The 56,834-nt window shown below is 70.1% G+C and carries 50 protein-coding genes and 1 pseudogene (1 of these 51 running past the window's edge); 23 read left to right on the top strand and 28 right to left on the bottom strand.

Going from position 1 to position 56,834, the window contains the following annotated elements:
* On the bottom strand, positions 1-940 hold the 5' portion of the coding sequence (gene pgfA, locus ACZ5WE_RS03550) for a cell envelope lipid trafficking protein PgfA (protein WP_467690881.1). Its footprint begins 104 nt before the window's first position; the window shows 940 of its 1,044 coding nt (coding positions 1-940); its start codon is at positions 938-940; its stop codon lies off the left edge, out of view.
* Between the two features lie 190 nt (positions 941-1,130).
* Here pgfA and ACZ5WE_RS03545 point away from each other — a divergent pair, with 190 nt between their 5' ends.
* From ACZ5WE_RS03545 to ACZ5WE_RS03530, 4 genes are all read left to right on the top strand, one after another.
* Complete coding sequence (locus tag ACZ5WE_RS03545; RefSeq protein ID WP_344521185.1) at positions 1,131-1,283, top strand: hypothetical protein; 153 nt, start codon at positions 1,131-1,133, stop codon at positions 1,281-1,283.
* A gap of 6 nt (positions 1,284-1,289) precedes the next feature.
* Positions 1,290-2,597, top strand: a complete 1,308-nt coding sequence (locus tag ACZ5WE_RS03540) for a PucR-like N-terminal domain-containing protein (RefSeq protein WP_467690880.1) — start codon at positions 1,290-1,292, stop codon at positions 2,595-2,597.
* Positions 2,598-2,654: 57 nt separating this feature from the next.
* Positions 2,655-3,503, top strand: a complete 849-nt coding sequence (locus tag ACZ5WE_RS03535) for an SMP-30/gluconolactonase/LRE family protein (protein ID WP_467690878.1) — start codon at positions 2,655-2,657, stop codon at positions 3,501-3,503.
* 137 nt (positions 3,504-3,640) lie between these two features.
* On the top strand, positions 3,641-4,330 hold the full coding sequence (locus tag ACZ5WE_RS03530; protein ID WP_467690876.1) for an SCO2400 family protein: 690 nt from the start codon (positions 3,641-3,643) through the stop codon (positions 4,328-4,330).
* 24 nt (positions 4,331-4,354) lie between these two features.
* On the opposite strand, the gene ACZ5WE_RS03525 is transcribed toward ACZ5WE_RS03530, so the two are convergent.
* Positions 4,355-4,804 (bottom strand): MarR family winged helix-turn-helix transcriptional regulator, encoded by a 450-nt coding sequence (locus ACZ5WE_RS03525; protein WP_467690875.1) that lies wholly within the window; start codon positions 4,802-4,804, stop codon positions 4,355-4,357.
* A gap of 127 nt (positions 4,805-4,931) precedes the next feature.
* Between ACZ5WE_RS03525 and ACZ5WE_RS03520 the strand changes: the two genes are divergently transcribed.
* Together ACZ5WE_RS03520 and ACZ5WE_RS03515 are read left to right on the top strand one after the other, a co-directional pair.
* The gene (locus ACZ5WE_RS03520) at positions 4,932-5,978 is read left to right on the top strand and encodes an NADP-dependent oxidoreductase (RefSeq protein ID WP_467690873.1); all 1,047 of its coding nucleotides are present in this window, start codon (positions 4,932-4,934) and stop codon (positions 5,976-5,978) included.
* A 115-nt stretch (positions 5,979-6,093) separates the two neighbouring features.
* Positions 6,094-6,522, top strand: a complete 429-nt coding sequence (locus ACZ5WE_RS03515) for an organic hydroperoxide resistance protein (RefSeq protein ID WP_351160091.1) — start codon at positions 6,094-6,096, stop codon at positions 6,520-6,522.
* A 66-nt stretch (positions 6,523-6,588) separates the two neighbouring features.
* On the opposite strand, the gene ACZ5WE_RS03510 is transcribed toward ACZ5WE_RS03515, so the two are convergent.
* Both ACZ5WE_RS03510 and ACZ5WE_RS03505 read right to left on the bottom strand, forming a co-directional pair.
* On the bottom strand, positions 6,589-7,746 hold the full coding sequence (locus ACZ5WE_RS03510; RefSeq protein ID WP_467690871.1) for a serine hydrolase domain-containing protein: 1,158 nt from the start codon (positions 7,744-7,746) through the stop codon (positions 6,589-6,591).
* A 289-nt stretch (positions 7,747-8,035) separates the two neighbouring features.
* Complete coding sequence (locus ACZ5WE_RS03505) at positions 8,036-10,645, bottom strand: M14 family zinc carboxypeptidase (protein ID WP_467690870.1); 2,610 nt, start codon at positions 10,643-10,645, stop codon at positions 8,036-8,038.
* A gap of 181 nt (positions 10,646-10,826) precedes the next feature.
* Between ACZ5WE_RS03505 and ACZ5WE_RS03500 the strand changes: the two genes are divergently transcribed.
* Complete coding sequence (locus ACZ5WE_RS03500) at positions 10,827-11,654, top strand: EI24 domain-containing protein (protein ID WP_467690868.1); 828 nt, start codon at positions 10,827-10,829, stop codon at positions 11,652-11,654.
* On the opposite strand, the gene ACZ5WE_RS03495 is transcribed toward ACZ5WE_RS03500, so the two are convergent.
* From ACZ5WE_RS03495 to ACZ5WE_RS03480, 4 genes are all read right to left on the bottom strand, one after another.
* Positions 11,635-12,924: a pyroglutamyl-peptidase I gene (locus ACZ5WE_RS03495; RefSeq protein WP_467690866.1), complete on the bottom strand. Its 1,290-nt coding sequence runs from the start codon at positions 12,922-12,924 to the stop codon at positions 11,635-11,637. The genes ACZ5WE_RS03500 and ACZ5WE_RS03495 overlap by 20 nt on opposite strands.
* A gap of 60 nt (positions 12,925-12,984) precedes the next feature.
* A complete protein-coding gene (locus ACZ5WE_RS03490; protein ID WP_467690865.1) occupies positions 12,985-13,887 on the bottom strand; it encodes an aminoglycoside phosphotransferase family protein in 903 nt (300 codons plus the stop codon).
* A 112-nt stretch (positions 13,888-13,999) separates the two neighbouring features.
* Positions 14,000-15,121 (bottom strand): abortive phage infection protein, encoded by a 1,122-nt coding sequence (locus ACZ5WE_RS03485; RefSeq protein WP_467690863.1) that lies wholly within the window; start codon positions 15,119-15,121, stop codon positions 14,000-14,002.
* A gap of 158 nt (positions 15,122-15,279) precedes the next feature.
* Complete coding sequence (locus ACZ5WE_RS03480) at positions 15,280-15,873, bottom strand: TetR/AcrR family transcriptional regulator (protein WP_467690862.1); 594 nt, start codon at positions 15,871-15,873, stop codon at positions 15,280-15,282.
* 172 nt (positions 15,874-16,045) lie between these two features.
* On the opposite strand from ACZ5WE_RS03480, the gene ACZ5WE_RS03475 reads away from it, so the two are divergent.
* The gene (locus tag ACZ5WE_RS03475) at positions 16,046-18,499 is read left to right on the top strand and encodes a glycoside hydrolase family 3 protein (protein WP_467690860.1); all 2,454 of its coding nucleotides are present in this window, start codon (positions 16,046-16,048) and stop codon (positions 18,497-18,499) included.
* 25 nt (positions 18,500-18,524) lie between these two features.
* Here ACZ5WE_RS03475 and ACZ5WE_RS03470 read toward each other — a convergent pair whose 3' ends face one another.
* Complete coding sequence (locus ACZ5WE_RS03470) at positions 18,525-19,514, bottom strand: aldose epimerase family protein (protein WP_467690859.1); 990 nt, start codon at positions 19,512-19,514, stop codon at positions 18,525-18,527.
* Positions 19,515-19,561: 47 nt separating this feature from the next.
* A complete protein-coding gene (locus ACZ5WE_RS03465; RefSeq protein WP_467690858.1) occupies positions 19,562-20,482 on the bottom strand; it encodes an SGNH/GDSL hydrolase family protein in 921 nt (306 codons plus the stop codon).
* Positions 20,483-20,800: 318 nt separating this feature from the next.
* On the opposite strand from ACZ5WE_RS03465, the gene ACZ5WE_RS03460 reads away from it, so the two are divergent.
* Entirely contained in the window at positions 20,801-21,295 is a 495-nt protein-coding gene (locus ACZ5WE_RS03460; RefSeq protein WP_467690857.1) for a DUF3145 domain-containing protein, read from the top strand.
* A gap of 71 nt (positions 21,296-21,366) precedes the next feature.
* Here ACZ5WE_RS03460 and fabF read toward each other — a convergent pair whose 3' ends face one another.
* The 5 genes from fabF to fasR form a co-directional block, all read right to left on the bottom strand.
* Entirely contained in the window at positions 21,367-22,629 is a 1,263-nt protein-coding gene (fabF, locus tag ACZ5WE_RS03455) for a beta-ketoacyl-ACP synthase II (RefSeq protein WP_467690855.1), read from the bottom strand.
* Between the two features lie 72 nt (positions 22,630-22,701).
* Positions 22,702-22,950 (bottom strand): acyl carrier protein, encoded by a 249-nt coding sequence (locus ACZ5WE_RS03450; protein WP_160504853.1) that lies wholly within the window; start codon positions 22,948-22,950, stop codon positions 22,702-22,704.
* 98 nt (positions 22,951-23,048) lie between these two features.
* Positions 23,049-24,080 (bottom strand): beta-ketoacyl-ACP synthase 3, encoded by a 1,032-nt coding sequence (locus ACZ5WE_RS03445; RefSeq protein ID WP_467690853.1) that lies wholly within the window; start codon positions 24,078-24,080, stop codon positions 23,049-23,051.
* Between the two features lie 17 nt (positions 24,081-24,097).
* On the bottom strand, positions 24,098-25,045 hold the full coding sequence (locus ACZ5WE_RS03440; RefSeq protein WP_467690950.1) for an ACP S-malonyltransferase: 948 nt from the start codon (positions 25,043-25,045) through the stop codon (positions 24,098-24,100).
* An 89-nt stretch (positions 25,046-25,134) separates the two neighbouring features.
* A complete protein-coding gene (gene fasR / locus ACZ5WE_RS03435) occupies positions 25,135-26,274 on the bottom strand; it encodes a fatty acid biosynthesis transcriptional regulator FasR (protein WP_367048988.1) in 1,140 nt (379 codons plus the stop codon).
* Positions 26,275-26,459: 185 nt separating this feature from the next.
* On the opposite strand from fasR, the gene ACZ5WE_RS03430 reads away from it, so the two are divergent.
* The gene (locus ACZ5WE_RS03430; RefSeq protein WP_467690852.1) at positions 26,460-27,122 is read left to right on the top strand and encodes a pirin family protein; all 663 of its coding nucleotides are present in this window, start codon (positions 26,460-26,462) and stop codon (positions 27,120-27,122) included.
* Positions 27,123-27,275: 153 nt separating this feature from the next.
* Here ACZ5WE_RS03430 and ACZ5WE_RS03425 read toward each other — a convergent pair whose 3' ends face one another.
* From ACZ5WE_RS03425 to ACZ5WE_RS03415, 3 genes are all read right to left on the bottom strand, one after another.
* On the bottom strand, positions 27,276-27,572 hold the full coding sequence (locus ACZ5WE_RS03425; RefSeq protein ID WP_467690850.1) for a putative quinol monooxygenase: 297 nt from the start codon (positions 27,570-27,572) through the stop codon (positions 27,276-27,278).
* A gap of 276 nt (positions 27,573-27,848) precedes the next feature.
* Entirely contained in the window at positions 27,849-28,664 is an 816-nt protein-coding gene (locus ACZ5WE_RS03420) for a serine hydrolase domain-containing protein (protein WP_467690848.1), read from the bottom strand.
* A gap of 19 nt (positions 28,665-28,683) precedes the next feature.
* The gene (locus tag ACZ5WE_RS03415) at positions 28,684-29,172 is read right to left on the bottom strand and encodes a GNAT family N-acetyltransferase (RefSeq protein ID WP_467690948.1); all 489 of its coding nucleotides are present in this window, start codon (positions 29,170-29,172) and stop codon (positions 28,684-28,686) included.
* A gap of 517 nt (positions 29,173-29,689) precedes the next feature.
* Between ACZ5WE_RS03415 and ACZ5WE_RS03410 the strand changes: the two are divergent.
* Together ACZ5WE_RS03410 and ACZ5WE_RS03405 are read left to right on the top strand one after the other, a co-directional pair.
* Positions 29,690-30,121 (top strand): annotated as a pseudogene (locus ACZ5WE_RS03410) (MerR family transcriptional regulator); the annotation flags it as partial.
* A gap of 191 nt (positions 30,122-30,312) precedes the next feature.
* Positions 30,313-31,254, top strand: a complete 942-nt coding sequence (locus tag ACZ5WE_RS03405; RefSeq protein WP_467690946.1) for an aldo/keto reductase — start codon at positions 30,313-30,315, stop codon at positions 31,252-31,254.
* Between the two features lie 441 nt (positions 31,255-31,695).
* On the opposite strand, the gene ACZ5WE_RS03400 is transcribed toward ACZ5WE_RS03405, so the two are convergent.
* The 7 genes from ACZ5WE_RS03400 to ACZ5WE_RS03370 all read right to left on the bottom strand — a co-directional run bounded on the left by ACZ5WE_RS03400 (position 31,696) and on the right by ACZ5WE_RS03370 (position 39,505).
* Positions 31,696-32,925, bottom strand: coding sequence for an acyltransferase family protein (locus ACZ5WE_RS03400; protein WP_467690846.1), 1,230 nt, complete (start codon positions 32,923-32,925; stop codon positions 31,696-31,698).
* The gene (locus ACZ5WE_RS03395) at positions 32,922-34,139 is read right to left on the bottom strand and encodes an alpha/beta hydrolase (RefSeq protein WP_467690844.1); all 1,218 of its coding nucleotides are present in this window, start codon (positions 34,137-34,139) and stop codon (positions 32,922-32,924) included. The genes ACZ5WE_RS03400 and ACZ5WE_RS03395 overlap by 4 nt, the downstream gene beginning before the upstream one ends.
* A gap of 151 nt (positions 34,140-34,290) precedes the next feature.
* A complete protein-coding gene (locus ACZ5WE_RS03390) occupies positions 34,291-34,962 on the bottom strand; it encodes a response regulator (protein ID WP_467690842.1) in 672 nt (223 codons plus the stop codon).
* A complete protein-coding gene (locus ACZ5WE_RS03385) occupies positions 34,959-36,323 on the bottom strand; it encodes a sensor histidine kinase (protein ID WP_467690840.1) in 1,365 nt (454 codons plus the stop codon). The genes ACZ5WE_RS03390 and ACZ5WE_RS03385 overlap by 4 nt, the downstream gene beginning before the upstream one ends.
* A gap of 133 nt (positions 36,324-36,456) precedes the next feature.
* On the bottom strand, positions 36,457-37,329 hold the full coding sequence (locus ACZ5WE_RS03380) for a DUF4429 domain-containing protein (protein WP_467690838.1): 873 nt from the start codon (positions 37,327-37,329) through the stop codon (positions 36,457-36,459).
* A gap of 75 nt (positions 37,330-37,404) precedes the next feature.
* Positions 37,405-38,616, bottom strand: coding sequence for an alpha/beta hydrolase (locus ACZ5WE_RS03375; protein ID WP_467690836.1), 1,212 nt, complete (start codon positions 38,614-38,616; stop codon positions 37,405-37,407).
* A gap of 244 nt (positions 38,617-38,860) precedes the next feature.
* Positions 38,861-39,505: a TetR/AcrR family transcriptional regulator gene (locus ACZ5WE_RS03370; protein ID WP_467690944.1), complete on the bottom strand. Its 645-nt coding sequence runs from the start codon at positions 39,503-39,505 to the stop codon at positions 38,861-38,863.
* Between the two features lie 176 nt (positions 39,506-39,681).
* Here ACZ5WE_RS03370 and ACZ5WE_RS03365 point away from each other — a divergent pair, with 176 nt between their 5' ends.
* Together ACZ5WE_RS03365 and ACZ5WE_RS03360 are read left to right on the top strand one after the other, a co-directional pair.
* Entirely contained in the window at positions 39,682-41,292 is a 1,611-nt protein-coding gene (locus ACZ5WE_RS03365) for an MFS transporter (protein WP_467690835.1), read from the top strand.
* A gap of 187 nt (positions 41,293-41,479) precedes the next feature.
* Complete coding sequence (locus ACZ5WE_RS03360; RefSeq protein WP_467690942.1) at positions 41,480-41,908, top strand: peptidase inhibitor family I36 protein; 429 nt, start codon at positions 41,480-41,482, stop codon at positions 41,906-41,908.
* Here ACZ5WE_RS03360 and ACZ5WE_RS03355 read toward each other — a convergent pair.
* Positions 41,889-42,812, bottom strand: coding sequence for a potassium channel family protein (locus ACZ5WE_RS03355; RefSeq protein ID WP_467690833.1), 924 nt, complete (start codon positions 42,810-42,812; stop codon positions 41,889-41,891). The two genes, ACZ5WE_RS03360 and ACZ5WE_RS03355, sit on opposite strands and share 20 nt — an antisense overlap.
* 127 nt (positions 42,813-42,939) lie before the next feature.
* Positions 42,940-45,672 carry a pyruvate dehydrogenase (acetyl-transferring), homodimeric type gene (gene aceE / locus ACZ5WE_RS03350; protein WP_467690831.1) on the bottom strand — a complete coding sequence of 911 codons (2,733 nt, stop codon included), beginning with the start codon at positions 45,670-45,672 and terminating at the stop codon, positions 42,940-42,942.
* Positions 45,673-46,095: 423 nt separating this feature from the next.
* On the opposite strand from aceE, the gene ACZ5WE_RS03345 reads away from it, so the two are divergent.
* From ACZ5WE_RS03345 to ACZ5WE_RS03320, 6 genes are all read left to right on the top strand, one after another.
* Positions 46,096-46,533 carry a DUF3052 domain-containing protein gene (locus tag ACZ5WE_RS03345; protein WP_467690829.1) on the top strand — a complete coding sequence of 146 codons (438 nt, stop codon included), beginning with the start codon at positions 46,096-46,098 and terminating at the stop codon, positions 46,531-46,533.
* A 214-nt stretch (positions 46,534-46,747) separates the two neighbouring features.
* Positions 46,748-47,200: a peroxiredoxin gene (locus ACZ5WE_RS03340; RefSeq protein ID WP_467690940.1), complete on the top strand. Its 453-nt coding sequence runs from the start codon at positions 46,748-46,750 to the stop codon at positions 47,198-47,200.
* A 138-nt stretch (positions 47,201-47,338) separates the two neighbouring features.
* Positions 47,339-47,914, top strand: coding sequence for a TerD family protein (locus ACZ5WE_RS03335; protein WP_467690827.1), 576 nt, complete (start codon positions 47,339-47,341; stop codon positions 47,912-47,914).
* Between the two features lie 146 nt (positions 47,915-48,060).
* Complete coding sequence (locus ACZ5WE_RS03330; protein ID WP_399386355.1) at positions 48,061-48,636, top strand: TerD family protein; 576 nt, start codon at positions 48,061-48,063, stop codon at positions 48,634-48,636.
* Positions 48,637-48,700: 64 nt separating this feature from the next.
* Positions 48,701-49,849 (top strand): DUF475 domain-containing protein, encoded by a 1,149-nt coding sequence (locus ACZ5WE_RS03325; protein WP_467690825.1) that lies wholly within the window; start codon positions 48,701-48,703, stop codon positions 49,847-49,849.
* 147 nt (positions 49,850-49,996) lie between these two features.
* Positions 49,997-50,740 (top strand): TerD family protein, encoded by a 744-nt coding sequence (locus ACZ5WE_RS03320; RefSeq protein WP_467690824.1) that lies wholly within the window; start codon positions 49,997-49,999, stop codon positions 50,738-50,740.
* A 94-nt stretch (positions 50,741-50,834) separates the two neighbouring features.
* On the opposite strand, the gene ACZ5WE_RS03315 is transcribed toward ACZ5WE_RS03320, so the two are convergent.
* Positions 50,835-51,722, bottom strand: coding sequence for a TerD family protein (locus ACZ5WE_RS03315; protein WP_467690822.1), 888 nt, complete (start codon positions 51,720-51,722; stop codon positions 50,835-50,837).
* A gap of 181 nt (positions 51,723-51,903) precedes the next feature.
* Here ACZ5WE_RS03315 and ACZ5WE_RS03310 point away from each other — a divergent pair, with 181 nt between their 5' ends.
* The 3 genes from ACZ5WE_RS03310 (at position 51,904) to ACZ5WE_RS03300 (ending at position 56,817) form a co-directional block, all read left to right on the top strand.
* Positions 51,904-53,070: an HpcH/HpaI aldolase/citrate lyase family protein gene (locus ACZ5WE_RS03310; protein WP_467690821.1), complete on the top strand. Its 1,167-nt coding sequence runs from the start codon at positions 51,904-51,906 to the stop codon at positions 53,068-53,070.
* Between the two features lie 25 nt (positions 53,071-53,095).
* Entirely contained in the window at positions 53,096-55,996 is a 2,901-nt protein-coding gene (locus ACZ5WE_RS03305) for a phosphoribosyltransferase (protein WP_467690938.1), read from the top strand.
* A gap of 77 nt (positions 55,997-56,073) precedes the next feature.
* Positions 56,074-56,817, top strand: a complete 744-nt coding sequence (locus ACZ5WE_RS03300) for an HAD family hydrolase (protein ID WP_467690936.1) — start codon at positions 56,074-56,076, stop codon at positions 56,815-56,817.
* The last annotated feature ends 17 nt before the right edge of the window (positions 56,818-56,834 follow it).

The raw sequence follows: 56,834 nt of genomic DNA, 5'->3' as shown, positions 1-56,834 counted from the left end.
CACTGTCGGAACGTCGTCCGCGGATGACAAGAACGCCTCCCGCGATCGCCAGCAGCGCACCCAGGACACCCGTCCCCACGGGCAGCGTCTCGCCCACCAGCTTCAGCCGGCTGCTGTCGTCGTCGGCGAGCCCGACCTGCGTCTTCTGCGTCTTCTCGGTGAACGCGATGCGCTTGCTGTCGAGCAGCACCGTCGCGTCCTTGTCCGAGCCGGGCGCGCGCAGCGTCTTGCGGGGGCCGATCGCCGCGTAGATGATCCGGCCCGTGCGCTTGTCGGCGACCAGCTCGACGCCGTGGTTGGCGTACCACTCCTCGGCCAGCACGTTGCTGCGCTCCGGCTGCCCCACCAGACGGCCCGGCACCAGACGGGTGCCGGTCTTGGCGGGCTTCACCTTGGCGGTGAAGCGGTAGCCCTCGTACCCCTGGATCTTCTTCGTGCCGCGGAAGGTCAGCGGGACGGTCGCGCCGAGGGTGTTGTCCCACCAGGTGTAGGAGCGCTTCTCCACGTCGAAGGGGAACTTGAGGTAGGCCTCGCCCTCGAAGTACGGCTTCTCGTCGCAGCAGTGCACCGGCTTGTTGGTCTCGCGGTCGGTGACCCAGCGCTCCGTCGTGAACTGGAGCGAATCGTGCGGGTCCGAAGCCGGCAGGGACTTGTCCGGATCGACGGACGTGACCACGTCCCAGACCGCGTGCTCGCTGTTGCTGTCCTCCACGTCGCCCCGGACCTGCCGCGTGATCGTGAGGTTCTTGTCGCGCACCGTCTTGATCTTCGAGGTGTCGAAATAGCTGCCTTTGCCCTTGAAAACGGTGATGGTGTCGATGTCCACGGGCGTGCGTTTCGCGCGCGGCTCGACGTACCACGCGAGCATCGGGGCCAGGACGAGCAGAAAGACGCCGAGTCCGAGGAGGATCAGCGAGAGGGGCGAGGCTGTGCGGCGCATCCGGCACTCCTGGGGGCGGGTGAGAAGTGTTACCGAGCCGTAGGGGCCGGAACGCTAGGCGGACCCTTGACGAAGTGTCAATGCGTTGATGAAACTGTGCACCTACCGGGTGGGGCCGGTAAAGGACTGTGCGAGCGCCATCCGCGCGACCTGGGTGGGGACGACCTCCAGCAGAGAGGCTGACCCTGACATGCACCGATTGCTCGCCGCCGGTCTGACCGTCGTCGCCGCCGCGGCACTCGCCGTGGCCGCCGCGTTCGGCGTCGTCGCGCTCCTGAACGCGACCCCGGACCAGCCCAACACCCCCCTCGTGCACTACGAGACTGCCCCTCGGGGGCAGTGAGTGACCGTGCCCGTGACCGAGAGCCAGGGTTCGCTGTCCGTCCGCTCGGCCTGGCGTGACGTGCCGCCCGTGCAGGTGCGGCAGTTCGCCGCGCTCGCCCTGGACGAAGTGCCCGCCCTCGCCCAGGACATCCTGCGGGAGATCCGCGCCGAGTACCCCGGCCTGCCCGTCGTCCTCGACGACTCGGGCGAACCCATGGCGCTCGTCGGCATACGCCGCGCCTTGGAGGGGTTCGTCCAGCAGATCGCGGCCGCTGAGGGCGGGCGGCCCTGCTACCCCCTGGAGGTCTTCCAGGAGTTCGGCAGGGGCGAGGGCCTGCACGGCCGCAGCCTCGACTCGCTCCAGGCGATCTACCGCCTCGGCGTGCGGCTCGCCTGGCGCCGCCTGGCCGAGATCGGCCAGCAGATCGAGATCCCGCCACCGGCCATGTACGAACTCGCCGAGTCGGGCTTCGAGTACCTGGACGGACTCGTCGACCAGTCCGTCCGCGGATACGCCGAGGCCGCGGCCCGGCAGGCGGGTGAACGCCTGCGCCTGCAGCGGAAGTTGATGGACCTGCTGCTCTCCGAGCGGCGCGGGGACCCCGGCGCGGGAGCGCCGGCGGACTTCGGCCACAGCTCCGGCTCGCGCTCAACGCCGGGACAGCCCGGCGCCCGCAGCGCACTGGACGAACGGGCCGCCCGCGTCGGCTGGCAGCTGCCCGACCGGGTCGCCGTCGGCGTCCTCCTGCGCCCGGCGCGGGAAGCCGTGGCCCCCGCCGTCGGCCAGGGCGTCCTGCTCGACATGGAGACCGAACAGCCCCGCATGGTCGTTCCCGACCCGGACGCCGCGGGCCGCCCCGAACTCCTGCGGCGTGCCATGGCCGGCTGGTCCGGCGCGATCGGCCCGCCCGTACCGCTCGCCGACGCGGCGAAGTCACTGCGCTGGGCCCAGGCCGCCGTCCGCCTGATGGAACGCGGCCTGCTCCCCTCCGGTGAGGTCCTGCTCTGCACCGAGCACACCGAGGCCCTTGTCCTGCTCCAACCCGAGGAGCTCATCGAGGACTTGGCCCGCCGCTGCCTGGCCCCGCTCGCGCACTGCGGGCCCGCGCACGGCCGCCGCCTCGCCGAGACGCTGCTCGCCTGGCTGGAGACACGGGGCGGCGCCCCGGAGGTCGCGGCACGGCTCGGGGTGCATCCGCAGACGGTGCGCTACCGCCTGCGGCAGATCAGGGAACTGTGGGGCGACGAGGTCGACGACCCGGACCGCCGCTTCGAGCTGGAACTGGTGCTCAGGGCACGGCGGTTGCGGGGGGAGCTGGGACGGGTGGGCTGAGCGGGGAGCGGGGCGTTCGGCCAGCCGTACGGACAGCCCTGCGGGTAGCCTGCCGCAATGGACATAGCGGTACGCGCGCAGGCAGCACTCGGCGAGGGTCCTACTTGGGACCACGCCGCCCAGCGGCTGATCTGGGTCGACATCCTGAGCTCACGCGTCCACACGTACGACCCGTCGACCGGGCACCGCTCGGTCCTGGTCACCGAGCAGCACGTCGGCGCCGCGAAGCCGCGCACGGGCGGCGGCCTGGTGGTCAACCTCCGGGACGGCGTGGGCCTCCACGACTCCATGGCCGACGGGGGCGCCTTCCGCTGGCTGCACCGCGAGGTCGTGCCGGGCCGCCGGGGCAACGACGCCGCGGTCGCCCCCGACGGAGCGCTCTGGGCGGGCACGATGCGCTACGACGAGGGGGAGGGCGGCGGCAACCTCATCCGCCTGACCGGCGACGGTGCCGTGACCGAGGTCCTGGACGACGTGTCCGTCAGCAACGGCACGGGGTGGAGCCCGGACGGCCGCTCCATGTACTACATCGACACCCCGACCCGGCGCATCGACGTACTGGGCATGGGCGAGGGCCAACTCCCGGCGTCTCGGCGCCCCTTCGCCGCCATCGAGCCCGAAGCCGGCTACCCCGACGGCCTGACCGTCGACGCCGAGGGATGCGTCTGGGTCGCCCTGTGGGACGGCGCCGCCATCCGCCGCTACACCCCGTCCGGCGCCCTGGACCGGGTGATCGAACTCCCGGTGGTCCGCCCGACCGCGTGCGCGTTCGGCGGCGCGGGTCTGCGCGACCTGTACGTCACATCCGCCCGTACGGGACTTGAGGCGCCCCACCCCTTGTCCGGCTCGGTGCTCGTGCTGCCGGACGCCGGACAGGGCCTCGAACAGGCGGCGTTCGCCGGATAGGCGAGCCCGCGTCCGGCGCGGAACAGGCGGTTTGCCCCATAGGGGAAGCCGACACGGCTGGAACATTCGATTCCGCACACAACCTTCACGGCAGCGGCTTCCTCTGCTCCCCGCGGCTCACTTAGCCTCCATGCCTCATGGACTACTGCCACCCGTGCCACAGGCACCTCAACGGCGCCCTGGCCTGCCCGGGGTGCGGAACCCCGGCCGAAGCCTGCCGTGAGTACGCGGAGGCGGTCACCGCGCAGGACGAGCCGGCCGGCTCCGAGCGCACGTACGACGATGAAGCGCCCCGCGGCAGAGGCCGCCGCCGGGAGCGCGGCCGCCGGGCGCACCGGCGCAGACGCCGCAAGGTCCTGCTGATCACCGCGGGGCTCGCGCTCGCGGCCGGTGGCCTGAGCCTGGCCGAGCTCGGCATCGAGGGGCCGTCCGACGAACCGACGGCGGCGGCCTCGCCGGACGGGGGAGCGGCCCGGCCCGCGTCACGGACGCCGAAGGACCCGGCCGACGGCACGACGACCGGCGCCGAGTCCGCGGCGGCCACGTCTGCCGATCCCTCGGCCTCGGAGTCCGCGAAGGACAAGGCGTCCAAGGAAGCGAAGAAGGACGAGGACAAGAAGAAGGCCGGCGAGAAGACGGAGGAGGCCGACAAAGCCCCCGATTCCGCGGCCCCGGTCACGACCTCCGCGCCGGACACCCCGGACAGCCCTCCGGACAACCCCGGAACCACGCGCCCCACGCCCCCGCCGACCACGCAGCAGCCGGATCCGACGCCCGAGCCGGAGCCGTCCCAGACGTGCGACCGCTTCCTGTGGTGGTGCACGTAGCCGGCTCCTGAGGTGAGCGAGCGGTCAGCCCGCGTCCTCGCCGACCATTCTGCGCAGCAGCCCGCGCAGCGAGAGCCGCTCCTCGCGGGTGAGCTCGGCCAGCGGCTCCCGCGCGAAGTCCAGCGAGTCGCGCAGGCTGCGGGCGACCGTCAGGCCCTCGTCCGTCGGGGCGGCGAGTTTCACGCGGCGGTCGGCCGGGTCGGGCCGCCGCTCGACGAGTCCGCGCGCCTCCAGCCGGTCGATGATCCCCGTGATGTTCGACGGCTCGCACTTCAGCTTCTGCGCTATGCGCCGCATGGGCAGCGGTTCGAGGGACAGCAGCCCCAGTACGCGTGCCTGCGCCCCGGTGAGGGCGTGCTTGCCCGCCGCGGCGTCGTACTCCTCGTAGTAACGCGCGACGACCGTCCCGATGAGCTCGACGACTTCGAGCGTCAGGGGGTCCGTGCGCGGGGTGCGGGAGCTGGTGGTGGCCATGCACTCCAGGCTACCCGGTTACTTGACAACATGAAATATGTAGGAGCATGGTTGTTTCACAACATGAAGCATTTTCGAGACACCAGCCTGCCGGCCACGGCAGCCTGAGCAGGAGGAGGACGCCCGCATGTCCGTCACCCCCGAGGCCCCCGGGTCCCCGCAGCTTCCCGACGTCGGCCGTGAGTGGCACCTCGTGCGCCGCCCGCACGGCTGGCCGGTCCCCGAGGACTTCGCGCTGCGCGAGGCCCCGGTCGCCGCCCCGGCCGCCGGCCAGGTCCTGGTCCGCAACCTGCACTTCTCCGTGGACCCGTACATGCGCGGCCGGATGAACGACGTGAAGTCGTACACCCCGCCGTTCCAGCTGGACCAGCCCATGGAGGGCGGCGCGGTCGGCGAGGTCATCGCGTCGAACGCCGAGGGCATCGCGGTGGGCGACCACGTCCTGCACTTCGCGGGCTGGCGCGAGTACGCGGCCGTACCCGCCAAGCACGCCGTCAAGGTGGACGCGCAGGCCGCGCCGCTCTCCGCGTACCTCGGCGTGCTCGGTATGACCGGCCTGACGGCCTACGCGGGTCTCTTCGAGGTCGCCTCCTTCAAGGAGGGCGACGCGGTCTTCGTCTCCGGCGCCGCGGGCGCGGTCGGCTCCCAGGTCGGCCAGATGGCCAGGCTCAAGGGTGCCTCGCGCGTCGTCGGCTCGGCGGGCTCGGACGAGAAGGTGAAGAAGCTCGTCGAGGAGTACGGCTTCGACGCCGCGTTCAACTACAAGGACCCGCGCCCGGTCGTCGAGCAGCTCAAGGAGGCGGCCCCCGACGGCATCGACGTCTACTTCGACAACGTCGGCGGCGAGCACCTCGAAGCGGCCATCAGCCGCATGAACGTGCACGGCCGCGCCACCATCTGCGGCATGATCGCGGGCTACAACGACACCGAGCCCACGCCGGGCCCGCGCAACATGGCCATGATCATCGGCAAGCGCCTGCGACTGCAGGGCGTGCTCGTCGGGGACCACGAGGCGCTGCAGCCGCAGTTCGTGTCCGAGGTCGGCGCGTGGATCCGCTCCGGTGAGCTGAAGTACGACGAGACGCTCGTCGAAGGCGTGGAGAACGGCGTCGAGGCGTTCCTGGGCATGCTGCGCGGCGAGAACACGGGAAAGATGATCGTTTCCCTGGTCTGAGGTGCGGGCACCCGAGGTGTAGCGCCCGGTGATTTTCCGGCATCCGATAAAGTGATTCCACATTGTCGCGACTGTGGGCGCGCATCGCGGAACATCTCAGGAGGAACCGGCACTTATGTCCATCCAGCAGATCGACGTCAAGTACACCGCCGTCGCCACCGCCGAGAACGGCCGTGACGGCCGCGTCGCCACCGACGACGGCAAGCTCGACGTCGTCGTCAACCCGCCGAAGGAGATGGGCGGCAGCGGCGCGGGCACCAACCCCGAGCAGCTCTTCGCGGCCGGCTACAGCGCCTGCTTCCAGGGCGCGCTCGGTGTGGTCGCCCGCAAGGAGAACGCCGACATCTCCGGCTCGACCGTCACCGCCAAGGTCGGCATAGGCCAGACGGAGGCCGGCGGCTTCGGCCTGGAGGTCGCGATCACCGCCTCCATCCCGAACGTGGACGCGGCCACCGCGCAGTCGCTGATCGAGAAGGCGCACCAGGTGTGCCCGTACTCGAGCGCCACGCGCGGCAACATCAAGGTGGAGCTCGCGGTCGCCTGACCGTCTCCCCCGACATGTGACGGAGGGCCGCACCCCGGGTGGGGGTGCGGCCCTCCGTCATGTCGCTCAGCCGCTCACGGCAGCCGTGTGAATGGCCCGCACCAGGCGCTCGTCCTCCGGGGCCGGCCCGCCGGGGAAGGGGAAGCGGCGCCGCGTGTACCCGTAGGCGAGCCCGCTGCGAGGATCGGCGAAAGCCTGCGAGCCGCCCACGCCCTTGTGCCCGATGGACCCCGCGCCGAGGAACGGGTACCAGGCCTCGGCGACGTTCTGGAACCCCACCCCGAACGACTTGTGGGCCCGTATCACCAGGTCGAACCCGTTGGAATGGATCTGCCCGAACTCGGCCACGGTGTCCGCCTTCAGGAGCGGTCCCCGCCCGTCGAGCCCCTCGACCGCCGCCGCGTACATCCCGGCGAGACCGCGCGCGGAGGCGACCCCGCCGACGGACGCGGGCCCCTGGGCGCGCACCGGACGGGAGTTGGGGATCGACTCCAGGTCGGTGGGCTGCGCGCCGTTGCGGTTGAAGGCGATGGAGTTCAGGGTCCCCGGCTGCGGTGGCTGCGCGTCGAGGAAGGCACGCTCCTCGGGGGACGGCATCATCGGCAGTACGGAACGGAATCGGGGCTCCAGTGCTTCCGGGAGCCCGAGGTGGAAGTCGAGCCCGTACGGGGCGCGGACATGCTCCTCGTACACCTCTTGCAGCGTCCGCCCGGTGGCCCGCAGGACGACCTCGCCCGCCATCGCGCCGATGGACAGGGCGTGATAGCCGAAGGCGGTACCGGGGCGCCAGTAGGGCCGCTGGGTCGCGAGGCGGGCGGCGGCGGCACGGTCGTCGGCGATCTCGTCGGGGCTGAAGCCGTCGTCGGCGCCGACGACGCCCGCCCGGTGCGAGAGGAGCTCCCGGAGGGTGATGCCTCCCTTGCCCTCGGCGGCGAACTCCGGCCAGTAGCGGGCCACTTCGCGGTCCAGCTCCAGGGTGCCGTCCTGGACGAGCAGCGCCATGACGAGGTGGGCGGCGCCCTTCGTGGACGAGTACACGCCGAAGAGCGTGTCGCCGTCGGTGTCCGGTCCCACCCACAGGTCGACGACCTGCTGCCCTCGTACGCGGGCGGCGACCTGCGCGGCATGATCGGGCTTCTCCCGGGAGAGCATGGCGGTGAACTCGTCCCGCACGGCTTCGTATCCGGCTGCGGTGGTGCCTTGGACTTTAATTTCACGTGTCATGTGGTTTCGAGCCTCCTGCGGCTGCAACTGAGGCCGAGGCCGGGAGAATTCCCCGAACTTCGTCCGGTGGACCTCCAAGACTGATTTTCCCGCCCACCCACCCGATTGCCCCGGAGCTGCCCGCCCACCCCGGCGAAGCTCTCAGCCCGTCCGGCGTTTGAGGACGAACTCGGCGGAGCCGGTGATTCGGTCCACCAAGGCCCCCGCGCCGAGCGGCCCGCGGCGGAGCCGCAAGTGTCACAGCCGGGAAGGGGCGGGGTTGGGGAAAGAAAACCCCGCCCCAAACCCCTCAGCTCACGCTCAGCAACGCCCGCCCCACCTGCGGAAACGCCCCCTTAGGGTGGTCCCGGAAGAGCGGCTCGGTGCCGAACAGGACGACACGGGACCCGGCAGCGGCCCCACTCACCACGGAAGCCTGACCCGCAGCGTCAGAGGGACCGCCCGCGCCGCCCTCCGCAGGACGCCAGTGCCCGGACAGCAGCGGATTCCCGCCCCCGTAGGACTGCTCGACCCGCACCCCGCTCCCGAGCCCCGTGAACCACATGGGCGCGTACACGAACGAGTGCGACGGCGCACCCCCGGCGACCGGCCCCCCGGAATTCACCACCCGCACCACACCATTCGCATCCCCGTTCCCGGAGACCGCCTCAACGGAAAGCAACTTCGCGTCGGAGTTGAGCGCGCCCCCTTCCGCGCCCCGCCCGACCAGCCCACCGCCCCCGGAGAGGAAGTCATCGAGCCCGCCCCGCGCCCCCGCGTTCAGCTCCCGGTAGGAAAGCCCCGCCGACACGAACAGCGCGTCCGCACCCGATTTCTTCCAGTCGAACCCCGCGTTGAGCACCGAAGTCGAAACGGGCACCACATCAAAGTTCATCTCCCGCAGCGCGAACAGCTCCCCGGGCGTCACCGCCGCCGCGACCCGAGTCGCCCGCACGACAGCGCCACCCTTCGCCTTGGTCGCGTCGAAGGCGACGTCGTACTTCTTCGCCGCGGCAACAGCCGCCCCCCGCGCCGACGACGGCAGAATCACGCTCCCGTCATCCGCCCTCCGCACAGAAGTCCCGCGCGCCAGAACCCAGTTGAGAGCAGCAACCTCCCGCGCATCGTCGAGCCGCAGCCGGAGATTCCCCCGCCCCGCGACATGACCGACCCGCGACGCCGAGTCCACGACACGCGAGCGCACACCGGACAGCGAACCGCCCTTCACCGAGTCCACCGTCGCGCCCCACAACCGCCCGAGGCTCCACCCCGAGATGTCGTACATGGTGGACACCTTGTGGCTGATGTCCCGCCCGTCGGCGAGCATCACGTTCGCGAGCCCGCGCTTGGGCTGACGCATGTCGATGACGTAGGACCCTGCACCGTACGACGTCCCGCCGAGCCTGAAGTCCCTTGTCGCACGCCGCACTTCGACGTCGTTGTCGAGCAGATGCTCCACGAGCCGCGAGGCGGCAGCGGCGGAACGCTGACCACGCCCACCCTGAGGGATCACGTACGCACGCGGGAAATCGGTCGTGTAGACGTCCTCCGGGCCGATGCCCGGCACGCCAGGCACGGTCTCCGGCGAGACCGGCACCTGCGCCGCACCCGTCGCGCCACGCCGGAACGTCTCGATCTGGTCGGCGATCACCGAAGTGCGGTGCGCCTGCGTGTACTTGAGCGTCGCCGACATCGCCGCCCCCGCGATGTCCACGTTGATCGCGGACCGCCGCCGCAGTTCCGGCACCGGCAGCTCGTCGTACTCGTCGTTGTTGACGGTCATCGGGAACTCGATGGTGTGCGCGGCGACCGCGCCGTGGAACGGCATGTACTGCGGGGTGAAGATCGGCGGCCAGTCGTCCCAGCCCTCTTCCTGGTCGCGGAAGGGGATGATCGCCGGTTCGACGCCGTCCTTCTCGGGGGTGTAGCCGAGGCCGTTGACCGCGGCCTCCATGCCGAGCGCGTTGGCGTAGGTGTTCTTGAGGAAGAGGTCGTACTCGTAGTTCTCGCCGTGCGGGGGAGTCGTCGGCTCGATCAGCGTGCCGTTGACGTACCCGTGCAGGTCGATCATGACCGCGGGCTGCTTGTCGATGGCGATCTGCCGCATCGCGCGCGCTTCGGGCTGCGACGCGGTGATGAAGTCACGGTTGAGGTCGAAGCCGTTGGCGTTGGCGCGGGTGCCCGCGATGCGGCCGTCGGGGTTGGCCGTGACGTTGAAGTACAGCCGGTTGTGCGCGAGCAGGTCCTTCGTCTCACCGTCCTTGGCCTTCGCGAGCTTCTCGATGAGCTTCAGGGCGGCGTCCGTGCCCTCCCACTCGTTGCCGTGGATGTTGTTGTTGATGAACACCGGCGTCTTGTACGAGGACTTGACCGCGCGATCCTTGGCGGCGTCGCCCGGCGCGTTCTCGATGAGCTCGCGCATCCGCTCCTGGCGGGCGGTCTCCTTGGTCGACTCGGGAGCCGTGACGGTCACCAGGTAGAGCTGGTGCCCGCCCGCCGAACGGCCCGCGATCTCCACGCTGACCCGGTCGCCGAAGTCCTGGATGTCGTTCAGCTTCGGGGCGATGGAGTGGTAGGGGGCCAGGCCCAGCTTTATCGACTTGTCGTCGGGATTCGCGGGAGGCGGAGTGAGCTTCTGCTCGCGGGGATAGCCGCGGTCCTTGCCGAGACCGGAGCCGAGACCGGAGCCGAGACCGGAGCCGGGGCCGTCCGCAGCCCCCAGGGCCCGGTCGGCGGCGCTCTCCGGAGCTTTCGCGGCCCGTTCCGTGCTGCTCAGGGGCGAGCCCTCGCGGAGGACGTCCCGGCCGCCAGGGCGGGGGTCGGCGGTCGCGGCGCCGGGGGCGAGGGTGGTGAGGAGAAGGGCGCCCGCCGAGGCGAGAGTGGTGAGCAGAACGGGTCTGGATGGCCGGGATATCCCCATACGTACCTCCTGCGAAGAAGTCCGGAAAGAGTCCTTGGAACGGGTCCTGGTAGTCCTGGAGAGAAGTCGATACGCGTGGTCTACCGGTTCAACCCCCGCGCAACAAGAGGGCCTTCACCCCCCTTCGCGCCCACGCGTCCCGTGGACCGCACGGCCGTGACCGGCGGATAGGCTGTGCCGCATGCGCGATCTGGGACGAGGCTTCGGCTATTTGATGAAGGGCCAGCGCTGGGTCGCCCAGCATGGCAAGCAGTACGGAGTCGGCCTGCTGCCCGGCCTGATCACCCTGCTTCTCTACGCGGCCGCCCTCGTCGCGCTCGCGCTCTGGGGCACGGACTTCGTCGGCTGGGCGACGCCCTTCGCGGACGACTGGTCATCGCCGTGGCTCGGCCTGTTCCGCGGCTTCCTCACGGTGCTCCTCTTCGCGCTCGCGCTCCTCCTGTCGGTGGTCACCTTCACGGCGGTGACGCTTCTGGTGGGCCAGCCCTTCTACGAGTCGCTGTCGGAGAAGGTCGACATCTCCGTCGCCGGATACGCCCCCGAGTCGGGCCTGCCCCTCTGGCGCGAGCTGTGGATCTCCGCCCGCGACAGCCTGCGCATCGTCCTGCGGGCCCTGGTCTGGGGCATCCTGCTCTTCGCCCTCGGCTTCATCCCGGTCGTCGGCCAGACCGTGGTCCCGGTGGTCGGCTTCTGCGTGACGGGCTTCTTCCTCGTGGAGGAGCTGACGGGGGTGGCACTGCAGCGCCGGGGCGTCGAGGCCCGCGAACGGCTCGCGCTGCTGCGCGGCCGCAAGCAACTGGCGTGGGGCTTCGGCACTCCGCTAGCCGTGGCCTTCCTGGTCCCGTTCGTCGCGGTGTTCCTGATGCCGGGGGCGGTCGCGGGCGCGACGCTCATGGCGCGGGAGCTGGTGGGCGAGGACAGCGGCCACGCCCCGGACGACGACCCCCGGGGCGCGGCCGACCCGGCAGGACCCGGCGGACCGCAGGCCGCTACCGGCGGGCGTTCATAGCCGTCGTCAGGATCTCGCGCACCTGCGCGATGATGTCGAGCCGGTTGCGCACGAACTCGGGGTCGGTGATCGCGCCCGTGGCCGGGTCCGTGTTGCCCGCGCCGAACTGCAGGATCGGCGTGTGCACATGGCCGCCGGGCAGCCGGTCGTGCAGCCCGAGGCGGTCGCGAAGGAGCGTCGCCCGGTAGGCGATCTCGTTCGACAGGTAGTCGCCGCCGCCGCCCTCGCGGGCCGTCGAACCGGCGGTGGGCCCGTCGGGGCGGACCACGGGAGCGGTCTGGCCCGCCGGGATCTCGGTCACCGAGGTGTTGTCGTACACCGGAAAGCGGCCGGTCCCGGCGCTCACGATCTCCTTGTACGGCAGGGTCGTGGACGTCCACTGGGGTTGCGTGACCGGATCGGCGACCGGCACCGTCTCCGTACGCGAGAGGTTCTCGTTGTCGGGGAAGCCGCCACGCCAGGCCCCGTTGGTCCGCTCGATGTCGAAGCGTCCCGCGCGGCCCTGGCTGATCGTGGTGAAGAGGTCGACGCGGGGGAGATGCGCGCGCAGGGTGCGCTCGACCGTCCCCTCCGCGAAGTCGTCCCAGCGCACGGGGAAGACGACGGTCTCCACGTGTGCGGGGCCATCGGCGGTTTCGATGACGGTCCCGTCCAGCGCGAGAGCGGTGGCGCCCGACGGGTTGCTGATGCGGACGTCCCGGTCGAGCGTGAAGGGGTCGAATCCGGTGACGAGGACGCGCTTGAGGCGGTGGCCCGCGCGGTCCTTCTTCGGGTAGTCGACGGCGTCGTGCCCGCGCGAGGAATCCTCAAGTGCCCGTATGAGCCGCCCGTGCTGGGCCTCGCTCACCCCGAAGCCCGGCTCCCACTGCCGGAGCTCCCGCGTCAGTCCGAGCCGGGCCCAGTACAAGGGCCGGTCGTCGTCCCGGCTCAACTCCCCGGCCCCTCCCGCCGCGCGGCCCTGCGCCCGCTCGACGGCACGCCGCCACAGCGCGTCCCCCTGGCGTACGACGATGCGCTTGGCCTCGCCGTACGAGTGGGCGCGGTCGAGGGCCCGCGCGAACTCCGGTGCCACGGCGTCGAATCCGCTGCGGCGCAGGATCTCCTGCGGGGCCGCCCGGTCGAGACGTTGCTCCTCGGTGGTCGCGGCCGGCGCGGTGGCGGCCGACGCGGGCGCGGCTGCGGGCACGGCTGCGGGCACGGCCGCGAGGGAGAGCAGGAGGGTGACACCGAGCGCGGCGAACCGCGGGGAGACGGTGGGCGTGTGTGACACGGGAGTCCTTCCGTGGCCGGTGGGGGTGGCCGCAGTATCGCGGCAGGAAGGCGGTGCCCGCTAGCGGTTCACTCCGGCGTGATCGTCGAGGACCTCGCCGATCACGTGGCGCGCGATCCTCGCCACAGTGGGGTTCCTCGTCCGGTAGTACGGCAGCTCGATGAGCGCGATCGAAAGGGCCCAGCCACGCCCTCGCGCCCAGGTCGCGTCGTCGACGTCCAGGGCGGCGCGGAAGGTCTCCCGTGCCTCGGCGGTCAGCAGGCTCCAGGCGGTGATCAGGTCGACGGCGGGTTCGCCGTGCCCCATGCACCCGAAGTCGATGACGGCGCTGAGCCGGCCGTCGGCGGTGAGCAGATTTCCCGGTTGCAGATCGGCGTGGACCCAGACAGGCGGTCCGTCCCACCGGGGCGCGCGCAGGGCGGCGTCCCACGCCGCGGTGGCCGCGTCGGTGTCGATGACCCCGTGCAGCCGCGAGATGGCATCGCGGGTGTCGGCGTCACGGGGCGCGAGGGGGCCGCCGCGGTAGGCGGCAGGCGCGTCGGCGGGATCGATGCGCCGCAGGGCCTTGACGAAATCGGCCAAGTCGGCGGCGAACAGGCCGGGTTCGTCAAGGCCGCCGATCACCGGGTTGTCGCCGTCGAGCCAGCGGTACACGTACCAGGGCCAGGGGAAGCCCTCACCGGGCTCGCCCTTGCTCAGCGGCGTGGGGATGGCGACGGGCAGCGAGGGCGCGAGCCGCGGCAGAAGGAGCACCTCGCGCTCCACGTCCCCGACGCCTCCCTCGATACGGGGGAGCCGCACGGCCATGTCGTCGCCGAGGCGGTAGATGGCGTTGACGGTGCCGTTCGAGTCGACGGGCTCGACGGCGAGGTGAGCCCAGTCGGGGAACTGCGCGGCGAGCAGCCGTCGTACGAGAGGCGTGTCGATGTCGGCTTCGTGGGCGTGCATCCTGGCGGGGGGCATGGGGGCCTTCCGTGGCGGCGGGGAGGGAGCGGTCCGACGTTGATCGAAACTCGCCGCCGCACGCCCGGTCAACCCGGATTCCGCCCGGACCGGCGGCGGGAGGCCAGGGCCGCTACGAACGCCGAGCCGCACGCCCATAGTGCTCGGCCACCGCGTGGAACGCCTCCTTCGGCTCCCAGTGCCAGCGGCCGGACGGCCCGTCCTGGATCGTCTTCACGATGCTGTAACTCGCCATGTCGAGGTCGTGGCGCGGCTCGGTCCTGTGCGGGGCGTCGGGGCTGACGAAGTTGTAGAGCGTCGCCGAGTAGAGGTTCATGGACTCGAAGACGTCCAGTACGTCGGTGATGTACGCCGCCTGGGTCCGCTCGCTGCGGACGAGACCGTCCTTGACCTCGGGTGGATTCCTCGTGTAGTCGACGACGTCCCAGCCCATGCCGCCCTGCTCCGGAGCGCCCCGGAACGTGCACGAGCCGAACTCGGTGATCGCCACCGGCTTCCCCCAGCGTCGGTAGGGCGCCAGATCACGGAGGTAGGCGGGCCGACCGCGGTGATACCCGTAGTAGTTGACGCTGACGATGTCGAACAGGCCCCAGTCGACCTCGTCGCCGTCCGCCGCCCCGTACGTCAGCCTGCCCCCGAAGACGGACCTGCCGACCGCCGCCGCCCGTCCGATGAACCGCTTCAGGCGCCGCTGCGCCAGCACCGGATCGTAGTTCCCCTTGCTGATGTTCTCGATGCGCTCCACCGCGCTGTCGCCGGGCACGATGCCCGGTACGAACAGCACGAACTCGCAGCCCACGCTCAGGTGGACCGCCGCGCCCTGCCGCCGCAGCCGCTCGGCATGCCGGCCGGCCTCCGCGAGGTGGTCGAGGATCTCCCGCTGGGGGCGGTCGGCCAGGCGCGGCTGGAGCCAGACGTGCAGTCCGCGTTCGGCGGCTTCCGTCGCGGTGGCGCCGAGCCGTTCGACGCCGTCGCCGTAGACGGAGACGGTGGTGGCGTGCAGCCGGCCCTCGATCACGCACAGGTCCTCGCGCATGCGGACCGCGTTCCAGCCGGTCGTGGGTGTTTCCCCCGCCCCGACCTCGTAGCAGACGCCGCGGTACGTGAGTCCGCCCGGCCCGGGGGGAGTTGCCGAGGCCGGCGCCGCCGTCAGGAGGCCCCCTGTCGCCGCCGCGACGCCCGCGGCCCCCGCCCCCGCCAGAAACCGCCCCCGGCTGATCCCGTCACTCGTCACGGTGCCTCCCTGTGTCCGTCCGCACGGTGCGTACGGTGGGCCCAGTCTCGCCAGGGGCGCCGCGCCGCCTCGACCGCCGTCGGTCTACGCCGTGGGCGACTTTGGTAGGAAAACGCCGCCCCGCGAGCCGACGGTGCGCCCCTTCGAGGGCAGTCTGATCACTCGCCGCCTGTTCCGAGCAGGCCGAGGAAATCCCTGAACGCCCCCGCCATGTCCACCGATTCGGGGTCCAGGAGCCACTGGTACTGGAGCCCGTCCATCACCGCGACGAGAAGCGGCGCGGCCGCCTCCGGGGTGAGGCCCCCGGGGAGCCGCTCGCCGTACTCCGCGCGCAGGACCGCCGCGAACTTCTTGCGCACCGATCCGTACCGCTCGGTGAAGTACTCGCGTGTCGGATGCCCGTCGGTGACGCTCTCGCCGAGCAGCGCGGAGAACGTCTGGATGATGCCGGGGCGCATCGCGTTGTACTCGACGAGCGAGCCGAGCAGGTCGAGGCGGATCTCGTCCGTCGGTACCGCGTCCCACTGGTCGCGGGCCTCGAGGACGGCGACGAGCAGGGCGTCCTTCGTGGGGAAGTAGTGCAGCAGGCCCTGCTGGGTCAGGCCGACCCGCTCGGCGACGGCGCCCAGGCTCGCGCCGCGGTAGCCGCGCTCGGCGATCACCTCCAGGGCGGCCCGGAGGATCTCCGCACGCCGCTCGTCACTTCTGGCCCTGGTCGTGGGCTTGGCGGTCTCCCTGGCCTTGGGCGCCATCGTGTCCGTCCCTTCACGTTCCCGGTCCTGCTCGCGGCACGACCGTACGTCATGCTCCTGTAAATATAACGCTCAGATTACAAAAACTACCGACCTACAGGTAGTCGAGGCAGGATGGAGGGAGCGAAGGAAGAAGAACGGACCCAACGGATCTCAACGAGGAGGCACCGCCATGGCGGGAACCCAAGGCCCCGGAGCCGAGCAGGCCGATCAGGCGCGCGAGACGGCGGTGGAGGCCGCGCTCGCCGCGCTGGATCTGGACGCCAAGACCCGGCTGCTCGGCGGGCGCGACATGTGGTCACTGCACCCGCTGCCCGAGATCGGCCTTGCCTCCCTGGTGATGTCGGACGGCCCGATCGGCGTGCGCGGCACCCGCTGGACCGCCGACGACCCGTCCATCGCCCTGCCCTCACCGACCGCGCTCGCCGCCACCTGGGACCAGGACCTCGCCCGCCGCGCGGGCACCCTCCTCGCCCAGGAGGCCCGCCGCAAGGGCGTGCACGTCCTCCTCGCGCCCACCGTCAACCTGCACCGCTCACCGCTGGGCGGCCGGCACTTCGAGGCGTACAGCGAGGACCCGTATCTGACCGGCGTCATCGGCACCGGCTATGTCCAGGGCGTGCAGTCCGGCGGTGTCGGCACGACCGTCAAGCACTTCGTCGCGAACGACGCCGAGACCGACCGCTTCACCGTCGACAACAAGGTGGGTGCGCGCGCCCTGCGCGAGCTGTACCTCGCGCCCTTCGAGGCGATCGTCACCAACGCCCACCCCTGGGGCATCATGACCGCGTACAACCAGGTCAACGGCACGACGATGACCGAGCACCGCTACCTGGTCAACGAGGTCCTGCGCGGCGAGTGGGGCTTCGACGGCTACAACGTCTCCGACTGGATGGCCGCCCGCTCGACCACCGGCGCCATCGAGGGCGGTCTCGACGGCGCCATGCCCGGCCCGCGGACCGTGTACGGCGACGCGCTCGCCGAAGCGGTGCGCGGCGGCCAGGTCAAGGAGTCGACGGTCGACGAGGCCGTGCGGGGCGTCCTGCGGCTGGCCGCCCGCGTCGGCATCCTCGAAGGCGCCGAGCCCGTGGTCACCGACGTGCCCGCCGAGATCGACGGGGAGGCGCTCGCCCGCGAGATCGCCCGCCGCGCCTTCGTCCTCGTGCGCAACGAGAACGAGACCCTGCCGCTCCGGCCCGCCGCCTCCGTCGCCCTCATCGGCGCCGCCGCGCGCGACGCCCGTGTCCTGGGCGGCGGCTCCGCCACCGTCTTCCCCGCGCGCGTGATCTCCCCGCTCGACGGTCTGACGGCGGCGCTCGGCGAGGACGCCCTGACGTACGCCGTCGGCGCCGACCCGAGCGACGAACTCGTCCCCGCCGACAAGGGGTTCGAGCTGCGCGCCCTCTGCCGCGACGCGGACGGCATCATCCTGGGCGAGGGCAGCCTCCCCTCCGGCCAGGTCCAGTGGATCGGCGACGACCTGCCCGACGGCGTCACCCACGAGACGATGGCCTCCATCGAGGTCGTCGGCACGTTCACCCCGCGCGAGAGTGGCGAGCACTCCTTCGGCACGCGCGGTCTCGGTGCCTTCACGCTCACTGTCGACGGCGAGGTCGTCTTCGACGGGACCGAGGTGATGGGCGCGGCGTCCGATCCCTTCGAGGCGTTCTTCGGCTCACCGGTCGAGCGCGCCAAGGTGAGTCTGACGGCGGGCGAGCGCGTCGAGGTCTCCCTGTTCCACCCGCTCGACAAGGAGTACAAGGCCCCGCTGCCCGGCGTGGTGTTCTCCTTCGTGCACCTCGGCCCGCGGCGCGACCCCGACGAGCTGATCGCGGAGGCCGTCGACGCGGCGCGGGGCGCCGACACCGCGGTCGTGGTCGTCGCCACCACCGAGCGTGTCGAGTCCGAGGGCTTCGACCGGCAGGACCTGCGGCTCCCGGGCCGCCAGGACGAACTCGTGCGTGCGGTGGCCGCGGCCAACCCCCGCACGGTCGTGGTCGTCAACTCCGGCTCCCCGGTGGAGCTCCCGTGGCGCGAGGACGTCGCGGCGGTGCTGCTCGGCTGGTTCCCCGGGCAGGAGGGCGGCGCCGCGCTCGCCGACGTGCTGCTCGGCGCCCAGGAGCCCGGCGGGCGGCTGCCCACGACCTGGGGCGCCTTCGCGGACGCCCCGATCACCCAGGTCACTCCGATCGACGGCGAACTCGCTTATACCGAGGGCGTGTTCATCGGATACCGCGCCTGGGAGAAGTCCGGCGCCACCCCCGCGTACGCCTTCGGCCACGGCCTCGGCTACACCGACTGGACGTATGAGTCCCTCACCGTGGAGGCCACGACGGCCACGGTCCGCGTCCGCAACTCCGGCCCGCGCGCGGGCCGCGAGGTCGTCCAGGTCTACGTTGCCCCGGCCGCGAACGACGGCAACCGCCCGGCCCGCTGGCTCGCGGGCTTCGCGGGAGCCGAGGCCGCACCCGGCGAGAGCGTGGAGGTGCGGATCGAACTCCCGCGCCGCGCCTTCGAGATCTGGGACGAGGCCACCAACTCCTGGTCCCACCAAGCCGGTTCGTACGAGATTCAGGCGGGCCGCTCCATCGCCGACCGCCGACTGAACGAGACGATCACCGTATGACTCACTGACTCACTGACTCACTGACTCACTGACGCACCGAGAAGCCGTACACCGTCTCCGACTCGTACACCCCACCCGGCCGCAGCTCCGTGCTCGGAAACCCCGGCCGGTTGGGGGAGTCCGGGAAGTGCTGCGTCTCCAGGGCGATCCCGTCCCCGGGAGCGAACGGCAGCGACTCATCGAAGTGGTCCGCCGTGTACAGCTGAAGTCCCGGCTCCGTCGTCGCCACGGTCAGCACGCGCCCGGACGCCGGATCGCTCAGCTCCGCCACCTCGACCGGCCGCGCGGAGACCCCTTTGTCGAGCACGTAGTTGTGGTCGATCCCGGCCCCGGCCTTCCGCGCGTCCCGGAAGTCGAAGCGCGTCCCGTCGACGTCCTCGTACGCCCCCGTGGGAATCTGCGCCCCGTCCGTCGGTGTCAGCCGCGCCGCCGCGATCCGCAACTCGTGGCCGCCCGCGCCGCCGCTCCCGGCCCCCGCGAGATTCCAGTACGTGTGGTTGGTGAGGTTCACGACGGTCGGGGCGTCGGTCGTCGCCTCGTAGGCGATCCGCAGCGCTCCCGACTCGTCCAGCGAGTACGTCGCCGACACCGCGAGCCGCCCGGGATAGCCCTCCTCGCCGTCCGGGCTCACCCGCGAGAGCCGTACCCCGTGCTCGACCTCCGCCGCCTGCCAGACCCGCTTGTCGAAACCGGCCGTGCCGCCGTGCAGCGCGTTGGGCTCGTTGTTCCGCGCCAAACGGTACGTCCGGCCCTCCAGCGCGAACTCGCCGCCCGCGATCCGGTTCGCGTACCGGCCCACCAACGCCCCGAAGTACGGCCCGGGATGATCGAGGTAGCCCTGCAAACCGTCGAAGCCGAGAGCCACCGGCCCGCGCCGCCCCGACCGGTCCGGAACTTCCGCCGACTGGATGATCCCGCCGTACGTCAGGACACGTACCCGCACCCCGCCCCCTTCCAGGGTCCAGCGATGGACGGGCGTGCCGTCGGGGAGCGTCCCGAAGAGTTCACTGCGCATGATCGCGACCCTACGCCGGGCCGCGCCCACATGGGCCCGCCAGGCCCTCAGGCTCCGGGCTCCTTGGGATTCCTGGCCTTCACCTGACGGTAGGCCAGCTCGGCGAGCCGCGACTGGCCGTCCTTGCTGGGGTGGAACCAGTCCCAGTGGCTCAACTGGTCGCCGTCGAAGCGGTACTCGAAGACCGCCCCACCGTCGTACCGGCAGCGCAGATGCTTCGCGCACACCTCCTTGAGCACGTCGTTGTACGCGACCACGCGGCTCTGCACGGTGTCCCGCCGCTCCGTCGCCGCCGCGTCCCGCGCGTCCGGGTCCGCCAGCATCGAGGCGCAGATGCCCAGCTTCCAGATCTGCTTGCCCAGCGCGTTGGTGCGGCCCTGCGACCACAGCCGCTTCAGATCCGGCACGGACGCCACGTACACCTGGGTCTTGGGAAGCTCGCGCCGCAGCGTGCGCATCGCCTCCTCGAAGTCCGTGCGGAACTCGGCGACCGGCGTCATGGAATCCACCGAGGGACGGCACGCGTCGTTCGCGCCCGCCATCACCGTGATCAGCTCGGGGCGCTTGAGCGTGGCCTGCTCCATCTGCCCGGGCAGATCCGCCATGCGGGCGCCGGTCCTCGCGTAGTTCCAGCTGTGCTCGGCGGCCCGCTCCTTGCCCAGGAGGCGGGTGGCGAGGCTGCGCACCTCGGAGTCCGCGCCGGTCGCCCAGGACGCCTCGGGGCAGTCGGCGAGCACCGAGCAGGCGTCGAAGCCGCGGGTGATGGAGTCGCCGATGGCCGCCAGGGAGTCCGGATTCGTGTTCCAGGTCGGGGTGGGCCTGGGGGATGGCTTGTCGCGCGCGGAGGGCCCGTTGGGCGCCGGGGAGTTGTCGCCCGAGGCGTCGCACGCCGTGAGGGCGGTGGCGCCGAGAAGAGCCGCCGTCGCGGCGGCGACGGCGGCACGCGAACGGTGCCTTCGGTTCCGCATCCCCAGGTCCCCTCTGTTGCCGTACGCCGATCTGTTGCCTGGGCCGTTGTGCTGCCGTAGGCCGACCGCGCCGTTTCGGCGCCCCTGCGAGTGAATGGTGGGCGATTCCTGGCCTCGGGACCGACGGTACGTCACACTCCTTGTTCCGCCGCACGGTAGCCTCGCCACCCAGTGGCACCCTGCTCTTCCGGTTCCGCTAAATTACATCACGTCACATCTGTCCTGTTTTCGGGAGTTTCCCGAATTCAGGGCGACAACGCTCGGCACGGGCGCGAGGCCGCTGGGGAAGGCGAACCTCGACCCACACTGGAGGTCCCGGTGACGACACGTGGAGTTCTGTACGTGCACTCCGCACCGCGCGCGCTGTGTCCGCACGTCGAATGGGCAGTCGCGGGCGTACTCGGCGCGCGCGTCAACCTCGACTGGATCAGGCAGCCCGCCGCGCCCGGCAGCTGGAGATCCGAGTTCTCCTGGCGCGGGTCGGTGGGCACCGCGTCCAAACTCGCCTCCGCCCTGCGCGGCTGGCAGCTGCTGCGCTTCGAGGTCACATCCGAGCCGTGCTCCACGGCCGAGGGCGAGCGGTACAGCGCCACGCCCGAACTCGGGATCTTCCACGCGGTCACCGGCATCCACGGCGACATCCTGATCCCGGAGGACCGCCTGCGCGCCGCCCTGGCCCGCTCCAAGGGCGGCGAAAGCGACCTGGAGGCCGAGCTCGCCAAGCTGCTCGGCAAGCCCTGGGACGACGAACTCGAACCTTTCCGGTACGCGGGTGAGGGCGCCCCGGTGCGGTGGCTGCACCAGGTCGTCTGACGTACTCCGGCTTGCACGGCGAAGGGCCCCCACCATGCGGTGGGGGCCCTTCGCCACGTACAGGTGACTGCTCAGACGGTCCTGAACGCGAGCACCACGTTGTGGCCGCCGAAGCCGAACGAGTCGTTCAGCGCCGCGATCCTGCCCTCGGGCAGTGCGCGGGCCTCGTCACGGATGACGTCCGCCTCGACCTCGGGGTCGAGGTTCTCGATGTTGATCGTCGGCGGGGCCATGCGGTGCTTCAGCGCGAGGACCGTCGCCACGGTCTCCACGCCGCCCGCGCCACCGAGCAGGTGACCGGTCATCGACTTCGTGCTGGCGATCGCCATGTGGTCGACGTCGTCACCGAAGGCCTTGCGCAGCGCCTTGATCTCGGCGACGTCACCCTGCGGCGTCGAGGTCGCGTGCGCGTTCACGTGCACGATCTCGGCGGGCTTGAGGTCCGTGCCGTCGATGAGGTTCTGCAGCGCCGCCGCGATGCCGTTGCCGGACGGCTCGGGCTGCGTGATGTGGTGGGCGTCGGCCGAGATGCCCTGGCCGACGGCCTCCGCGTAGATCTTCGCGCCGCGGGCCTTGGCGTGCTCCTCGGACTCGAGGACGATCACGCCGGCGCCCTCGCCGAGCACGAAGCCGTTGCGGTCGACGTCGTAGGGACGCGAGGCGCCCGCCGGGTCGTCGTTGTTCTTGGACATCGCCATCATGTTGCCGAACGCGACGATCGGCAGCGGGTGGATCGCCGCCTCCGTGCCACCCGCGACGACGACGTCGGCGCGGCCGGTGCGGATCATCTCGATCGCGTAGCCGATGGCCTCGGCGCCCGAGGCGCACGCCGAGACGGGGGTGTGCACACCCGCGTGGGCGCCCAGCTCGATGCCGACGTTGGCCGCCGGGGAGTTGGGCATCAGCATCGGCACGGTGTGCGGGGAGACGCGGCGTACGCCCTTCTCCTTGAGCACGTCGTACTGGTCGAGCAGGGTGGTCACGCCGCCGATGCCGGAGGCGATGACCGCGCCGAGGCGGTGCGGGTCCACGGACGTGTCCTCGCCGGCCTTCGCGGTGTAACCCGCGTCGGCCCAGGCCTCCTTGGCCGCGATCAGCGCGAACTGCGCCGAACGGTCCAGCTTGCGGGCCTGCGGGCGGGGAAGGACCTCGCCCGGCTCGACAGCGATCTGGCCCGCGATGCGGACCGGAAGCTCGGCCGCCCAGTCCTGCTCCAGAAGACTGACACCGGAACGGCCCGCGAGCAGACCTTCCCAGGTCGAGGCTGCGTCGCCACCCAGCGGTGTGGTTGCGCCGATACCGGTGACGACCACGGTGCGATTGGTCGAGTTCACAGGAAAATTCTCCACGGTGTTGAGGGGATCAGCGGCGCCACCGCCGGGTGGCGACAGCAGTACGGCCTTGGATCAGGCCTGGTGCTTGAGGATGTAGCTGGTCGCGTCGCCGACCGTCTTGAGGTTCTTGACGTCGTCGTCCGGGATCTTGACGTCGAAGCGCTCTTCGGCGGCGACGACGACCTCGACCATGGACAGCGAGTCGACGTCCAGGTCGTCGGTGAAGGACTTGTCCAGCTGGACGTCCTCGACCGGGATGCCGGCGATCTCGTTCACGATCTCGGCGAGACCGGCGACGATCTCTTCCTGAGTGGCGGCCATGTTGGCGCTCCTTCTATGTATCCAGAGGGTGTGGCGCCCGCCGCGGCAGCGGCAGGTTGGTTTACAGCCGTACGGATCGGATGATCCGGACGACATGCCTAGGGGAGGGTAACGACCGTGGCGGCGTATACGAGACCCGCCCCGAAGCCGATGACGAGCGCGGTGTCGCCGCTCTTCGCCTCGCCGGTCGCCAGAAGCCGCTCCATCGCGAGCGGGATCGAGGCTGCCGACGTGTTGCCGGTGGTGCGCACGTCACGGGCGACCGTGACGTGCTCCGGCAGTTTCAGAGTCTTCACCATCGAGTCGATGATCCGCTCGTTGGCCTGATGCGGAATGAAGACATCCAGGTCGTCCGCGGTGATTCCGGCCGCGTCCAGCGCCTGCTGGGCGACCTTCGCCATCTCGAACACGGCCCAGCGGAAGACCGCCTGGCCCTCCTGCGTGATCGCAGGGAACTTGATGTTGCCCTTGCTGTCGAGCGGCAGCTTCGAGACATCGCCGACGTGGAAGTCGTTCCACGCCACCGTCTGCTTGATGGTCTCGGACTTGTCGCCCTCGCTGCCCCAGATGGTGGGGCCGATCTGCGGTTCCTTGGCCGGACCGACGATCACGGCACCCGCACCGTCACCGAACAGGAAGGCCGTCGCGCGGTCCTCGAGGTCGGTCAGATCGCTCAGCCGCTCGACGCCGATGACCAGGACGTACTCCGCGGAACCGTCGGTGATCATGCCCTTGGCGAGCGTCAGGCCGTAGCCGAAGCCCGCGCAGCCCGCGGAGATGTCGAAGGCGGCGGGCTTGCCCGCGCCGATCTTGTCCGCGATCTCGGTCGCGATGGCCGGGGTCTGCTTGAAGTGCGAGACGGTCGAGACGACGACCGCGCCGATCTGCTCCGGGGTGATGCCCGCGTCGGCGATCGCCTTGCCGGAGGCCTCTACGGACATCGCGGCCACGGTCTCCTCGTCGGAGGCCCAGTGGCGGGTCGCGATGCCGGAGCGGGAGCGGATCCACTCGTCGGAGGAGTCGATCGTCTCGAGGATCACCTCGTTGGGCACGACACGGGTCGGGCGGTAGCCACCGACACCCATGATGCGCGCGTACGGGGCGCCCTTACTGGGCTTGATCTTCGACATGCTCTCCTGGCTCCTTCTCAGGCACCCGCCGCGTCGGCGGCGGATGCGGTGTCGGCGATGAGCTCAGATGCGGCGTCGAGGTCGTCGGGTGTCTTGAGCGCCACCGTCCGCACGCCGGGCATGGCGCGCTTGGCGAGACCGGTGAGCGTGCCACCGGGGCACAGCTCGATCATCGCGGTGGCACCCAGCTCCTTGAACGTCTCCATGCACAGGTCCCAGCGCACGGGGTTGGCCACCTGGCCGACCAGGCGGGACACCACGTCCGAGCCGGTCGCCACGGCCCGGCCGTCGCGGTTCGACACGTACGTCAGCTTCGGGTCGGCCGTGTCGAGGGCCTTGGCGGCCTCCTCGAGCGTGGCGACCGCGGGAGTCATGTGGTGCGTGTGGAACGCGCCCGCCACCTTCAACGGTACGACGCGGCGGACGCCTTCGGGCTTGTCCTCGGCGAGCGCCGCGATCTGCTCCGCGGTGCCCGCCGCGACGATCTGGCCCGCGCCGTTCACGTTCGCCGGCGTCAGACCGAGCTTCTCCAGGTGCGGGATGGTGACCTCGGGGTCGCCGCCGAGGAGTGCCGCCATGCCGGTCTCCGTGACCGCCGCGGCGTCGGCCATGGCCAGACCCCGGGTGCGGACGAGGCGGAGTGCGGCGTCATCCCTGAGCACACCCGCGTACACGGCGGCCGTGATCTCGCCGACGCTGTGTCCCGCGACCGCGCCGGGCTTGTTCACGGCGAGGGCGTCACTGAGTGCCGCGGCGGACAGCAGACCGGCGGCCACAAGGAGGGGCTGCGCCACGGCGGTGTCGCGGATCGCGTCCGCGTCGGCCTGCGTGCCGTAGTGGGCGAGGTCGAGCCCGATGGCGTCCGACCACGCGCCGATGCGGTCGGCCGCACCGGGGAGATCGAGCCAGGGGGTCAGGAAGCCGGGCGTCTGGGCGCCTTGGCCGGGAGCGACGAGTACGAGCACTCTCACACTCTCTCTTGTGGACGGTGCAAGCCGCCCGTGGGGACAGGGACGAAGAACCGCTGGGGGAATTGTAGGGGTTCGACAAAATCCTACGGTTGGAGATCTCCGTCGGCCAGACGCCCCAGGATGAGCGCGATCCTCAGCGTGAATGCGGAGCGTACGTCAGATGGCGACCAGCCGGTGACGTCTGTCACACGTCGCAGCCGGTAGCGCACGGTGTTGGGGTGCACGAAGAGCATCCGGGCCGCGCCTTCGAGGCTGCTGGCTTGTTCGAGATAGACGCTGAGCGTCTCAAGGAGCGCGGAGCCCGCTTCCTCCAGTGGTCTGTAGATCTCCTCCACCAGCTGCTCGCGCGCGGCGGGATCGCTCGCGATCGCGCGCTCCGGCAGGAGATCGTCCGCCAGGACAGGACGCGGGGCGTCCTGCCAGGCGGCGCAGGCCTTGAGCCCGGCGGCCGCGGCCTGCGCGGACCGGGTCGCGGCCAGCAGGTCGGGGACGATGGGTCCGGCGACGACGGGCCCGGCCGCGTAGGGGCCGATCAGGCCCTTGGCGACCTGCAGCGGATTGTCGCTGCCGCCCGCGATGACGACCAGACGGTCGCCGAGCACACCGGTGAGGACCTGCAGCTTGGCGTGGCGTGCGGCCCGGCGGATGGCTTCGACGGTGAGTTCGCTGTCGCCGTCGGGCGCGGTGCCGAGGACGACACAGACATGCTCGGGGGAGTTCCAGCCGAGCGCGGCGGCGCGGGACACGGCCCCTTCGTCGGCCTCCCCGGAGAGCACGGCGTTCACGACCAGCGACTCGAGACGGGCATCCCAGGCACCGCGTGCCTCGGCGGCCTGCGCGTAGACCTGCGCCGTGGCGAAGGCGATCTCGCGGGCGTACACGAGGAGCGCCTCGCGCAGGATGGACTCGTCCCCGGGGGCCGCGATCTCGTCGACCGCGGACTCCATCACCTCGATCGTCGTACGCACCATCTCCACGGTCTGGCGCAGGGTGATCGCCCTGGTCAGCTCGCGGGGGGCGGTGCCGAAGACGTCGGTCGAGATGGCCTGGGGGGCGTCGGGATGCCGGAACCACTCGGTGAACGCGGCGATACCGGCCTGCGCGACCAGACCGATCCACGACCGGTTCTCGGGCGGCATCGCCCGGTACCAGGACAGCGTCTCGTCCATGCGCGCGATGGCCTGCGCCGCGAGACTGCCGGCTGACTGCTCGAGGCGCTTCAGCGTGGCTGAGTGCGCGTGAGCCTTCCGGTGCGCGTCCTGACGGGCGGCTTCCTCGTGGCGCGCGGCTTCCTCGTGGGCTGCCTGACGGGCGTCCTGGCGGGCTTCGTTCGCAGAGGGTTCGGGCACGGGGACAAGACTGCCTTATCGGGACGGGGGAGTGCGGAGCCGGGTCTAACGTGGGGTGCGTGATTGATGTACGGCGCTCCGGCGACCGGTATCGCGGCGGGGAGCCCGCCGCCGGTATCGAGACCTTCCACGCCTTCTCCTTCGGGCCGCACTACGACCCGGACAACCTCCGCTTCGGCGCGGTCCTGGCCTGCAACGAAGAACGTCTCGCGCCCGGCGCGGGCTTCGACGAACACCCGCACAGCCACACCGAGATCGTGACCTGGGTGGTGGAGGGCGAACTGACCCACCGCGACTCGACCGGTCACGCCTCGGTCGTGGGCCCCGGGGACGTCCAGCACCTGAGCGCGGCGGGCGGCGTCCGCCACGTGGAACGCAACGACGGCGGGGCCCCCTTGGTCTTCATCCAGATGTGGCTGTCCCCGCTGAAGCCGGGCGGCCGGCCGTCCTACGAGGTGGTGCACGGCATCGCGGACTCCACTCCGTACGCGGTCCCGGCAGCGGGCGCGCTCCTCCACGTCCGCCGCCTCGCCGCGGGCGAACGCACGGCAATCCCGGACGCCCCCTTCGCGTACGTCCACGTGGCACGCGGCGAGGTCCGCCTGGCCGGCGACGAACTGGGCCCGGGGGACGCGGCACGGATCACGGCCGCGGAGGGCTTGGAGGCCATAGCCACGGCGGGGGGCACGGCGGAGCTGCTGGTGTGGGAGATGACGGGCTGAGGGTGGCTCCCGCTGTTGTGCTGCGGGGTACTGCTCAGGGCTACTGGCGCTACGCAAGGCCGCTAGGGGCGTGGGGGGTGCCATCCCGTCCGTTGGGGTGCCACCCCGTCGAAGTGCGAGCCGCTCAGGCCCCGGCAGCCGAGAGCCACGTGATCAGCCGATGGTGCGCAGCACGGCCGTCCTGGGGTGCTCGCGCAGCACCTGGATCGCTTCGTGCATGCCGGACCGAGCGGCGTCCTCCATGTGTGCGCGGAAGGCGTCTGCGTTCTCCCAGACCTGGACGGCGTAGAAGGCTCCAGGGTCATCGATGTCCTCGTACTCCGTGGAACTGACCAACCCCGGCTTCTCGGAGGTCCGGATCGCATGGAGCAGCGCGTCGCGGGCCTCCTGCTCCTGGCCTTCCTTGGCGTGAATCTCGATGAGGACTGTGATGGTGCTCTGGTTGCTCATCAGTGACGCTCCCGTGCCCGGCGTCCGCTCAGCCGAGCGGAAAAGACGTGATCACGCTTCTGGCTCATCCTCGATGCTTTGCGGAACCAACCTCATGAGTTCGCGGAACCAACCAACCTCATGAGTTCGCGGAACCAACCTCATGAGTTCGCGGAACCAACCAACCTCATGAGTTCGCGGAACCACCGACCTCATGGTTTCGCCGAATCGACCTCATGCGTTCGCGGAACCACCAACCTCATGGTTTCGCGGAACCAACCTCATGAGACGGCACACTCAGAGCTCGGAGAGCACCGCATCGGTAAACGGAGGCCACGCCTCAACGGCCCACGGCCCGAACGCCCGATCCGCCAGAGCGACACACGCCGCCCCCGCATCGGGATCAACCCACAGAAACGTCCCGGCCTGCCCGAAGTGCCCGAACGTCCGGGGCGAAGACGAACTGCCGGTCCAGTGCGGCGACTTGGAGTCCCGAATCTCGAACCCGAGCCCCCAGTCATTGGGGCTCTGATGCCCGTATCCGGGAAGCACACCCTTCAGCCCCGGATACGCCACAGACATCGCCTCCGCCACCGTCCGCGGATCGAGCAACCGCGGCGCCTGCACCTCAGCGGCGAACTTCACCAGGTCATCGACAGTGGACACCCCGTCCTTGGCGGGCGAAGCTCCCCCGTCGAGCGAGGTCGCCCCCATGCCCAACGGCTCGAGCACGGCCTGCCGCAAATACTCCCCGAAGGGAATCTCCGTCGCCTTGGCGATGTGATCCCCCAGCACCTCGAACCCCGAGTTCGAGTACAGCCGCCGCGTCCCGGCAGGCGCCGTCACCCGGTGCTCGTCAAATGCGAGACCACTGGTGTGCGCCAGCAAATGCCGCACGGTCGACCCCTCGGGCCCGGCGGGCTCATCGAGCTCGACGGCCCCCTCCTCGTACGCCACAAGCACCGCGTACGCCGCCAGCGGCTTGGTGACCGAAGCGAGCGCGAAACGGTGCCCCGTGGGTCCATGTGCCCCGACGACCGTGCCGTCCGCGCGAACGACGGCGGCGGCAGCGGTAGGGACCGGCCAGTTCTCGATCAACGCCAGGCTCTGCATGCGTACGAGCCTAAGCGCCCTACAGGTTCAGCCGCATCGAGGGGTCGGGCTTGCGCACGAAGCCGAGCGAGGCATACAGCGGCTCCGCCTCCGCCGACGCGTTGAGATCGACACTCCCCGCACCGCGCTCCCGGAACCAGCCGAGCAGCACCTCCATACAGGCCCGCGCATACCCACGCCGTCGCTGATCCGGATCGGTGGCGACGCTGAACACACAACCTATGACGCCCTGCGGATTGCCGGCCCGCCCGATGCGGTAGTCCAACGTCCCCACCACCAGCGCCGCGAGCTTCCCCGGCCGATCCGGCCGGTCGACGACGAAGGCGGCGAAGTCGCCCTCCGGATCGGCCAGCTTGTTCCGGACGACAGGAAGGGACTCGGCATGCCAGTCGGTGTCGGACGCGGCGGCTGTCGCCGGGTCGGTGGCGAACACCGAGTCGATCATCACCTGCCGCAGCCTGATCAGTTCTTCGGCATCCTCTGGCGTGGCACGACGCACAAGATTCATGATCGGCACCGTAGTGACCGCATCAGGCGGCGTCTCCCGGTTTTTCGCGGGTTGTTTCGGCTCCATCGCATACTTCCTCCCGGTTCTGCTTGCTTAGAGCGCACTCCAAGGTTTTAGCGTGGTGGTCATGACGGTGATGGAGACCGAGACCCCCCGCACGCAGGGCCCCGCGCAGGGCGTAACCGAAGCAACCCCGGGAACCCCCGATGCCGCCGACAGCGCTGACGGCCCGGCCGGCCCCGACGGCACCGGCAGCCCCGACGGGGCCGGCAGCCCCGACGGGGCCGGCAGCTCCGCCAGCCCTGCTGGCACCGACGGCACCGGCAGCTTCGCAAGCCCCGCAAGCCCCGCAAGCCCCGACGGCACCGTTAGCTTCGCCGGCCCTGCTGGCGCCGACGGCACCGTTAGCTTCGCCGGCCCTGCTGGCACCGACGGCACCGGCAGCTTCGCCAGCCCCGCTGGCACCAACGGCGCCGGTAGCTCCGCCAGCACCAGTAGCTTCGACGGCACGGACACCACCGGGGCTGACGCCTGCGCCTCCGCACCCACCGCGCACCCCCGCCCGAACGGACAGGACCACTACACGATCAGCGAGGTCGTCGCCTTCATCGGCCTGACCGCGCACACCCTGCGCTGGTACGAGCGAATCGGCCTGATGCCTCACATCGACCGCTCCCACACGGGCCAGCGCCGCTACCGCAACCGCGACCTGGACTGGCTCACCTTCGTCGGCAAGCTCCGCCTGACCGGCATGCCGGTGGCGGACATGGTCCGCTACGCCGAGCTGGTGCGCGAAGGTGACCACACCTTCACCGAACGTCACGAACTCCTCGAACAGACCCGCCGCGACGTCCGCACCCGCATAGCGGAACTCCAGGACACGCTCGCCGTGCTCGACTACAAGATCAACTTTTACGCTGACGCCCGCCCGGCGTCGGAGAGGCTCTGACACTGATGACCGCAGAGACGCCCAAGACCCCCGAGACGCCTACACCCTCCGAGACGCCTACACCCTCCGGTACGGCTGCGATCCCCGGTACGGCTGCGGCGACGGGGTCCTCCGGGAAGGCTCCCGACGGGATCGCGAAGGTGCAGCTCGGGACAGGCGGCCCCGAAGTCGGCGTCCAGGGGCTCGGCTGCATGGGCATGAGCTTCGCCTACGGCCCGACCGACGCCGAGGAGGCTCGGGCGACCCTGGAGCGAGCCCTCGAACTGGGCGTCACCCTCTACGACACCGCCGACGCCTACGCCGCCGGTGAGAACGAGAAGTTCCTCTCCCCCTTCCTCAAGGCGCACCGCGACGAGGTAGTACTCGCCACCAAGTTCGCCCTGGCCGTCGACCCGGCCGACCCGACCAAGCGGATCATCAACAATGACCCCGCCTACATCCGCGCCTGCATCGACGCCAGCCTTCAGCGCCTCGGCGTGGACGTCATCGACCTCTACTACATGCACCGCCGCAACCCCCAGGTGCCGATCGAGGAAACGGTCGGCGTGATGGCCGAGCTGGTCGCCGCGGGCAAGGTCAAGCACCTCGGCCTCAGTGAGGTCACCGGCCCGGAACTCCGCGCCGCCCACGCCGTCCACCCCATCGCCGCCGTCCAGTCGGAGTGGTCGCTCTTCAGCCGTGACATCGAGCAGGGCGTGGTCCCCGTCGCCGCCGAACTCGGCGTCGCCCTCGTCCCGTACTCCCCACTCGGCCGCGGCTTCCTCACCGGCTCGTTCGTCAGCGCCGACAAGGAACTCGGCGAGGACGACTTCCGCCGCCAGCAGCCCCGGTTCACGGGCGACAACGCCGCCGCCAACGCGGCCCTCCTCGAACCCGTCCGCGCCGTCGCCGAAGCCCACGGCGCGAGTCTCGGCCAGGTCGCCCTCGCCTGGGTCCAACAGCAGGCCCGGGTCCACGGACTGGCCGTCGTCCCCATCCCCGGCACCCGTAAGCGCACCCGCGTCGAGGAGAACACCGCAGCCACCCACCTCGAACTCACCCCCTCCGAACTCACTCTGCTGAACCCGATCGCCACCCAGGTCGCAGGCGACCGCTACGCCGACATGACCTTCACGTCGGCAGGCCGCGAGTAACACCAAGCCGCCTGTTCCCCATCCAGGAGCGCCCCAACGGCCCACCCAGCGGCGCCCTTTGCCGCACAAGGACCGGGCCCCGCCCGGCGGGGGCGCATGACCTTCCCTCCCCGGCGGGGCGGCTTGCGCGGCGGCCCCGCCCCGCCGGGCGGGACGCCTGACGATCCATCCTTCGGGGCCTCGTGCGGTCCGGCCCACCTGGCGGGCGCGGCTTGCACCGCGGGGCGTCTCCTGGCCGGGCCGGGGGAAGCGCCCTAGGGGCCTCCCCGGTCGAGGCACTTGGTGATCTATCCAGCAGCCTCCGCATGCGGTCCACCCCGTCCGCACCTCACAGGGCCCCTGCAGTGCAGCCCCCTCCACATAGGCCCCTTCACATAGCCCCCTCCACGTATCCTTCCCCCTTCCTCCCGCCTCCCCTTAAGGCCCCCGTTGCCCATCCCTTCACGCCAGTCCCAGTGCGAAGACCGCGAACCCGGCTGCCAGGAGCCCGGCGAGTGCCCTGCGTGCATGCGTGGTCCGCTGCCACGGGGCTTCGAAGCCGCGGGTGTAGCGGCCTGTCAGCAGTAGGAGCGCTCCGAAGACCGGGAGCCAGGCGATCCGGGCGGCTATCCAGCCCCAGGTGTCCGGGGCCGCCGTCAGGCCTGGCACCGTGTCACCAAGGAACGAGCCGGGCACGGCCGCCGCGAGCATCGCCGTCTGGTGCCAGCACAGGATCGTCATCGCCGACAGGTTGATCACGACCACCGGCGCCCACAGGGCGGGCCTGCGCAGCAACTTGCCGATGCGTTCCCGCAGCAGGACAGCCGCACCGCTCTGCGCGGCGGCCAGCGCCAGGACCAGCAGGGACGGAGGGTGAGAATTCGTCCGGGCTTCCCCCGGGACGCCGACCATCGACGCCGGATAGTGGAAGACGAGCAGCAGAGCCGCGAAGAGGGCTGTCCCTCCGACGAGCAGCAGCCACGCGCCGCGCCTGCCCAGCCTCTTCTCGCCCCAGCTGACGCCCAGTTGATAGGCGAACATCCAGCCCGGCAGCAGATTCAACAGGCTCAGCCAGGACGGCATCGCCTCCCCGAACGGGCCGTAGAGCAGGAAGTCGACGACGGCGACTGATCCGAGCAGCGGTGCCGCGGCCCAGGCACCGAGCCGCTCGGCCGCCCTTATGCACCATGGGGTGAGCGCGGTGATCACCGCATAGATCCCGACGAACCACAGCGGCTGTATGACCAGCGTGGACCCCGTGCGCAGAGTGGCGCTCGGCACTCCCACCGCGTACAGCACCGGGATCAGCGCCGCCCAGACGGCCGTCACCCCGAGGACCGGGCGGCCGAGGCGGGCCACTCGCCCACGAAGCCAGCGCCTCGTCGTATCGCCACGCGCCGCCGCCCGGCGATACGAGAGGACGGAGGCGTACCCACCCACCAGGAAGAAGATGCCGAGCATCTGCAGCACCCAGCTGAGCGGCGCGAAGAATCCGAACGACGCCAGAGGGCTGGCATTGTGCAGCGCCCCGCCCGCGTCGAGCTTGAATCCGCCGAGCAGCCAGTGCCCGGTCGGCACGGCGAGCAGAGCGAGCGCACGCAGCCCGTCAATGGCCCGGTCACGATGTGCGGGCGTTTTGGCGTCGATCGCGGACGCGGTCTTGCGCAGGGTGGTCAGTGAGGTGAGGTTCATGGCCGCTCTCCGATGGGGCGGGCGTTGGCGGCAGCCGCGCTCTTGGCGGTGTCGTCGCGCGGGGTGTCGGGGCCGGCGGTCTCCGCGATGGCGGCGAAGGCCTGGAGGGAATCCGTCCCCGGGGCGAAGTAGCCCGTGTGGCCCTCGGCTCGCTCCGCGGGAACGCGCCGGGCGCCGAAGCCCGGATCGGCCGGGTCCTCGCCATGGCCGAGGCCGAACAACTCGACGTTCGGCACGTCACCGATCCAGTCGCTCTCGTCCTTGGCCGCCCACACACGGGCGGAGGTGTGCAGGTCGGCCACGCTGTCGGCACGCATGCCGGGGGAACCGAGCACCACCAGGTCGGACGCCGGCAGTTGCGGGGCCGCAAGACCGCACACCACCGAGCCGTAGCTGTGGCAGAACACAGCGGGGCGCGGGGAGCCTGACGCCGTCAGGCCCTGCACGAACCGTGCGAGCCGTGGCGCACCGGCCTCCGCGAGCCGTCCCGTCGCGGCGTCGGGACCGAGGCCGACCGGCGTGGTGTACCCGACCCAGGCCACCACGGCCGTGTCGCCGCCCGCAGTGGCGTGCAGGGAGCGCGCCATCCCGGCCGGAGTGCCGTACTCGTCCTTCGAGCGGTCGAAAGTGCTCAGGTCCATGTCGGAGCCGGGCACGACGACCGATACGTGTCGGGCGCGCGCCAAGTCACCATGGACCTCGGCCACTTGTCCTCTTCCGCGCGGATCGAACGCGAGTATCTGCCGGCCGGGGTTCGAAAGCTCTTCGTAACGCGCGACGAGGGATCGGGCCCGCTCGTGGTCCTGCAGGGTGAGGCTCGGATCGCTCTCCCGCGCCTGCTCGCGGGCGCGCTCGGCTTTCAGCGAGAGGGAGTTCGCCTCGAAGCGCAGAGCGGTCGGGGCACCGTCCAGATTGCCGACGACCGAGGGGTGGCGTGCGACCAGCCTGTGCTGCTGCGCGTCGCTCAACGAGTCGAAGAACGCGGCGACTCGGGCGGGGGCCGTGGTTGCCGGATCCGGCAGCCGAACCCCCCACGTATGGTCCGCGCGCCAGGCCTGTGTACCCGGCGGTGGGCCCGTGAGCGGTTGCTGTTCGTTGCCGACCGCCCAACCGGTCGTGCCGGCCACGATCGTCGTCGTGAGCGCCGCGGCGATCAGCGTCCGCTTGCTGCGGGTCTTCCAGCTCCCGCGGGATTTCCAAGAACGATGGCGCATGGCCCGTCTCCCTCCCCATCTCGTGCACGCTCTGGCGTGACGAGGGGAAAAGTAGGGAGACGGTGCCCTGCGGCACCTCACACTGCGGAGCCAACTTGCAGGTCATACCGGGGTATGTGGAGCCCGTACCGCAGTATGAGGAGAGAGGGCCCTACTGCTCCCCGGGCGTGATCAGCCCTGACTCGTAGGCGAAGATCACGGCCTGTGCGCGGTCCCGCAGGTCCAACTTGGACAGCACCTTGCCGATATGGGTCTTCACGGTCTGCTCGGCGAGGACCAGGCGCTCGGCGATCTCCTGATTGGACAGGCCGCGTGCGATGAGCACCAGCACCTCGGTCTCACGCGGCGTCAGGCCGTTCAGCCGCAGCGACTGATCCGTACGTGGCCGCTGCTTGGCGAAGTCCGTGATCAGACGACGCGTCACCGAGGGAGCGAGCAGCGCGTCGCCGGCCGCCACCACGCGCACCGCCGAGATCAGATCGGCGGGCGGCGCGTCCTTGAGGAGGAAGCCCGAGGCGCCGGCGCGCAGCGCCTCGTACACATAGTCGTCCACGTCGAAGGTGGTGAGCATCAGCACCTTCGGCACATGCACCACCCCCGGCGGTGGGTCCAACAGGGCGCGGGCCGCGGTGAGTCCGTCCATCTCGGGCATCCGGACATCCATCAGGACGACATCGGGATGGGCGTTGCGGCTGACGTCGATACCTGCCTTGCCGTTCGGTGCCTCGCCCACGACGTCGATGTCGCTCTGGGCCGCAAGGAGTGCGGCGAAGCCGGCCCGCACCATGTTCTGGTCATCGACGATGATCACGCGGATGGTCATGCGGTGCCGGAGTCCTTTTTGAGGAGGGGAAGTTGGGCCGCCACGCGGAAGCCGCCGTCGGGCAGCGGCCCGGCGTCGACCGTGCCGCCGACCAACCGTACGCGTTCGCGCATGCCGACGAGACCGTGACCTGTGCCGCTGTGCTCCAACGAGTCGGGTGTTTCGGTGGGTGGGCCGTTGACCACGAGGATCAGCAGGTGCTCCTCGTCCAGAGTCACGGTGATGGTGGTGCGCGCACCCGGCGCGTGCCGCATCACGTTCGACAGGGCTTCCTGGACGATGCGGTACGCGGACAGGTCGACGGCCGGTGTGACGTCGGCCAGCTGCGTGAGCACCGACAGTTCAGGACGTGACAGATCGATCGGTATGCCGGCGCGCACCGTCGCCTCCACCAGGTGCGGGAGTCTGCTGAGTCCGGGCTGCGGGGCCCGCTCGCCTGGCGCGTCCTCACTGCGCAGCACGGCGAGCAACCGCCGCATCTCGGTGAGGGATTCACGGGCGCTGGCCGCAATGCTCCCGAATTCCTCGCGCGCCGCGTCCGGGAGGCCGTCGAGGCGGTAGGGCGCGGAGTCGGCCTGCACCGTGATCACCGACATGTGGTGAGCGACGACATCGTGCAACTCCCGGGCTATGCGAGCCCGTTCCTCGAGAAGCGTTCGCTGGGAGCGCTCGGCTTCACTGATGGTTTCCTGCTCGACGAGTCTGCGCTGCGCGTCGCCGCGCTCGCGCAGCAACGCCCCGAGCAGCAGTGCGCCACCGCTCAGCAGGATCAGCAGCACGCTGGTGTCCTGGCTGCCGTCGTCGCGGAACACACTGAGGACGAGGCTCACGACGATGGTGACCAGCCAGACCCCCAGGAGGGTGCGGCGGCTCTCGCGCAGGGACAGCAGGAGGCACACGACCACGTAACCCACGATGATCATGGCTGTCCATGGGGCGGGACGGTCGTCGCCCATGGACAGCGTCACGATCGCCCCGAGGACATCCGCGACGAGGACGATGCACCAGGCGGCCAACGGGCGGCTGACCGCCAGCAACAGCGGTGCGGCCTGGGCCACGCCCAAGGCGCCCGCCAGACCGCCGTTCACCCCGTAGTCGTTCGCCAGGACCTGGGTGGTGACCGGGATCAGTGCCGCGACGAAGCCCAACGCGGTGATGAGGGGAAGCACCCGCATCCAGCGCTTGGGCGCCCGGGCGAGGAGCGGCTCGGCCCGCCCCGCGGGAGCAGAGAGGAAGGACCCTGCCCTGCCGAGCCCTTCGCGGACGCCCGCGGTCGCACGCTGAAGGGTGACCGCGCGCGCATCCGGCTCGGAGGCCGGTGTGCGAGGGTCCTGGTCCGGTGGTGTCGATGAGCTGCTCATGGCCTGATCAGCGTAGGCATGAAGCACGCCCCGCGCCGTCGTACCGCGGAGCTGACCTGCGCCTCATACCCAGGTACGAACCGGGCTTCCCGCGATACCCCGGTATGACTCGTGGGCCCGTGGCTGCGCCGGATCACAGCTCCGCCAGCAGCTCGGCCTTCTTCGTGGTGAATTCCTCGTCCGTGAGCAGACCGGCTTGGTGCAGCTCGCCTAGGTGCCGGATGCGTTCCGCGATGTCCGCCGGGTCACGACGGGCCACCGGGGCATTGCCGGGGACCGTGCCGGGCGTCAGGGCGGGGCCCGATGTCCGCACCGCGGCGAGCACCGACGCCGCGAACGGCAGTGATTCGTGCACCGGCCCGTACCCGAGACCGAAGACGACGGCCGCGGGATCCTGATCCGCCTGCGCGGGCTGGGCGAGCGGGGTCTCACGGCGCAACAGCCGCAGATGGCCCTCGAAGACCTCCGGGGAACGCCATTCGACGCCGCTCAGGTCCGTGACCAGGAAGCTTTGGTCGCCCGCCTTCCACTTCGCTGACGAAGCGCCCGTCCAGAACCACCGGAAAGCCACCGACTTGCCGTCGAAGGACGCCTTCCCGTCGTACGCCTTGAACTGCAGCGGAGTGTCCGGCGGGGCTACCAGGTAGCGGTCCGGAGGTCCGCAGTCACCGTCTGAGAGCTGGGCCCGCAGTTCGTCCGCGTAGTACTCGGCGAGCGTCTCCCGCTCGGCGGGCAGCACGAGTCGATACGGGTCGTAGCCGTCCTTGAGCTGACCCGCTGCCGCCTCCATCAGCGGATCGGCGCCCGGTCTCGGCACGGCGTGCAGGACGACCGTCCCGCGCTTGCCAGGAGTAAGTGTCACCGCCGCGATCGCCTCGTGGGGGATGCGACGTTCGCCGAGCGCCTGAAGGAGCTTCGGCGTGCGGATCCCCCGTTCGAAGCGGATGAGCACGGAGTCGGTCTCGAACTCCCAGGCGGCATGAAATCCGGCCAGTACGTCACCCATGCGGCTCATCGTAGGCGGCACGCGCGCCCCCGTCCCTCCTGCGGCGTCCCGCTGTTTTGTCGATTTCTACGCGCGTCAGGCCACTGTCGCGCCGGAAAATTCCTTCCGGCACACGTCATCCCCGCTCGCGCACCGCACCGAACGGTACGAACCGATGCCGATGTCGGCGAAGTTCCTGAGGCTCTCCGTGCCCGGCTCGAAATAGCCGGTGTGGCCGATCGCGCCCCGTGCCGACAGCACGCGCGCACCGAAGTCCCGAGAGACGGGATCGGCACCGTGACCGAGCCCGCCGACCTCCATGTTTGGCACATCCTGGATCCAGTCGTCGCCGTCCCGTGCAGCCCAGACCCGGGCACCTGTACCCAGCTGAGCCACCGTGTCCGCTCGCATCCCTGGGCTGCCCGCGACCGCGATGTCGGAGACGCGGGAGGGCAGCTGTCGCGCGGCGACCCCGCACACCACCGAGCCGTAGCTGTGGCAGTACAGGGCGACCGGTGAGTGACCCGGCAGACCGCGGACCAGAGAGTTGAGCCGGATCGCGCCGTCATCCGCACGCATGGACGTGGCAGCGTCCACCCCGAGCCCGACAGGCGCGGTGTAGTCGGCCCAGGCGATCACGGCGGTACGCGCGCGTGGGCTCGCCGAGTGCTCCGCGCCGTACAGGGCCTTGGCCATGCCGACAGGCGCCGAGTACTTGCGGTTCGTCCGCTCGAACGTCAGCAGGTTCGTGTCCACTCCGGGCACCACGACTGACACCCTGGACGCCCGGTCGAGGTCTCCGAAGACCTCGGCAATACGACCCGACCCCATGGGATCGAAGGACAGGACCTGCCGACCCGGGTGCATCATCACGCCGAAGCGCTTCATTCTGCGCTCCGCCTCCTGTTGCCCGAGAGGGGAGAGCCGGTTGTCGTGCATGCGCTCTCGCTCGGTCTTGCGTGCTTGCTCCAGCGCGATTTGGTTCGCGCGATATCGCAGCTCCACGGGGGCACCGTTCATGTTGCCGACCGCAAGGGGATAGCGGGCGGCGAGTCGGGTGCGCTGTTGCGCGTTGAGCGACGAGAAGAAGTGGGCGAGCTTGCCGGCCGGGGCACTGGCGTCGGGCAGGGCCCGGCCACTGATGTGCCCGCTCTCCCAGGCGGAGAGCGATGCCGCGAGCGGCGATGCGGCGTCCTTGTGGTGGCGCACCGCAGTCCAGCCCGTGGTCGCCAGCATGACGAACACGACGGCGAGCGCAAGCAGTGCGCGCCAGGCGCTGAGTTGAGGGGAGGAGTCGAAGGAAGTCACTACGGAACACCCTAGGAGAATCGTGATGCCTACCGTGCACCGGGTGAGGCAGATCACGTTTCACGTGGGGTAATTGAGGCAAAGCGGGCACGCATTGAGCATTTTCATCACGCTCCGTATGCGGGGCGTGCGCGCAGCGCACCGGGGTGCACCGCTACTGACGGTGAATCAACCCGTCACTCAACGTGTTGATTTGTTCGATGGGTCGTTCTGCAGCGTGACTCGACGCGGAGTACACGCACCGTCACTCCCTGCGCCAGTTCTCCGCCAATGCGGGCCCCAGGTGGTCGAGATATGTCTCCGTGATCGCGCGAATCGACTCCACGCTCGAGTCCTCGCCGGCACCCCACAGCCGCCCGGTCACACGCATCACTCCACTGAAGGCGGCCACCACCACGCGCGGTCGGGGGTCCGTGTCCAGGTCCAGCCCCTCACGCTCGGCGATCACGCGTGCGACCTCTTCCTCCATCTCGATGGAGTGGCGCAGGTGGGCGGCGAGCAAGGAAGGGGTGGACTCGATCATCTGGTAGGTCCGCATGTGGAGTTCGACCGGGACGACCTCCTCGATGGACCGGCCCATCGCGTCCCAGGCTCCGATGACGGCCCCACGCAGGGCCACGAACGGCGTTTCGTCGGCAGGGCGTTCGCGCAGAGTCTCCACGAACCGCTGCTCCACCATTTCCTGTACGGCGAAGGCGGTCTCCTGCTTGTTGGTGAAGTACCGGAAGAAGGTGCGCTGCGAGACGTCGACGGCCTCGGCGATCTCGTCGACCGTCGTCTCCTCGTACCCCTTGGTCGTGAAGAGTTCGAGCGCCGCGCGCAGCAGCGCGTCGCGAGTGCGCTGCTTCTTTCGCTCGCGCAGCCCGGGCCGAGGGGGCTCACCGGAGATGGCTCCGGAGGCCTCGGCCTGCGGTTTCGCGGAGTCCGCCGCTCGCTGCTCGGTCCTCACGCCATGGCCTTCTTTCCACTGATCCGACCAGCTCACCTTATCTGTGAGCTACGTGACAGTTACCGACTTGTGAAATGGTTTGTCAACTGTCAGCGACTGACACTAGCCTCGAACGCATGACTAGTCAGATCACCGTCGACAAGGCGGACAAGGCGCCGGAGCCGTCGTCCGCTCCGGCCCCGGCCAAGGGGCTCCGCGGCCACCCTTGGCTGACGCTCTTCTCCGTCGCGATCGGCGTGATGATGGTCGCCCTGGACGGCACCATCGTCGCGATCGCCAACCCGGCCATCGCGAAGGACCTCGGCACCTCGATGGCCGGTGTCCAGTGGATAACCAACGGCTATCTCCTCGCGCTCGCCGTCGCGCTGATCACCGCCGGCAAGCTCGGCGACCGGTTCGGCCACCGGCAGACCTTCCTGATAGGCGTGGCCGGCTTCGCCGTGGCCTCGGGCGCCATCGGGTTCTCCAGCAGCGTCGGCCTGGTCGTCGCCTTCCGCGTACTCCAGGGCCTCTTCGGAGCCCTCCTGATGCCGGCCGCGCTCGGCCTGCTGCGCGCCACCTTCCCCGCCGAGAAGCTGAACATGGCGATCGGTATCTGGGGCATGGTCATCGGCGCCTCGACGGCGGGCGGCCCCATCGTCGGCGGTCTGCTCGTCGAGCACGTCAGCTGGCAGTCGGTGTTCTTCATCAACGTGCCGGTCGGTGTCATCGCTCTCGTCCTCGGCCTGGTGATCCTCAAGGACCACCGTGCGGAGAACGCGCCCAAGTCCTTCGACATCCCCGGCATCGTCCTGCTGTCGGGCGGCATGTTCGCGCTCATCCTGGCCCTCATCAAGGGCTCGGAGTGGGGCTGGGGCGGGTCCACGACGCTGCTCTTCCTCGCGGGCGCCGTGGTTCTCTTCGCGCTCTTCGCCTTCTGGGAGACGAAGGTCAAGGAACCGCTCATTCCACTGGGCATGTTCAGGTCCGTCCCGCTGTCCGCCGGCACGGTCCTGATGGTGTTGATGGCCTTCGCCTTCATGGGCGGCCTGTTCTTCGTCACGTTCTATCTGCAGAACGTGCACGGCATGAGCCCGGTCGACAGCGGACTGCACCTCCTGCCGCTGACGGCCATGATGATCGTGGCCTCACCGATCGCCGGTGCGCTCATCACCAAGTTCGGCCCGCGCGTCCCGCTCGTCGGCGGCATGGTGGCCACGGCTATCGCGATGTTCGGCATGTCCACGATGACGACGGACACCGCGACACTGCCGATGTCGCTCTGGCTCGGCCTGCTCGGCCTCGGGCTCGCGCCCGTGATGGTGGGAGCCACCGAGGTCATCGTCGGCAACGCACCGCTGGAGCTGTCCGGTGTGGCGGGCGGTCTCCAACAGGCCGGCATGCAGGTCGGCGGTGCGCTCGGCACGGCGGTGCTCGGAGCGGTGATGGCCGCCCGGGTCGACGAAGACCTTCCCGCCAACTGGGCGGACGCCAAGCTTCCGCCCATGACGCCGGAGCAGCTCGACCAGGCGTCCGCCGCCATCGAGATGGGCGGTGCCCCGGTCCCGCCGAAGGCACCGGAGCCGGTCGCCGAGGCGATCACCTCGGCCGCGCATGACACGTTCGTGTCCGGCATGGGCCTGGCCTTCACCGTCGCCGGCGTCGTCGCGGTCATCGCGGCCGCGGTCGCCACGTTGACCAAGCGAGGCGCCAACGCCGACGCGGGCGCCGGAGTCGGACACATCTAGCCCCGCTCGAGCCGTCGCGCACGCGCATCCTCGTGCCGTCGCGCACACGCATCAGGGAAAGCCCCTCAGGGTTCAACTGGGGGGCTTTCGCCTATCTGGGTGACGCACATCCGTACCCCTTCCGATGGAGCTGGCGAGTGGGCCACAGTTCTGGCAAGTGATCCACACAGCACGGGAGTTGAAGCAGATGCGTACGACCATGCCCACGTCCTTCGCCGCGGCCGCACTCGCCACGGTGATCCTCACCCCCGCACAGGCCGGTGCTGCGGCACCGTCCACACATGCCGATCTCGCGACACCCGCGAAGCACGCCGGGGCCGTCGCGCCACCCACACTCGCCGGTTGCGGGCCGGGGGAGCTCTGTCTATGGGGGAAGGCGGACTTCAAGGGTGCCCGACAGACGTATGAGCTGTCCGAGATCGACATCGAGAGCTGTGTAGCGCTGCCGGAGGGGGGCAGCGCTCAAGCACTCGCGAACCGCACGGGCCGACCGGTCACCACATATCAATCCGCGGAGTGTGCCGAGACCGGCGAGTTCGATACATACCCAGGGGGCGGCAGCTGGGTCCCTGAATCGCCTTATCGCGTACGCGCGTTCAAGGTCTGGGAGAACTGACCGGAGGAACATCGGGAGTATCCGCGGTCGGCGCCGGCCGCGGCACCTCCACCGACACCCCAGACGCACCGGCCACTCCAGACGCGTCAGCCACCCCAGACGCGCCAGCCACCCCAGACGCGTCAGCTGCCCCTGACGCACCAGCCATCCCAGCCGCACCCGGCTCCGCCCCGGCCGACAGCGCAGTCACCTGTGCCCGCAGGGCCCGCACCTCCGTCGTCAGCGCCTCGATCGCCGCTGTCTGGCGCCGCTCCTCGACATCGTCCCGGTCGAAGCGCGAGATGAACCAGGCCGCGATATTGGCGGTGACCACACCCAGGAGAGCGATGCCCGACAGCATCAGGCCGACCGCGAGCACGCGGCCGAGCCCGGTCGTCGGCGCGTGATCGCCGTAGCCGACGGTGGTCATCGTGGTGAAGGACCACCACACCGCGTCACCAAGGGTCTTGATATTGCCGTTCGGCGACTCCCGCTCCACCGAAAGGACCGCCAGCGAACCGAACATGAGGAGGCCCACGACAGCCCCGGCGACATAGGTCGTCAGCTGAATCTGAGACGCCATCCGGGCCCTGCGCCCCACCAGCAGCAGAGTCGAGACGAGCCGCAGCAACCGCAGCGGCTGCAACATGGGGAGGAGGACAGCACCGAGGTCCAGCCAGTGCGAGCGGACGAACTGCTTGCGGTGGTCGGTGAGGTAGAGGCGTACGAGATAGTCAGTGGCGAACGAAGCCCAGACGATCCACTCCACCACCGTGCAGGTGGTTCCGACACTCTCGCTCGCGTCGGGCACCACGATGGGCACGGCGTAGGCGACGGCGAAGGCCACCGCGAGCGCGAGGAGCGGACTTTGGGTGCGTCGCTCCCAACGGAGCTGTGCCGGTGGGTGCTTTATGGGCGCTTCCATGCGCGCATCGTAGGAAACGCCGGAGGGCGGCGGGAGCCACCGCCCCACCACCCTCCGAACGCCCTGCGTGCTACGGGCGCCGCGCAGTACTGGCACGAGGACCAGTACTACACGGTCACCGCCAGTCCTAAGCGTCGCCCCCAGCGGCGCCCGGGTCAGCCGCCTTGACGTCGAGGAGCTGGTAGCGGTCGATGGCCTGCTTCAGTACGGAGCGGTCGAGCTTGCCCTCGCGGGCCAGCTCGGTGAGCACGCCGACCACGATCGACTGCGCGTCGATGTGGAAGAAGCGGCGGGCAGCACCACGGGTGTCCGCGAAGCCGAAGCCGTCGGCGCCCAGGGACTGGTATGTGCCGGGGACCCAGCGGGAGATCTGGTCGGGGACGCTCCGCATCCAGTCGGAGACGGCCACGAACGGGCCCTCGGCGCCGGACAGCTTCTGCGTGACGTACGGGGTGCGCTGCTCCTCCTCGGGGTGCAGGAGGTTGTGGCGCTCCACGTCGACCGCCTCGCGGCGCAGTTCGTTCCAGGAGGTCGCCGACCAGACGTCCGCCTTGACGTTCCACTCCGAAGCGAGGATCTGCTGGGCCTCGACCGCCCACGGCACCGCGACACCGGAGGCGAGGATCTGCGCCGGGATGGCGCCCTGCTCGCCCGCCTTGAAGCGGTGGATGCCCTTGAGGATGCCGTCGACATCCACATCGGCGGGCTCGGCCGGGTGCTGGATGGGCTCGTTGTAGACGGTGAGGTAGTAGAAGACGTCCTCGCTGTCGGGGCCGTACATCCGGCGCAGGCCGTCCTTGACGATGTGCGCGATCTCGTAGCCGAAGGCGGGGTCGTAGGCGACGCAGCCCGGGTTGGTCGAGGCGAGCAGCTGCGAGTGGCCGTCCGCGTGCTGGAGGCCCTCGCCGGTCAGCGTCGTACGGCCGGCGGTGGCGCCGAGGACGAAGCCGCGGGCCAGCTGGTCGGCCATCTGCCAGAACTGGTCGCCGGTGCGCTGGAAACCGAACATCGAGTAGAAGACGTACACGGGGATCAGCGGTTCGCCGTGGGTGGCGTAGGCCGAGCCCGCGGCGATCAGCGAGGCCGTGCAGCCGGCTTCGGAGATGCCGTCGTGCAGCATCTGGCCGGTCGGGGACTCCTTGTAGGCGAGGAGCAGCTCGCGGTCGACGGCCTCGTACTGCTGGCCGAGCGGGTTGTAGATCTTCGCGCTCGGGAAGAAGGCGTCCATGCCGAAGGTGCGGTACTCGTCGGGGGCGATCAGCACGAAGCGCTTGCCGATCTCCTTGTCCCGCATGAGGTCCTTCAGGATGCGGACGAACGCCATGGTGGTGGCGATCGACTGCTGGCCCGAGCCCTTCTTCGCTGCCGCGTACGTCTTCTCCTCGGGGAGAGGGAGCGGCTTCGAGCGGACCACGCGGGTCGGGACGTAGCCGCCGAGGCCCTGGCGGCGATCGTGCATGTACTGGATCTCTTCCGAGTCGCGGCCCGGGTGGTAGTACGGCGGGGCGCCGTCCTCCAGCTGCTTGTCCGTGATCGGGATGTGCAGGCGGTCGCGGAAGCCCTTGAGGTCGTCAACCGTCAGCTTCTTCATCTGGTGGGTGGCGTTGCGGCCCTCGAAGTTCGGGCCGAGCGTCCAGCCCTTGACCGTCTGCGCCAGGATGACGGTCGGCTGGCCCTTGTGGGCCTTGGCGGCCGCGTACGCCGCGTAGACCTTCTTGTGGTCGTGGCCGCCGCGGCCCAGGTGCAGGATCTGCTCGTCGGTCATGTTCTCGACCATGGAGCGCAGGCGGTGGTCGTCGCCGAAGAAGTGGTCGCGGATGTACGAGCCGGTCTCGGTCGCGTACGTCTGGAACTGGCCGTCGGGCGTGGTGTTGAGGCGGTTGACCAGGACGCCGTCGCGGTCCTGGGCGAGCAGCGGGTCCCAACTGCGGTCCCAGACCAGCTTGATGACGTTCCAGCCGGCGCCGCGGAACTGCGACTCGAGCTCCTGGATGATCTTTCCGTTGCCGCGCACCGGGCCGTCGAGGCGCTGGAGGTTGCAGTTGACGACGAAGGTCAGGTTGTCCAGGCCCTCACGGGCGGCGATGGAGAGCTGGCCGAGCGACTCGGGCTCGTCCATCTCGCCGTCGCCGAGGTAGGCCCAGACGTGCGACTTGGAGGTGTCGGCGATGCCGCGCGCCTCCATGTAGCGGTTCATCCGCGCCTGGAAGATCGCGCCGAGGGGGCCGAGACCCATCGAGACGGTCGGGAACTCCCAGAAGTCCGGCATCAGACGCGGGTGCGGGTAGGACGAAAGTCCGTTCGGGGCCTTCGACTTCTCCTGACGGAACGCGTCGAGCTGCTGCTCGGAGAGTCGGTCGAGGAGGAACGCGCGGGCGTAGATGCCGGGGGACGCGTGCCCCTGGAAGAAGATCTGGTCGCCGCCGTCGCCCTCGTCCTTGCCGCGGAAGAAGTGGTTGAAGCCCACGTCGTACAGCGATGCCGATGAGGCGAAGGTGGCGATGTGACCGCCGACCCCGATGCCGGGGCGCTGGGCGCGCGACACCATCACCGCGGCGTTCCAGCGGGTGGCGTTCAGGACCTTGCGCTCGATCTCCTCGTTGCCGGGGAAGAACGGCTCGTCCTTGGTGGCGATCGTGTTGACGTAGTCCGTGCTGCGCATCTCGGGCACGGCGACGCGCTTCTCGCGCGCACGTTCGATGAGCCGGAGCATCAGGTAGCGGGCCCGCTCGCGGCCGCGTTCGTCGACCGCGGCATCGAGGGAGTCGAGCCACTCCTGGGTCTCTTCGGGATCGAAGTCCGGGACCTGACTCGGCAGGCCGCCAATGATGATCGGGTTGCGATCGGATCCGGAAGCCACGCTGTTCCTTCGCTGTTGGGGCTTTCGCCTGGGTTCTGCCTGGCTGTGAGACGTTCCCCATCGTGTACCGCGTAGACGCAATCGTCATCTCTACTGAGAGGTAACCGACGGGTCCGCCCGGCGGCCCTGGGGTAGGCTCGACCAAATCGCAACGATACGCCCATCCTGCCTAGCCGGTTCGTAAGGCCGTTCGGACCTCAGTTCCGTTCGGTGTCGTACGAGCGAAGTCGAGCGAAGTGCGAGCGGAGAAGGATCTGGCAGGTGGGCCTTGAGTTGCGGCGACACGGCCGGGAACGTCACCGTTTCAGCGGTCTTGACGGCCGGGTACTTGCGCGATCCGGTCCGCCCGTGTGGACTACCGCCAATGTCCCGCGCACGCGCGTGGGTGAAGGCATTCCCGAAAACATGATCAGGAGGCAAGCCGTGAGCGCGACCGCGGACCACGCGGAGGAGCGGACCAACCCTGCCGCGAGGCTGGGTTTCCAGCCCGAGCAGGTGGTCCAGGAGATCGGCTACGACGACGATGTCGATCAGGAGCTCCGCGAGGCCATTGAAGGGGTGATCGGCAGCGAGCTCGTCGACGAGGACTACGACGACACTGCTGACGCCGTGGTGCTGTGGTTCCGCGAGGACGACGGCGACCTGACGGATGCGCTGGTGGACGCCACCCAGCTGATCGAAGAGGGCGGCGACCTCTGGCTGATGACGCCCAAGACAGGCCGCGACGGCTATGTCGAGCCGAGCGACATCAACGAAGCAGCCACGACCGCAGGCCTCGCCCAGACCAAGAGCATCAACGCGGGCAAGGACTGGACGGGCAGCCGTCTCGTCACGCCGAAGGCGGCAGGCAAGAAGCGGTGAAGCTGCCGCTCAGGCAGCGGGAAGTCGACTGAGCCAATCGCTGTGAGCCCCCACCGACGCATGCCGGTGGGGGCTCACGCGTGCGTGGGGGCGCCGGCGGTGGCACGGAGAAGTGCCCACCCTGCGGGGTGATCGGACGAAACGTCCGTTGCGTAGGGTGGTCGTCACCCGAACAGCCCCATCGAAGGGATGCGAACTCATGGCGCTCGCTGGAATGGCGACCGGCACCAAGGCCCCGGACTTCGAGTTGAAGGACAACCACGGCCGGACCGTGAAGCTGTCGGACTTCCGCGGCGAGAAGAACGTGGTGCTGCTCTTCTATCCGTTCGCGTTCACCGGTGTGTGCACGGGGGAGCTCTGCGCGCTGCGCGACGAACTGCCGAAGTTCGTCAACGACGACACCCAGCTGCTCGCGGTCTCGAACGACTCCATCCACACCCTGCGCGTCTTCGCCGAACAGGAGGGCCTGGAGTACCCGCTGCTCTCCGATTTCTGGCCGCACGGCGAGGCGTCGCGGGCGTACGAGGTCTTCGATGAGGACAAGGGCTGCGCGGTGCGCGGCACGTTCATCATCGACAAGGAGGGCGTGGTGCGCTGGACTGTCGTCAACGGCCTGCCGGACGCCCGCGACCTCAACGAGTACGTCAAGGCGCTCGACACCCTGTGATTCCTCAGGGGTGACACCCTGTGTTTCTTCGGGGGCAGAGCCTGTGGCGGCCGGGAACCGGTCACTAGGATCCACTCGTTGATCCGATGGCAAGCACGACTGGGGCTCCCCGCCCCTGGACATCAATTGGGAGGATTTGTGGGAGTCAGCCTCAGCAAGGGCGGCAACGTATCGCTGAGCAAGGAGGCCCCCGGCCTGACCGCGGTTCTGGTCGGCCTGGGCTGGGATGTCCGTACCACCACCGGTACGGACTTCGACCTCGACGCCAGCGCCATTCTGACCAACGCCGAGGGCAAGGTCAGCAGCGACGGCAACTTCGTGTTCTTCAACAACCTGAAGAGCCCGGACGGATCCGTCGAGCACACCGGTGACAACACCACCGGCGAGGGCGAGGGCGACGACGAGGCGATCAAGGTCAACCTGGCGTCCGTTCCGGCCGACGTGGACAAGATCGTGTTCCCGGTCTCGATCTACGACGCCGAGACCCGCCAGCAGTCGTTCGGCCAGGTCCGCAACGCATTCATCCGCGTCGTGAACCAGGCGGGCGGCGCGGAGATCGCGCGGTACGACCTCTCCGAGGACGCCTCGACGGAGACGGCGATGGTCTTCGGCGAGCTGTACCGCAACGGAGCGGAGTGGAAGTTCCGCGCCGTCGGCCAGGGCTATGCCTCGGGCCTGCGCGGCATCGCGCAGGACTTCGGCGTCAACGTCTGAGCCGAGTAACGCCCTCCGCCTTGTCGTCCGGCGCCGCACACCACGAGTGCGGCGCCGGACGTGCTCACACTCCTGCTCCCGGGCACCGCTCCCGAACCATGGGGGACCGGGAAATTCTTGCTTCGAACCACGGGGAGGACCACATCATGGGCGTCACGCTCGCCAAGGGAGGCAATGTCTCCCTCTCCAAGGCCGCACCGAACCTCACACAGGTCCTGATCGGCCTCGGCTGGGACGCGCGCTCCACCACCGGAGCCCCCTTCGACCTCGACGCCAGCGCGCTGATGTGCAACTCGGGCCGGATTCTCGGCGACGAGTGGTTCGTCTTCTACAACAACCTCAAGAGCCCGGACGGCTCTGTCGAACACACCGGCGACAACCTCACGGGTGAGGGTGATGGGGACGACGAGTCGCTCCTGATCGACCTCTCCAAGGTTCCGGCCACCTGCGACAAGATCGTCTTCCCTGTCTCGATCCATGACGCGGACAACCGCGGCCAGGCGTTCGGCCAGGTCAGCAACGCTTTCATCCGCGTGGTCAATCAGGCGGACCAGCAGGAGCTCGCACGGTACGACCTCTCCGAGGACGCCTCCACGGAGACCGCGATGATCTTCGGCGAGGTCTATCGCTACGGGGGCGAATGGAAGTTCCGTGCCGTTGGGCAGGGGTACGCGTCAGGTCTGCGGGGCATCGCTCTAGACTTCGGGGTCAATGTTTCGTAAAGCAGGGGACCGGCGCGGGGGAGACCGCTAAACGGGAGCCCGTACACACACGATTGGGTAGCCAGTGCTTCTGAAAACCTTCGGCTGGTCGTTCGCGGTTACCGCGCTCGGCCTGGTCGCGGCGGTGTTCTACGGGGGGTGGACAGGTTTCGGGATCGTGGCGATCCTGTCCATCCTCGAGATCTCGCTGTCCTTCGACAACGCGGTGGTCAACGCCGGGATTCTGAAGAAGATGAGTGCCTTCTGGCAGAAAATCTTCCTCACCATCGGTGTGCTGATCGCCGTCTTCGGCATGCGGCTCGTGTTCCCCGTCGCGATCGTGGCCATCAGCGCCAAGATCGGCCCGATCGAGGCTGTGCGTCTCGCGCTCAACGACAAGGACCGGTACCAGCAGCTGGTGACCGACGCGCACCCGTCGATCGCCGCGTTCGGTGGCATGTTCCTGCTGATGATCTTCCTCGACTTCGTGTTCGAGGACCGTGACATCAAGTGGCTCGGCTGGCTCGAGCGCCCGCTGGCCAAGCTCGGCAAGATCGACATGCTGTCGGTCTGCGTCGCGCTCATCGTGCTCATGGTCTCTGCGATGACCGTCGCCACCCACGCCCACCAGCACGGCGGGACACACGTGGACAAGGCGGAGACGGTGCTGCTGTCCGGCGTCGCCGGTCTCATCACGTATCTCATCGTGGGCGGACTCTCCGGCTTCTTCGAGAACAAGATCGAGGAAGAGGAGGAGCGCGAGCACGAGGAGGAGGAAGAGGCCAGGAGGACCGGCAAGAAGGTTCCTGCCGTCGTCATGGCCGGCAAGGCCGCGTTCTTCATGTTCCTGTACCTCGAGGTCCTGGACGCGTCGTTCTCCTTCGACGGCGTCATCGGCGCCTTCGCCGTCACCAACGACATCGTCCTGATGGCGCTCGGTCTCGGCATCGGCGCGATGTACGTCCGGTCGCTCACCGTCTACCTGGTCCGCCAGGGCACCCTGGACGACTACGTCTACCTGGAGCACGGCGCGCACTACGCGATCGGCGCCCTCGCCGCGATCCTCCTCGTCACCATCCAGTACGAGATCCACGAGGTCATCACGGGCTCGGTCGGTGTCATCCTGATCGCCTGGTCCTTCATCTCCTCCGTCCGCCGCAACAAGCGCATCGCGGCTCAGGAGGGCAAGGGCTCGGGCTCGGACGAGAAGGCAGAGGTGCCTTCCGGCGTCTGACCCGGGTCCGACCCGTTCCCGGAGTGTGACGCGGGACCGAGTGAGGAACGCTTCTGAACGGGGCGGCCATCGAGGACGAGTCCTCCTGGCCGCCCCGTGGCATTCGTAAGGGGCCCATGGGGCTCCGGCACTTTTTTGGGGGCGGCGATGTCCTTCTGGGACGGTTTGTGGCGTGGGCGCTCGATGGACTACGAGTCGGGCAGCGCGGCGACCAACTCCATCGAACTCACCAAGCGGAACCCGACGGTCTCGCTCAACAAGCAGGGCGCGGCCACCGGCAACCTCCGGGTCAACCTCTCCTGGCAGATGCGTACGTCCGACATCATCGGCAAGCCCAAGGGCGGCGGCCTGCTGCGCCACCCCTTGAGGATGTTCCAGCCCGACGTGGTGCAGGCGCACACCCAGGGCGTGGTCAACGTCGACCTCGACCTCGGCTGCCTGTTCGAGACGGTGGAGGGCACGAAGGGTGTCGTGCAGCCGCTGGGCAGCTTCTTCGGGAGCCTGAACGCCCCGCCGTACGTGAAGCTCAGCGGGGACGACCGGTTCGGTTCGCCGTCGGGCGAGACGATCTATGTGAACCTCGACCACCGGGAGTCGATCAAGCGGCTGCTGTTCTTCGCCTACATCTACGACCAGACGCCGGCCTTCGACCGCACGCACGCCAAGGTGACGCTCTACCCCAGTAACGGCCCGCGGATCGAGATCGACCTGGACGAGCGCCAGCCGCAGGCCCGCTCCTGCGCCGTCTTCACGCTGGAGAACGTCAAGGGCGAGATGGTCGTGCGCCGCGAGGTGAAGTTCGTGTACGGCTTCCAGGCCGAGCTCGACCGGCTTTACGGCTGGGGGCTGCAGTGGGGCCGCGGCTACAAGACGAAGGTGAGCGGCGCCTGAACGGCCCCGCGCGGCCCACGTGCTCCGCGTGCCCCGCGTGCTGAACGGCCCCGCGCGCCCTCCGCGCCCTCCGCGCCCCGCGCCCGCCCCGTACTCATCGTGCGAGGAACTGCGGGCCCTGGGGCGGCAGCCGGAAGTTCGGGTCGGGCATCGGGGCCACGGGCTGCGGATAGCCGTAACTGGGCTGCGGGATCGGCGCCGCGTGGGCGGGCGGGTGCTGCGGGTAGCCGTAGGACGGCTGCGGGGCGGGCTGGTGGCGCGGGGGCTCGGGAGGGTAGCCGTACGAGGGCTGCGGCGCCGGGGCGGGGAAGGGCTGCGGGGCGGGAGCCTGCGGAGCCGGAGCCAGTGTGGCCGCTTCGGGCAGCGGCTGCCGCTGGGGATACGGCTGCGGGAGCGAGGCCTCGGTCGTCGGCTCGGGCACCGCCTCCGACTCGTCCACGGAGATGCCGAAGTCGCCGGCGAGACCCTCCAGGCCGTTCAGATATCCCTCACCCAGGGCGCGGAACTTCCACACCTCACCGCGGCGGTAGAGCTCGCCGCAGATCAGGGCCGTCTCGGCGCCCGTCTGCGGGGTGATGTCGAAGTACGCGAGCGGTTCGGCCTCGCCCGCGCCGGCGTCGTACAGCAGGATGCGCAGCGCGCGTACGTTCTCGAAGGCGATGTTCTCGGCGGAGGCGACGAGCAGGACCCGGTGCACGGCGGGGTCCAGGCCCGCCATGTCCGTCTGGATCGTGTCGGTCAGGCCTTCGGAGAGGCCCTGGGAGACGCGCTTCTTGCCGAGCCGCCAGACCTTGCCCGAGGGGTGGCGCGGCTGGTTGTAGAAGACGAAGTCCTCGTCGGATCGCACGCGGCCGTCGGCGCCGAGGAGCAGAGCCGACGCGTCGACGTCCGGGACGCCCTGACCAGGGGTCCAGCGCAGCACGGCGCGGACGGCCGTGGCTTCGAGCGGGACGTTCGACCCCTTCAACATCGCGTGCGTCATGCGGTCATCCTGCCTTCCCGGGTTTGGACGGGACAACGCGGGGGTGACGGTGTGTGGCCTGTGTGTCTGACATCGCCGGGTTACTTGAATTTCATGCCCATGGGGAACCCTTGACACCCGTCCCTACGTACTATTACCGGCCACATCACGTCGGGTCGCGCCGACGAGTACAGGGGAAATAATGCGTCATTTCGGGCACATCGCCCCAGAGGTGCGACAGCGTCTCTTCCATCGGGAGCCGTGCGCCTTCACCGCGGACTCCTCCCCGCGTCTGCTCGCCGCCGCCCTGGGAGCCACGCTCTACAGCCCTGCCACGCGTCCCCGCCTCGCCGACGACATCCTGAAGCAGGCCGGGCGTGGCGTGATCTCGATGGTGCTCTGCCTCGAGGACTCGATCGACGACGCGGAGGTCGTTGACGCCGAGGCGAACCTGGTCAGGCAGTTCGCCGACCTGGCGGAACGGGACGGGGCGGAACCCCCGCTCCTCTTCATACGAGTCCGGGCGCCCGAACAGATAGCCGACCTGGCGGAGCGCCTGGGACCCAGCATCCGTCTCCTGTCCGGATTCGTACTGCCGAAGTTCACCGAGGAGCGAGGCGTCGCCTTCCTGGAGTCGCTCGCCGTGGCGGAAGCCGCGAGCGGCCGTCGGCTCTTCGCGATGCCGGTCCTCGAATCGCCCGAGCTGCTGCACATGGAGAGCCGCTCGGAGACCCTCGCGGGGATCGCCCGCACCGTCGACAAGTACCGCGAGCGGGTGCTCGCGCTGCGACTCGGCGTCACCGACTTCTGCTCGGCGTACGGGCTGCGCAGGCCGCCGCACATGACCGCGTACGACGTCCACATCGTGGCCTCGGTCATCGCCGACGTGGTGAACCGCCTCGGCAGGGCCGACGGCACGGGCTTCACCGTGACAGGCCCTGTGTGGGAGTACTTCCGCGCCCAGGAGAGGATGTTCAAGCCGCAGCTGCGCCGCAGCCCCTTCCTGGAGGGCCGGGCCGAGGAGCTGCGGCAGGCGCTCATCGAGCACGACATCGACGGGCTGCTGCGTGAGATCGAGCTCGACCGGGCCAACGGCCTGCTCGGCAAGACCTGCATCCACCCCTCGCACGTGCTGCCCGTGCACGCGCTCTCGGTCGTCAGCCACGAGGAGTTCAGCGACGCCGAGGACATCCTGCGTCCGGAACGGGACGGCGGCGGGGTCATGCGCTCGGCGTACACGAACAAGATGAACGAGGTGAAGCCGCACCGCGCCTGGGCCGAACGGACCCTCCAGCGCGCCGAGGTCTTCGGCGTCGCGCGCGAGGACATCGGCTTCGTCGAGCTGCTCACCGCAGGGCTCTCCGGCTGACCGCCGGGCGCCCGCTTTTTTCTCTCTGGCTGAACGTAAGGACTGTGCGAGGACTGTGAACGACGACGTGGTGTGGTCAGGGGCGTGGGTCGCCGAGCGGCTCGGTGTGGAGCTGGCCGGGGACGCGGGGCTGAGCGACCTGCTCGGCCTCGCCCTGCGCCGCAACCCGAAGCGGGCGCACCTCTTGGTGTCGAACGTCCTCGGCAAGCATGTGCCGCAGCTCCCTTCCGTCGTGTACGCGGCCGGGCGGGACCTGGGTGTCCGGGTGCGCGCGCTCCTGGGTGACGCGCAGGCCCGGCGCGCGGTCGTTCTCGGGTACGCGGAGACGGCGACCGGCCTCGGCCACTGCGTCGCGGACGGCATCGGCCTCGCGCCCTACCTCCACTCCACGCGTCGCCCGGTCGACTCGGTGCGCAGGGCGGGCGGCTTCGAGGAGTCCCACTCCCACGCGACCTCGCATCTGCTGCTCCCCGAGGACCCCAGGCTGCTGACCACGGACGGTCCGCTGGTCCTCGTCGACGACGAGTTCTCCACCGGCAACACGGTCCTCAACACCATTCGCGCCCTGCACGAGCTGTTCCCGCGCGAGCGGTACGTGATCGTGGCGCTCGTCGACATGCGCTCCCCGAAGGACCAGGGCCGTCTGGCCGGCTTCGCCCGGGAGATCGGCGCGCGGGTCGACCTGATCACGATGGCGTCCGGCACGGTCGGCCTGCCGGAAGGGGTCCTGGAGAGGGGACAGGCGCTGGTCGAGGAGTACGAGGCCTCGGCGCTCCCCGCCCCGCGCCGCGAGGCCGGTTCGGTGACCCGGGTCGACCTCGGCTGGCCGGCCGGAGTGCCGGACGGCGGGCGCCACGGTTTCACCCCCGAGCACCGCGCGGCGCTCGATGCGGCGCTTCCGAGCATGGCCGACCGGATCGCGGAAGCGCTGACCGCGGGTGCCGCGCCGATAGCCGCCCCGCAGCCGGGTTCGGGTGCCGCCCCGCAGCTGACCGCGGGTGCCGCGCCGATAGCCGTCCCGCAGCCGGGTTCGGGTGCCGCCCCGCAGCTGACCGCGGGTGCCGCGCCGATAGCCGTCCCGCAGCCGGGTTCGGGTGCCGCCCCGCAGCCGACCGCAGGTGCCGCCACGCAGCCGACCGCGGGTGCCGTCCCGCAATCGGCCTCGACAACCACCCCGCAGCCGGCCTCGGTAGCCGTCCCGCAGCCGACCGCGGGTGCCGCGCCGCAGCCGGCCTCGGTAGCCGCCCCGCAGCCGACCGCGGGTGCCGCCCCGCAGCCGACCGCGGGTGCCGCCCCGCAGCCGGCCTCGGTAACCGCCCCGAACGCCGGCCCCGCCACCCCTGCCCGCGCCGCCCGCGTCCTCGTCCTCGGCTTCGAGGAGCTGATGTACGCGCCGCTGGCCCTCGGCAGGGTGCTGGAGGAGCGGCTGTCCGCCGGCGCCGCGGACGTGCGGTACTCCACCACCACACGCTCGCCCGTCCTGGCCGTCGACGATCCCGGCTACGCCATCCGCAGCCGCCTCGTCTTCCCCGCGCACGACGCCCCCGCCGACGGACCCGGCGAGCGGTACGCGTACAACGTCGCGGGCGGCGGCTTCGACGCGATCGTCCTCGTGGTCGACTCCGTGGCCGACCGCCCCGAACTCCATGCCCCCGACGGCCTGTTGGCGCAGCTCGCCGCGCACGCGTCACAGGTACTGCTCGCCGTCGTGCCCTCGTACGTCCCCGAGCAAGCCCCTTCGCGCGACGTCCCCGAAAGGCCCTCCATGCTGCCCGAGCCCCTCCGCGGCCCCGACTTCTCCTCGTACGCGGCCGAAGACGTCGGCTGGCTGCTCCAGGACCTCTCGGACGTGACGCTCGAGGCGCCCACCGAGGAGCGCGAGGAGGCGATACAGAGCGGTGGCGCGCACTACGCCGAGTCGCTGCCGGTCGAGTACCAGCCGAGCCCGCAGTACCAAGAGCTCTTCCGTGCGGCGCTCGGCACCTCCGCCGCCCGCATCGCGCAGGCCGTCGGCACCGTCACCGAGACCGTGCTCGCCGAGCGGTCGCCCCGCCCCGTCCTCGTCTCCCTGGCCCGCGCGGGCACGCCCGTCGGCGTACTGATGCGGCGCTGGGCTCAGCACCGGCACGGCCTGGACCTGCCGCACTACGCCGTCTCGATCGTGCGCGGCCGCGGCATCGACGCCAACGCGCTGCGGTGGCTCGCCGCCCACCACGACGCGGCCGACGTCGTCTTCGTCGACGGCTGGACGGGCAAGGGGGCGATCACGCGTGAACTCGCCGACGCCGTAAGGGAGTTCGAGGGGTTCGGTGGCCCGTCCGGCTTCAATCCGGAAATCGCGGTGCTCGCCGACCCCGGCTCCTGTGTTCGCACCTACGGCACCCGCGAGGACTTCCTCATCCCCTCGGCCTGCCTCAACTCGACGGTGTCCGGCCTGATATCGCGCACCGTCCTGCGAGCGGACCTCGTCGGCCCCGACGACTTCCACGGCGCGAAGTTCTACCGCGAGCTCGCCGACGGTGACGTGTCCCTCGACTTCCTGGACGCCATCACGGCCCGCTTCGACGAGGTGGCCGACGCCGTCGACGCCCAGGTCAAGGAGCTGCTCCCGGCCGACAGGGCGCCGACCTGGGAGGGCTGGGCCGCCGTGGAGCGGATCAGCGAGGAGTACGGCATCCACGACGTGAACCTGGTCAAGCCCGGCGTAGGCGAGACAACCCGCGTCCTGCTGCGGCGCGTCCCCTGGAAGATCCTGGCGCGCGCGGGAGCGGGGGCCGACCTCGATCACGTACGACTCCTCGCGGAGCAGCGTGGCGTGCCGGTCGAGGAAGTGGACGAACTCCCCTACACCTGCGTCGGGTTGATCCACCCGAAGTTCACGCGCGGAGCCACCGGGACGGACGGCAAGGCGGTGGCCTCCAAGTGACCACGCCTCGTAGGGTCCTGGTCGCCAGCGACCTCGACCGCACCCTCATCTACTCCTCCGCCGCCCTCGGCCTGACCATGCCCGACGCCGAAGCGCCGCGGCTGCTCTGCGTCGAGGTGTACGAGAGCAAGCCGCTGTCGTACGTCACCGAGACCGCCGCCGGGCTCCTTGACGAGGTCGGCCGCGGCACGGTTTTCGTGCCGACGACCACGCGGACGCGCGAGCAGTACGGACGCATCCATCTGCCGGGCCCCGCACCGGAGTTCGCGATCTGCGCCAACGGTGGGCACCTGCTGGTCGACGGGGTGTCCGACCCCGCGTGGCGTGCGGGCGTCGGCCGGCGGCTCGCCGCCGAGTGCGCCTCGCTCGACGAGGTCCGCGCCCACATGGTGCGCACCGCCGACCCCGCCTGGCTCCTCAAGGAGCGGGTGGCCGAGGACCTCTTCGCCTATCTGGTCGTCGAGCGCGCCTTGCTGCCGGAAGGGTGGGTCAAGGAGCTCGCCGTATGGGCGCAGGGGCGCGGCTGGACCGTCTCGCTGCAGGGCCGCAAGATCTACGCCGTGCCGAAGCCGCTGACCAAGAGCGCGGCGGTGCGCGAGGTGGCCCGCCGTATCGACGCGGACGAGATCCTCGCCGCCGGCGACTCGCTTCTGGACGCCGATCTGCTGCTCGCCGCCGATCGCTCCTGGCGGCCGGGGCACGGCGAACTGGCGGACACGGGTTGGACGGCGCTGGGGCTCACGGTGCTGCCGGAGCGGGGGATCGCGGCGGGGGAGGAGATTCTGCGGGAGTTCCTTCGCCATGGTTCGGCCGACGCCTGACCGCTGGCCGGTCCGCT

Source organism: Streptomyces sp. NPDC033180 (genome assembly GCF_055577645.1).
The sequence above is the reverse complement of the archived record's forward strand: the minus strand, read 5'-3'. Positions and strand labels throughout refer to the sequence as shown.

Bases quoted from the DNA above. Each gene is read 5' to 3' on its own strand.
- ACZ5WE_RS03545 (WP_344521185.1), top strand. From the start codon at position 1,131: ATGCACCGATTGCTCGCCGCCGGTCTGACCGTCGTCGCCGCCGCGGCA.
- ACZ5WE_RS03535 (WP_467690878.1), top strand. From the start codon at position 2,655: ATGGACATAGCGGTACGCGCGCAGGCAGCACTCGGCGAGGGTCCTACT.
- ACZ5WE_RS03530 (WP_467690876.1), top strand. From the start codon at position 3,641: ATGGACTACTGCCACCCGTGCCACAGGCACCTCAACGGCGCCCTGGCC.
- ACZ5WE_RS03525 (WP_467690875.1), bottom strand. From the start codon at position 4,804: ATGGCCACCACCAGCTCCCGCACCCCGCGCACGGACCCCCTGACGCTC.
- ACZ5WE_RS03520 (WP_467690873.1), top strand. From the start codon at position 4,932: ATGTCCGTCACCCCCGAGGCCCCCGGGTCCCCGCAGCTTCCCGACGTC.
- ACZ5WE_RS03515 (WP_351160091.1), top strand. From the start codon at position 6,094: ATGTCCATCCAGCAGATCGACGTCAAGTACACCGCCGTCGCCACCGCC.
- ACZ5WE_RS03510 (WP_467690871.1), bottom strand. From the start codon at position 7,746: ATGACACGTGAAATTAAAGTCCAAGGCACCACCGCAGCCGGATACGAA.
- ACZ5WE_RS03505 (WP_467690870.1), bottom strand. From the start codon at position 10,645: ATGGGGATATCCCGGCCATCCAGACCCGTTCTGCTCACCACTCTCGCC.
- ACZ5WE_RS03500 (WP_467690868.1), top strand. From the start codon at position 10,827: ATGCGCGATCTGGGACGAGGCTTCGGCTATTTGATGAAGGGCCAGCGC.
- ACZ5WE_RS03490 (WP_467690865.1), bottom strand. From the start codon at position 13,887: ATGCCCCCCGCCAGGATGCACGCCCACGAAGCCGACATCGACACGCCT.
- ACZ5WE_RS03480 (WP_467690862.1), bottom strand. From the start codon at position 15,873: ATGGCGCCCAAGGCCAGGGAGACCGCCAAGCCCACGACCAGGGCCAGA.
- ACZ5WE_RS03475 (WP_467690860.1), top strand. From the start codon at position 16,046: ATGGCGGGAACCCAAGGCCCCGGAGCCGAGCAGGCCGATCAGGCGCGC.
- ACZ5WE_RS03470 (WP_467690859.1), bottom strand. From the start codon at position 19,514: ATGCGCAGTGAACTCTTCGGGACGCTCCCCGACGGCACGCCCGTCCAT.
- ACZ5WE_RS03465 (WP_467690858.1), bottom strand. From the start codon at position 20,482: ATGCGGAACCGAAGGCACCGTTCGCGTGCCGCCGTCGCCGCCGCGACG.
- ACZ5WE_RS03450 (WP_160504853.1), bottom strand. From the start codon at position 22,950: ATGGCCGCCACTCAGGAAGAGATCGTCGCCGGTCTCGCCGAGATCGTG.
- ACZ5WE_RS03445 (WP_467690853.1), bottom strand. From the start codon at position 24,080: ATGTCGAAGATCAAGCCCAGTAAGGGCGCCCCGTACGCGCGCATCATG.
- ACZ5WE_RS03425 (WP_467690850.1), bottom strand. From the start codon at position 27,572: ATGAGCAACCAGAGCACCATCACAGTCCTCATCGAGATTCACGCCAAG.
- ACZ5WE_RS03420 (WP_467690848.1), bottom strand. From the start codon at position 28,664: ATGCAGAGCCTGGCGTTGATCGAGAACTGGCCGGTCCCTACCGCTGCC.
- ACZ5WE_RS03415 (WP_467690948.1), bottom strand. From the start codon at position 29,172: ATGAATCTTGTGCGTCGTGCCACGCCAGAGGATGCCGAAGAACTGATC.
- ACZ5WE_RS03405 (WP_467690946.1), top strand. From the start codon at position 30,313: ATGGGCATGAGCTTCGCCTACGGCCCGACCGACGCCGAGGAGGCTCGG.
- ACZ5WE_RS03400 (WP_467690846.1), bottom strand. From the start codon at position 32,925: ATGAACCTCACCTCACTGACCACCCTGCGCAAGACCGCGTCCGCGATC.
- ACZ5WE_RS03395 (WP_467690844.1), bottom strand. From the start codon at position 34,139: ATGCGCCATCGTTCTTGGAAATCCCGCGGGAGCTGGAAGACCCGCAGC.
- ACZ5WE_RS03390 (WP_467690842.1), bottom strand. From the start codon at position 34,962: ATGACCATCCGCGTGATCATCGTCGATGACCAGAACATGGTGCGGGCC.
- ACZ5WE_RS03385 (WP_467690840.1), bottom strand. From the start codon at position 36,323: ATGAGCAGCTCATCGACACCACCGGACCAGGACCCTCGCACACCGGCC.
- ACZ5WE_RS03380 (WP_467690838.1), bottom strand. From the start codon at position 37,329: ATGGGTGACGTACTGGCCGGATTTCATGCCGCCTGGGAGTTCGAGACC.
- ACZ5WE_RS03365 (WP_467690835.1), top strand. From the start codon at position 39,682: ATGACTAGTCAGATCACCGTCGACAAGGCGGACAAGGCGCCGGAGCCG.
- ACZ5WE_RS03360 (WP_467690942.1), top strand. From the start codon at position 41,480: ATGCGTACGACCATGCCCACGTCCTTCGCCGCGGCCGCACTCGCCACG.
- ACZ5WE_RS03355 (WP_467690833.1), bottom strand. From the start codon at position 42,812: ATGGAAGCGCCCATAAAGCACCCACCGGCACAGCTCCGTTGGGAGCGA.
- ACZ5WE_RS03340 (WP_467690940.1), top strand. From the start codon at position 46,748: ATGGCGACCGGCACCAAGGCCCCGGACTTCGAGTTGAAGGACAACCAC.
- ACZ5WE_RS03330 (WP_399386355.1), top strand. From the start codon at position 48,061: ATGGGCGTCACGCTCGCCAAGGGAGGCAATGTCTCCCTCTCCAAGGCC.
- ACZ5WE_RS03320 (WP_467690824.1), top strand. From the start codon at position 49,997: ATGTCCTTCTGGGACGGTTTGTGGCGTGGGCGCTCGATGGACTACGAG.
- ACZ5WE_RS03315 (WP_467690822.1), bottom strand. From the start codon at position 51,722: ATGACGCACGCGATGTTGAAGGGGTCGAACGTCCCGCTCGAAGCCACG.
- ACZ5WE_RS03310 (WP_467690821.1), top strand. From the start codon at position 51,904: ATGCGTCATTTCGGGCACATCGCCCCAGAGGTGCGACAGCGTCTCTTC.
- ACZ5WE_RS03300 (WP_467690936.1), top strand. From the start codon at position 56,074: ATGCCCGACGCCGAAGCGCCGCGGCTGCTCTGCGTCGAGGTGTACGAG.